Raw genomic sequence first — 56,483 nt, forward strand, 5'->3', positions numbered from 1 at the left:
GATTCCGATGTATTCCTCACCCGTCCGCCACTCGCCACCCAAGGAGCAAGCTCCTCTGTGCTGCCGTTCGACTTGCATGTGTTAGGCCTACCGCCAGCGTTCACTCTGAGCCAGGATCAAACTCTTCACTTAAAACGACATGATCCGAAGATCAAAATTTAAAGCTGCAGATGATTGATTCTGGCAACGTATCGCTTGCTTTAAAACAATTAATAGTTGCTTGATCAAACGTCTGCAAGATGGACAATCATCCTTCCTGCAGGCGCCTTCACAAGATACCTGCGCATACTTTCAAAGATCCGGGGAAGTGGCCTCAGCGCCGCTCCCGTGTGCTGCGAAGTTTCCTTCGTAGCGAGCCGCCCATTATGCCAGACTTTTTCAGTCCGTCAACACCTTCGTTCGATCATCTCGTTCGGCGGTGGTGGGCGCCCTGTTGTCGCTGAAGCCCCTTGGTGGCGACCCCTGCGACGGGGGAGGAGAAGTATGTCCCCATCTGGATCATTTGTGAAGGGGGTGTGGCGATTTTTTTCAACGGATGTTGCATCCGTTCATCCATCGCGGCCTTCTGGACGCGTCCGCGAAGAGCAGGAGCCGTCGAGCATCGCTCGACGCTACAAAGGAAGGGCCGGCTGACGCCGGCCCTTCCTTCATGTCAGGCAGCGACCAGGCGCACGCGGGCGAAGGTGCGCTTGCCGACCTGCAGCAGGCCTTCGAAGCCCGGCAGCAGCACCTGCTGGCCATCTTCCACCACGTCACCATCCACCTTGACCGCGCGCTCCTTGAGCTTGCGGTTGGCTTCGGAGTTGCTCGGGGTCAGGCCGGCCGCCGTCAGCAGCGCGGCGATACGCAGGCCCTCGGCCGGGATCGCCACGTCCTGCAGCGGCAGCTGGGTGATGTCGCCCTGCCCGGTCACCGCCGCTTCCCAGCCGGCAATGGCCTGCTCGGCGGCCGCAACGTCGTGGAAGCGGGTCGCCAGCTCGCGCGCCAGGCGCAGCTTGACCACGCGCGGGTTCAGGCCGCCCGTGGCCACCTGCTCACGCAGCTGCACGGCTTCGGCCTGGCTGATGTCGAAGGACAGCAGCTCGATCCAGCGCCACATCAGGGTGTCGTCCACCTTCATGGTCTTGGTGACGATGTCGATGGCCGGTTCGCTGATACCGATGTAGTTGCCCAGCGACTTGGACATCTTGTTGACGCCGTCCAGGCCTTCCAGCAGCGGCATGGTCAGCACCACCTGCGGCTTCTGGCCATGGTGCTCCTGCAGGCCGCGGCCCATCAGCAGGTTGAACTTCTGGTCGGTACCGCCCAGCTCGATGTCGGCTTCCAGGGCCACCGAGTCGTAGCCCTGCACCAGCGGGTACAGGAACTCGTGGATGGCGATGGACTGCTGGGCGGCGTAGCGCTTGGCGAAGTCGTCGCGCTCGAGCATGCGCGCCACGGTGTGCTGGCCGGCCAGGCGGATCATGTCGGCCGCGCCCATCTTGCCGAACCACTCCGAATTGAAGCGGACTTCGGTACGGCTGCGGTCGAGCACCTTGAACACCTGCTCCTCGTAGGTGCGGGCGTTGGCCAGCACGTCCTCGCGGCTGAGCGGCTTGCGGGTCAGGCTCTTGCCCGACGGGTCGCCGATCATGCCGGTGAAGTCGCCGATCAGGAAGATGACCTGGTGGCCAAGGTCCTGGAACTGGCGCATCTTGTTCAGCAGCACCGTATGGCCCAGGTGCAGGTCGGGCGCGGTGGGGTCGAAGCCAGCCTTGATCCGCAGCGGGCGGCCTTCCTGCAGGCGCGCACGCAGATCCTCGAGCTTGAGGATCTCGTCGGCACCACGGCCGATCAGGGCAAGGGCTTCTTCAATCGAGGACACGTGACTACTCCCGGCAACGCCGATTCTTGTGTGGGGTGTTAAAGCAAAGTTAACCCGATTGGCTTCACAAAAGCCAATGGGCACAAGGGTTTGACGCGGTTTTCTCAGGTGTCTATGGTAACCGGCGTTTAGGCCCGCGCTCCCGGGCCGTCAGGAAAAATCGCCGATGCACAATTCCGAACAAGGGCGCGCACGCAAGCAGCGCTTCCAGGAACGCCTTCACGTCCTGCACGACAACGCCCTGCATCGGAAGCTCAGGCAACACCTTCCCGCCGCATTCAATGAACGCTGGACCCGGCGCCATTGGATGCATGCCAGCCTGTTTGCGACCATCGGCGCCCTGGTGGCGACGATCGTCCCCGGCTTCTCGCACACCATCGACGCACCGTTCGCCGACAGCCACACCAGCCTGGCACTGCCGTTGCCGCCGTTGACCATGGCCCGCCAGCAGCAGGTGCCGGGCGACAGCTGGCAGGTGCTGCGGGTGCAGCGCGGCCAGACCCTGAGCGACCTGTTCGACCAGGCCGGCATTCCGGCCAGCACCCTGCACCGCGTGCTGGACCATCCCGGCGCCCGCGAATCGCTGACCAAGCTGCGCCCCGGTACCGAAATCGCCTTCGACATGCCGCTCTCGGGCGACCTGCGCAGCATCCGCTTCGACCGTGATGGCGACAACCGGGTCGAGTTGAGCCTGGTTGGCGATGACATCAAGGAGAAGGTGACCAAGCGCGAGACCTCCACGCGCACCGTGGTCACCAGCGGTGAGATCACCAGTTCGCTGTATGCCGCTGCCCGCCGCGCCGGGCTGTCGCCGTCGGCCATCGCGACGATGACCGACGACATCTTCAAGTACGACATCGACTTCTCGAAGGACCTGCAGCCGGGCGACCGCTTCAGCGTGGTGATGGATGAAACCTGGCGCGAAGGCGAGAAGGTGGACACCAGCAAGATCCTGGCGGCGACCTTCACCACCGGCGGCAAGACCTACTCCGGCTTCCGCTTCGACCGCAACGGCAAGTCCGAGTACTACGACATCAACGGGCGTTCGCTGAAGAAGAGCTTCATCCGCATGCCGATCCCGTTCGCGCGGCTGAGCTCGACCTTCGGCGCGCGCAAGCACCCGGTGCTGGGCAAGATGCGCATGCACAAGGGCGTGGACTACGCCGCGCGCACCGGCACCCCGATCATGGCCGCCGGCGATGCCCGCGTGCAGTTCGCCGGCGTGCAGCGCGGCTACGGCAACGTGGTGATCCTCGACCACGGCCGTGGCCACACCACCCTGTACGGGCACATGTCGCGCTTTGCGAACATCAAGACCGGCCAGCGCGTGGCCCAGGGCACGGTGATCGGCTATGTCGGCTCGACCGGCCTGGCCACCGGCCCGCACCTGCACTACGAATTCCGCGTCAACGGCGAGCACCGCAACCCGCTGACGGTGACCATGCCGCCGCCGGAACCGCTGAAGGGCGCCGAGCTGGTGGCCTTCCGCGCGCAGACCGCGCCGGCAATGGCGCGCATCCAGGGCATGGAGAAGCTGATCTACGCCGACGCCAGCCCGGCGCCGACCAGCCGCGATGAGGCCGCGCCCGAGGTGGCCAGCGCCAAGGACAAGCCAGGCAACGGCCGCAAGCGCGGCTGAGCCCCTGCGTTGACGAAGAAGGACGCGGCAGCCCAAGCTTGCCGCGTCCTTTTTTTATGCCCGCCATGAACACGACTACCGACGCCGATGCTCCCCTGTACCTGGGCCTGATGTCGGGCACCAGCGCCGACGGCATCGATGCCGCACTGGTGCAGTTCCCCAGCAGCGGTGGCTGCCACTTCGTGCATGGCCTGACCGCCCGCTGGGAACCGGTGCTGCGCGCGCGGCTGGTGGCGCTGGGCGAAGGGGGGCCACTGGACTCGCTGGAGGAACTGGGCGAGCTGGATGCGCGGATCGCGATCAGCTTCGCCGACGCCGCCAACCAGCTGCTGGCCGAGGCGGGCGTGGACCCGGCGCAGGTGCGGGCGATCGGCTCGCATGGGCAGACCGTGCGCCATCGGCCGCTGGCCGACCCTGCGTTCACCGTGCAGCTGGGCGACGGCAACCGCATCGCTGAACTGACCGGGATCACCACGGTGTCCGACTTCCGCCGCCGCGACGTAGCGGCCGGAGGCCATGGCGCACCGCTGATGCCGGCCTTCCACCTGGGCATGCTCGGCACCGCCGATGAAGACCGCGCGGTACTGAACCTGGGCGGCATCGCCAACCTGACCCTGATCCCGCGCGAAGGCGCGGTCCGTGGCTTCGATACCGGCCCGGCCAATGCGTTGATGGACGCCTGGTGCCAGCGCCACACCGGCCGCACCTTCGATGCCGACGGCGCGTATGCCGCCAGTGGCGCAGTGGACGACAGCCTGCTGGCCGGCTGGCGTTCGGAACCCTGGTTTGACCTGCCGCCACCGAAGAGTACCGGCCGCGAACAGTTCCACCTGGCCTGGGCCGAGGCGCACATGGGCGAAGGCGAATACGCCGCCGCCGACGTGCAGGCGACCTTGCTGGAGCTGACCGTGGCGACGGTAGCCGACGCACTGCTGGCGCAGCAGCCGCAGACCCGGCGCCTGCTGGTCTGTGGCGGCGGAGTACGCAACCGGCAGCTGATGAAGCGGCTGGCGGCGCGGCTACCGGAGGTGCTGGTGGAGTCCAGTGCGATGCACGGGCTGGACCCGGAGTACGTGGAGGCGATGGGGTTTGCGTGGCTGGCGCAGCGGACGATGGACGGGCTGGCCGGCAACCTGCCGAGCGTGACCGGGGCGCACGGGCCGCGGATTCTCGGGGCGATCCATCTGGCGTGAGGTGGTGCCATCCGCCGGGCGTGGCCCGGCGCTACCCCGTCGGCGCCATCCACGCATGGCGTGGATCTACCGGAAGCCCTGCCCTGCGGGCAGGGCCTGGAGGGCGGCGATGGCATCGGACAGGGCGTCCACTTCGGGGTCACCGAAGCCGGAACGGACCTCCAGTTCACTGCTGAACAGCCCCTGCTCCAGCAGGGCCGTGCAGGTCTGTTCGTGGGTCCAGCCGCGGGCAACCGCGACTCGACGGATACGGTCCAGCAGCAGCGGGTCCAGATCCCGCAGCACAACGTCGGCCATGCTCACTTCCCCGTTCGCAAGGCACCGCCCCCTCGGCGCGTCGGGGCGATGATCCCGCAGACCGGACGTACAGGCAATCAGGCGACCGGCGGCGGCCCGCGATCGACGATCCGCGGCCACAACCAGGCCAGCAGCAGCAGGGTCGGCACCACGGTGACCGAGCTGAGGATGAAGAACGTGCTGTAGGAGGTGGCTTCAACGATGTAGCCGGAGACGCCGCCGACGAACTTGCCGGGCAGGTTGGCCAGCGAGACCAGCAGCGCGTACTGGGTGGCGGTGAAGTTGCGGTCGGTCAGCGACGACATGAAGGCCACCAGCACGGTGCCGGCAAACCCCTGGAACAGGTTGTCGGCGCTGAGCGCGGCATAGAACGCCCACAACTTGCCCGGGTTGTGCGCCATCAGCAGGAACGCGAGGTTGGACAGCGCCACGCCCAGCGCGGCCACCAGCAGCATGCGGCGGAAACCGAACGCGGCCACCGCGATGCCGCCCAGGAAGGCGCCGCCGATGCCCATCCACACGCCGAACAGCTTGGAGACCGTGGCGATGTCGGCCTTGTCGAACCCGGAGTCGAGATAGAACGGTCCGGCCATCACGCCGATGACCTGGTCGGGGAACTTGAACAGCCCGACGAAGGCCAGCAGCACCAGCGCCAGCGCCACGCCGTTGCGGCTGAAGAAGCTGGTGATGGGTTGCACGAACGCCTCGGCGACATCGATGCGGCGCTGCACGGTCGTCGCCGGACGTTCCGGTTCGGCGCACAGCAGGGTGGTGACGATCGGCAGCAGCATCAGTGCCGCCATGGCCAGATAGGCGATGATCCAGCCTTCGAACTGGGCGAGGTACAACGCGCCGGCACCGGCCAGGATCAGGCCGATCCGGTAACCCAGCGTATAGGTCGCCGCCAGCGCGGCCTGCGCGGCCTGCGGTGCGATCTCGATGCGGTAGGCATCGACGGCCGAGTCCTGGGTGGCGCCGGCGAACGAGGCCACCAGCACCCAGGCCACCAGCGGCCAGACGCCCTGCTCGGGCCGCACGAAGGCCAGTGCAACCAGGCCGACCAGAACCAGCGCCTGCGACACCAGCAGCCACGAGCGACGGCGGCCGAGCCCACCGAGCAGCGGGAAGGCATAGCGATCCAGCAGTGGCGCCCACAGGAACTTGAGCAGGTAGAAGAAGCTGGCCAGGCTGATCAGGCCGATGCTGCCCAGGTCCAGGCCGACGTCGCGCAGGCGCGTGGACAGGGTCTGCGAGGCAATCAGCAGGAACGGCAGGCCGCTGCCGAAGCCGAGCATGGCCATGGTCAGCGCCGACGGGGTGCCGAAGGCGCGCTTGATGCCCGCCCAGCCCTTGTAGCTGACCGGCGTGGCGGCCTCGGTCACAGGTCGTAGTCCACGATGAACGGCGCGTGGTCGGAGAAGCGCTCGTCGCGATAGATCGAGCAGCTGCGCAGGCGGTCACGCAGGCCCGGGGTGATGAACTGGTAGTCGATGCGCCAACCGACATTGTTGGCGCGGGCGGCGCCGCGGTTGCTCCACCAGGTGTAGTCCTCGCCGGTAGGGTTGAGCAGGCGGTAGGCATCGGCCCAGCCGCGACCGGCGGCGACATCGGTGGCCTGGCCGTGGTCGGCGCACAGGGCGTTGAGCCAGTCGCGCTCTTCCGGCAGGCAGCCGGAGTTCTTCTGGTTGGACTTCCAGTTCTTGATGTCCAGCGCCGAACGGACGATGTTCCAGTCGCCGCACAGCACGTAGTCGCGGCCGCTACGCGCCCATTCCTCGAGGATCGGCCGCAGCCATTCCATCACTTCGAACTTGAAACCCTGGCGCAGGTCGCCCGAGCTGCCGGACGGGATATAGAAGGAGACCACGCTGAGGTTGCCGTAGCGCGCCTCGATGTAGCGGCCTTCGTCGTCGAACGGGGCCCAGCCCAGCGAGGTGATGACCTGGTCCGGCTCGCGCTTGCTGTAGATCGCCACGCCGCTGTAGCCCTTCTTGGTGATGGCGTCGCGGTAGAAGCAGTGGTGGCCGTCCGGGCGGAACATCGGGTCGGTCAGCTGGTCTTCCTGGGCCTTGGTCTCCTGGATGCACAGGACGTCGGCGTCCTGGGCGCGGAACCAATCGAGGAAGCCCTTGGTTGCGGCGGAACGGATGCCATTGGCGTTGAAACTGATGATGCGCATGCGGGGGACCTGCGGCGGGAAACCGGGCAAGCATACCGGTTGCCCGCAGGGCTGCGCAGTCCGCCAGAGGGGGCCGCAACGCCCCTCACACAGGGCCGGACGAGCGCGAAACGCCCAGCTGGATTAGGATTTGTGCTCCAAATGAAGATGAATCGAGTTTTGATGAGCGACCACCGCCACCGTTTTCTGCAGCTGGCCCTGACCGCCGACGCCCTGCGCTTCGGCCAGTTCACCCTCAAGTCCGGCCGGCTGAGCCCCTATTTCTTCAACGCCGGTCGTTTCGACTCCGGTTCGCTGCTGTCGCAGCTCGGCGCCTGCTACGCCGATGCCATCGACGCCACCGGGATCAAGTACGACGTGGTGTTCGGCCCGGCCTACAAGGGCATTCCGCTGGCCACCGCGATGGCCTGCGAGCTGGCCCAGCGCGGCCGCGACCTGCCGCTGTCGTTCAACCGCAAGGAAGCCAAGGACCACGGTGAAGGCGGCCAGCTGATCGGCGCCGACCTGAATGGCAAGCGCGTGCTGATCGTCGACGACGTGATCACCGCCGGTACCGCGATCCGCGAAGCGCTGGGCATCATCCGCGCCGCCGGTGGCACGCCGGCCGGCATCGTGGTGGCGCTGGACCGCCAGGAGATCGCCTCGGAATCCGACCGCCGCTCCGCCGCGCAGTCGGTGGCCGAAGAAGCCGGCATTCCGGTGATCGCCGTGGCGTCGCTGGCCGACCTGCTTGATTTCGCCTCCGGCAACCCGGAACTTGTGGGTTACCGGCAGCCGCTGGAAGCCTACCGGGCCCAGTACGGCGTCCGTTCGACCCGCTGACCGACCCAGGGGAAAGGTCATGTCCCGAGTTCCTGCTGTGCTCTTTGCCGGCCTGCTGCTGGCTGTGCCGTTCACCGTTCCGGCGCAGCCGCGGGGCGGTGGAAAGGTGGAGAAGAAGCTGTACTGCTGGAACGAGGGCAAGGAGCGGATCTGCAGCGATTCGCTGCCGGCCGACGCGGTCAACCATGCCCGCGACGAGTTCAACGCAAAAAGTGGCCTGCGCAATGCGCAGGTCCAGCGCGCGTTGACCGACGAGGAACGCGCCGCCGCCAGCACGGAAGCGGCGCAGCGGCAGCTGGACCTGATGGCCGCGCAGACCCGCCAGCGCACCGAGCAGGCGATGCTGACCACCTATGGCAGCGAGGACGACCTGCGCCGGGTGTTCGCCGAACGCCAGGAAGTGCTGGACAACAACCTCAAGACGGCCGAGTACAACGTCACCAGCCTGCGTGAATCGCTGGTGGCACTGCTGGCGGCTGCCGGCGATCGCGAACTGGCCGGTGGCAAGGTGGCCGGCAAGCAGGCCGAAGCGATCCGCCAGCGGCATGTGCAGCTGCAGGCGCAGCAGCGGCTGCAGGCCGGGTTCGTGCAACAGCAGCAGGCCCTGAAGGCCGAGATCGACAGCAGCCTGCAGCGCTATCGCGAACTGAAGGGGCTGGTGCCGGCGGCAGCACCGGCCGGCTGACGACGCTCGCACTGCCGGGCGTGGCCCGGCGCTACCCGGGGCCTGGTTACGGGTTGGCCCAGCGAATTTATGCACTCTTTACGCGTCGGCCCGGTCCGGCGCGTAGTGCGTTTATGGGGGGCAGGACGACGATGGCGGCCTGAGGTGGAGGGGTTCCACCAGGACGCTATTGCAATGTCCCCCTGGCTGTCGTTGTTGTGTGGCGTGCTGGTGCTGGTCGCCGCCGCCTATCTTCTCTATGTCGTGCTTCGGCCCGAGTCGTTCTGACGGAGCCGGCCATGACTGAGATGCTTGTCATTATTGCTGCCAGCCTGCTGCTGGCGTGGCCGCTGGGCCTGTACCTGGCGCGCGTGATGCGCGGTGCGCCGATGAAGGTCGACGTGCTGTTCCACTGGATCGAAAAGCCGCTGTACAAGGTGTTCGGCGTCGATCCATCGCGTTCGATGTCCTGGCGCGGCTATGCGCTGGCCTTCGTGCTGAGCAACGTGGTGGTCGCGGTGCTGACCCAGGCGGTGTTCATGACCCAGGCCTGGTTGCCGTTGAATCCGGACCAGATCCCGAACATGCGCTGGGACACCGCGCTGCACACGATGATCTCGTTCCTGACCAACACCAACCAGCAGCACTACTCGGGCCAGGCGCAGCTGTCCTATCTCTCGCAGATGACCGGCATCACCGGCCTGCAGGTGGTGACGCCGATGATGGGGCTGGCGTTGGCGGTGGCGACGCTGCGCGCGTTGTTCGCGCGTGCGCCGCAGGCTGCGGCGGCGACCGGTACCGGCGATGACCGCCAGGTGGCGGTGGGCAACTACTACGTGGACGTGGTGCGCCTGTGCGTGCGCTTCCTGCTGCCGCTGTGCCTGGTCTGGACCCTGCTGCTGACCAGCCAGGGCGTACCGTCGACGATGGCCGGCGGCCCGCAGGCCACGCCGATCGACGCCAGTGCCGGCATGGCCCAGCAAAAACTGCCGCTGGGCCCGGTCGCGGCGATGGTCGCGGCCAAGCAGCTGGGCGCCAACGGTGGCGGCTGGTATGGACCGAACAGCAGCTTCCCGCTGGAAAACCCGACCCCGCTGTCGAACGCGCTGGAGGTTGTCGGCATCCTGCTGATACCGATGGCGGTGATCTTCATGATCGGTGCCTTTACCGGCCGCCGCCGCTTCGGCGCCCTGGTGTTCAGCTGCATGCTGGGCATGTCGCTGCTGTCGACCGGCGCGATGATGTGGAGCGAAGGCCATAGCGCCAGCGCGGCCACCCCGCTGCTGATGGAAGGCAAGGAGGTGCGCTTCGGCGCCGATGGCACCGCGCTGTGGGCGGCGGTGACCACCCAGGTCTCCAACGGCTCGGTCAACGGCATGCACGACTCGCTGGCACCGCTGAGTGGCGGCATCGCGATGGTCAACATGCTGGTCAGTGCGATCTGGGGCGGTATCGGTTGCGGCCTGCAGCAGTTCATCGTCTACCTGCTGCTGGGCGTGTTCCTGGCCGGGTTGATGACCGGGCGTACGCCGGAACTGTTCGGCCGCAAGCTGGAGACGCCGCAGGTGCGCCTGCTGGCCCTGCTGGTGCTGCTGCAGCCGATCACCCTGCTGGTGTTCACTGCGATCACCCTGGCCGTGCCCGGCCTGGCCGGCACCTCCAACCCCGGCTTCCATGGCATCAGCCAGGTCTTCTACGAGTACGTGTCGGCCTATGCCAACAACGGTTCCGGCTTCGAAGGCCTGGGTGACGCCACGTTGTGGTGGAACCTGAGCTGCTCGCTGGTACTGCTGCTGGGCCGCTTCCCGCTGCTGATCATTCCGCTGGTGGTGGCCGCACAGCTGGCTGCCAAGCGCCAGGCGCCGGAATCTGCCGGCAGCCTGCAGATCGAAACCCCGACCTTCGCCCTGACCCTGGTCTCGGTGATCGTCATCCTGACCGTGCTGCAGTTCATGCCGGCGCTGGTACTCGGCCCGATCGCCGACCACCTGAGCCTGGGACTGCACTGAGGACACCCCCATGAGTAGTCATGCAAGTTCAACCCGTAGTACCCATGCGCCACGCCCTGCCCTGCTCGATGGCGCCGGCCTGCGCCGTGCGCTGGTGGAAGCGGTGCGCAAGCTGTCGCCGATGCATCTGGTGCGCAGCCCGGTGATGGCGGTGGTGATGGCCGGCACGATCGTCGCCGCCATCGTCACCCTGACCGGCAATGCGCCGCTGGGCTTCGGCCTGGCGGTGACCGCGATCCTGCTGGTGACCGTGCTGTTCGGCAATTTCGCCGAGGCCGTGGCCGAGGCACGTGGCCGCGGCCAGGCCGCCTCGCTGCGCCGGGCCCGCCAGGACCTGGTGGCGCGTCGGCTGGTGGCGCCGCAGCCCGGCGCCGCAGAAGCCCAGGTGCCGGCCGCCGAGCTGCGCCCGGGCGACCATGTGATCGTCAGTGCCGGTGAACTGGTGCCGGCCGATGGCGAGATCGTGCAGGGCCTGGCCACCATCAACGAAGCGGCGGTGACCGGCGAATCGGCACCGGTGCTGCGCGAGGCCGGCACCGACCGTTCCGGCGTGATCGGCGGCACCAAGGTGCTGTCCGACCAGATCATCGTGCGGGTGACCGCCGAGCCGGGCCACAGTTTCCTGGACCGGATGATCGCGCTGGTGGAAGGCGCCAACCGGCAGAAGACGCCGAACGAGGTCGCGCTGACCCTGCTGCTGGCGGCGATGACGCTGACCTTCCTGGTGGTGGTGGCGACGCTGCCGGCGATCGGTGCTGCAGTGGGCGTCAAGGTCGATCCGCTGTTGCTGATCGCGCTGCTGGTGTGCCTGATCCCGACCACCATCGGCGGCCTGCTGCCGGCGATTGGCATCGCCGGCATGAACCGTGCGCTGGCCGCCAACGTGCTGGCCAAGTCGGGCAAGGCGGTGGAAGTGGCCGGCGACGTCGACGTGCTGCTGCTGGACAAGACCGGCACCATCACCTATGGCGACCGCCAGGCCAGCCACTTCCATCCGTTGGCCGGCATCGACGCCAGCCAGCTGCGTGAAGCGGCACTGCTGTCCTCGCTGGCCGACCCGACACCGGAAGGCAAGTCGATCGTGCGCCTGGCCCGCGAGCAGGGTTGCGCCACCGCCGAGCCAGACCACGCCGACTACCTGGCCTTCAGTGCGCAGACCCGCATGTCCGGCGTGGATCTGGAACATGGCCGGCAGATCCGCAAGGGTGCACTGGATGCGATCCGCAACCACGTGCAGACGCTGGGCGGCACGGTGCCGGCCGAGCTGGCCGGTCGTGTCGAACAGGTGGCGCGCAATGGCGCCACCCCGCTGGTGGTGGCCGAGGGGCGCCACGTGCTGGGCGTGATCGAGCTGTCGGACGTGGTCAAGCACGGCATGCGCGAGAAGTTCGCGCAGCTGCGCGCGATGGGCATCCGCACGGTGATGATCACCGGCGACAACCCGCTGACCGCCGCCGCCATTGCTGCCGAGGCCGGCGTGGATGACTACATCGCCGAGGCACGCCCGGAAGACAAGCTGGCGCGCATCCGCCAGGAGCAGGCCGGCGGCCGCCTGGTGGCGATGGTGGGCGATGGCACCAATGACGCGCCCGCACTGGCGCAGGCCGACATCGGCCTGGCGATGAACTCCGGCACGCAGGCAGCGAAGGAGGCCGGCAACATGGTCGACCTCGATTCGGACCCGGCCAAGCTGCTGGCGGTGGTGGAAGTGGGCAAGCAGCAGCTGATCACCCGCGGCGCGCTGACCACCTTCTCGCTGGCCAACGACGTCTCCAAGTACTTCGCGATCCTGCCGGCGCTGTTTGCCGCTGCGGTGCCGACCATGGCCGCCTTGAACGTGATGCAGCTGTCGAGCCCGCGCAACGCGGTGCTGGCGGCGCTGATCTTCAACGCGCTGGTGATTCCTGCGCTGATCCCGCTCGCCCTGCGCGGCGTGCGCTTCCGCCCGGCCACGGCCACCGCGCTGCTGCGCCGGAACATGCTGGTGTACGGCCTCGGCGGCGTGCTGCTGCCGTTCGCGGCGATCAAGCTGATCGACCTCCTTCTTGTCCTGGTATTCGGCGCATGAACCGTTCTGCTTCCACTTCGTCTTCCCTGTCCCGCGAAGCCAAGGCCGAGGCCCGCGTGGCCGGCCTGCAGGATGGCGCCAGCTGGCGCCCGGCCATCGGCCTGGGCCTGGCCACGCTGTTGCTGGCCGGCGCGGTCTACGCCGGCATCGCCACCGGTTTCGCCGGCCTGGCCTACCCGACCCAGGCCGAAGGCAGCCTGCTGCGTGATGGCAACGGCCAGGTGCGCGGCTCGGCGTGGCTGTCGCAGCCGTTCACCGGTGACGGCTACTTCCAGGCACGCCCGTCGGCCGCCAACTACGATCCGATGGCCGCTGCGGGCTCCAACATGGCACGCAGCAACCCGGCGCTGGCCGAACGCGTAGCCGCCAGCACCGCGGCGGTGGCCGCACGCGAAGGCGTAGCGCCGGCACAGGTGCCTGCGGACCTGGTCACCCAGTCCGCAGGTGGCCTGGATCCGCAGCTGTCGCCAGAGTCGGCGCAACTGCAGGTGGCGCGCGTGGCACGTGCCCATGGCCTGCCGGTGGAACGCGTGCAGGCGCTGGTGCAGGCGCATACCGAAGGTCGCCAGTGGGGCCTGTTCGGCCAGCCGCGAGTGAACGTGGTGACGCTGAACTTCGCACTGGACCACGCTGCCAAGGCGCCGTGATGCCGGCCTGCACCCGCTGCGCGCACAATGGCGGCCATGACAGCGGCACCCATGACTGATGCACGTACCCGCCAGGCCGATGCCCTGGTCGAAGGCCTGCAACGCGAAGCCGGCGGCAAGCTGACGGTGTTCCTCGGCGCGGCGCCGGGCGTGGGCAAGACCTACACCATGCTGACCCGCGCGCAGGAACAGCTGCGCCGCGGCGTCGACCTGGTGGTGGGCCTGGCGGAAACCCACGGCCGCGCCGATACCCAGGCGTTGCTGGAAGGCCTGCCGCAGCTGCCGCTGAAGGAAGTGGCCTACCACGGCCACACCCTGCAGGAGATGGACCTGGATGCCGTGCTGGCCCGGCATCCCGCACTGGTGCTGGTGGACGAACTGGCCCATCGCAACGCGCCGGGCAGCCGCCATGAGCGGCGCTGGCAGGATGTGATGGAACTCCTGGATGCCGGCATCGACGTCTGGACCACGGTCAACATCCAGCACCTGGAAAGCCTCAACGACGTGGTGATGCGCATCACCGGCGTGCGTGTGAGCGAAACCGTGCCGGACGGCGTGCTCGACCGCCTGCATGACATCGTGCTGGTCGACCTGCCGCCGCGCGAACTGATCGCGCGCCTGCAGCAGGGCAAGGTCTATGTGCCCGAGCAGGCCACGCAGGCCCTGCAGGCGTTCTTCTCGCCGGCCAACCTGACCGCCCTGCGCGAACTGGCAATGCAGGAAGCCGCCGACCGCGTCGACAGCAGCCTGCGCGAAACCCGCGCCGCACGCGGTGAAGGCAACCTGCCACTGCGCCGCGGCGTGCTGGTGGCCATCGATGGCGGTGGCCAGAGCGAGTACCTGGTGCGGGTGGCACGGCGCATCGCCGAACGCCGCGATGCGCCATGGACGGTGGTGACCGTGCAGGGACGTCGCCAGGATGACGCGACCCGCCGCGAGATCGATGCGGCCTTCGCGCTGGCGCGGCGCCTGGGCGGCGATGCTGAACTGCTGCATGGATCAAGCATCGCCGATGCCCTGCTCGACCATGCCGCGCACAACGGCGTATCCACCCTGGTGCTGGGCCGCACCCGCGAGCGACCGCTGGCGCGGATGTTCAACCGCACCCTGACCCAGCAGCTGATACAGCGCGGCGCACATTACGAGATCACCATCATCAGCACGCCGCAGGCACGTGCACGTTCGCGCCGCGAAGGCCTGCTGCCCGCGGCGCGCGGAATCAGCTACGAACCGGTGCAGGCGCTGATCGCCACCGCGCTGGCCTGTGCGGTGGCCTGGCTGGCCGAACGCTGGGTGGGCATGGCCGACCTGTCGATGGTGTTCATCGTCGCGGTGGTGCTGGTGGCTGCACGCACGCGCGCCAGCGTGGCGGTGATGGCGGCGATCCTGTGCTTCCTCGCCTACAACTTCCTGTTCATCGCGCCGCGCTTCACCTTTGCCATCGGTGCGCGCCAGGGTGTGATCACCGTGTTCCTGTTCCTGGCCGCCGCCCTGGTGGCCGGGCGCCTGGCTTCACGACTGCGCATGCAGGTGATCGCGCTGCGCGCGGCCAACCGCCATGCGCGCGCGCGCCAGCAGCTGGGCCGGCAGCTGGCCAGCGCCGCCGGCAACGGCGAGGTGGCACAGGCCGGCCGGCATGCACTGGAACAGGCCATGGATGTGCCGGCGTGGCTGCGGATCGGCACGGATACCGCGGCCGGTGGTCGCAGCCAGCCCGGCGACACCGATCTGGCCGCCGCCGACTGGGCGCTGCGCCACGGCCAGCCCAGCGGACGCTTCACCGACACCCTCGCAGGGGCGCAATGGTGGTTCCTGCCGCTGCTGGATGGCGAAGACCATGCGATCGGCGTGGCCGGCCTGTACCTGCCCGGCGCGCAGGCACGCCTGCTGCCCGAGCAGCGGCAGCTGGCCGAAGCGATGGTCGACGACATCGCCCAGGCCGCGCTGCGCACGCGATTGGTGGCAGAGCTGGAGCAGGCCCATGTGAGCAACGAGACCGAGCGGCTGCGCTCGGCGCTGCTCTCTTCGGTATCGCATGACCTGCGTTCGCCGCTGGCGGCGATGATCGGTTCGGCCGACAGCCTGGCCAGCTACGGCGCGGCGATGGACACGACTGATCGCCGTGCCCTGCTCGATACCATCCTGGTCGAAGGCGAGCGCCTGGACCGCTACATCCAGAACCTGCTGGACATGACCCGGCTTGGCCACGAAGGGCTGAAGATCAACCGCGACTGGATCGGCGTGGACGAACTGATCGGCTCCGCCGCGCGGCGCCTGCAGCGTTACCAGCCCAAGGTGCGGCTGGAACTGGACATTCCGTCCACGCTGGCGCCGATCTGGGTGCACCCGGCGCTGGTGGAACAGGCCGTGTTCAACGTGATGGAGAACGCCGCCAAGTTCTCACCGCCGGATGCCGCCGTGCAGGTGCAGGCGCGCGAGCTGGATGGCCAGCTGCGCATCGACGTGATCGATGCCGGCCCCGGCATTCCCGATGACGAGCGCGCGCGCATCTTCGACATGTTCTACAGCGTCGAGCGCGGCGACCGTGGCCGCCACGGCACCGGCCTGGGCCTGACCATCTGCCAGGGCATGATCGGCGCGCATGGCGGCAGCGTGCAGGCGCTGCCCGGACGCGACGGTCGCGGTACCCTGATCCGCATCACCCTGCCCCTGCTCAAGCCAGCCTCCCACGATGAGCCCGACCCCGATTGATGCCAGCGTGCCGGCCGCGCGCGTGCTGGTGATCGACGATGAAACCCAGATCCGCCGGTTCCTGGACATCAGCCTGCGCGCGCAGGGCTACCAGGTGCGGCAGGCGGCCACCGGCCAGGAAGGCCTGCAGCTGGCCGCCAGCGAGGACATGGACCTGGTGATCCTGGATATCGGCCTGCCGGACATGGAAGGCCACGAGGTGCTTGAACAGCTGCGGCAGTGGAGCCAGGTGCCGGTGATCATGCTGACCGTGCGCGCCGGCGAGGCCGAGAAGGTGCGGGCGCTGGATACCGGCGCCAATGACTATGTCACCAAGCCGTTCGGCACGCAGGAACTGATGGCGCGGGTACGGGCGCTGCTGCGCACCCGCAGCGTACCCAGTGATGGCACGCCACCGGTGTTCGACGACGGCCACCTGCACGTGGACCTGGTGCGCCGCGAAGTGGCGCTGGATGGCGAGCCGGTGGCGCTGACCCGCAAGGAATATGCATTGCTCTCGCTGCTGCTGCGCAATGCCGGACGGGTGGTGACACAGCCGCAGATCCTGCAGGAGATCTGGGGCCCGACCCATCAGCACGACACCCATTACCTGCGCATCCTGGTCGGCAAGCTGCGGCACAAGCTGGGCGACTCGGCACTGGATTCGCGCTACCTGTTCACCGAACCGGGCGTGGGCTTGCGGTTCAAGGGGTAGTGCCGGCCGCTGGCCGGCAACCTCATGAACCCCTGATCCATCCTGTGGTTGCCGGCCAGCGGCCGGCACTACCCGATCGATCCAATCCCGATCAATCAGAACCCCAGCGGGGTGTCGCCCAGCACCGGTTGCAGCTGGCTGCGGAACAACGCCTGGATGCGTTCCAGTGCGGCCTCGTCGTTGCCCTCGAAACGCAGCACCAGCACCGGCGTGGTGTTGGAGGCACGCACCAGGCCCCAGCCATCGGGGAAGTCCACGCGCAGGCCATCGATGGTCGACAGTCGGCCGCCCACATAGGGGTTGTCCGGCGATTGCGCCGCTGCCACCAGCATCGCCACCAGCGCGTGCGGCGTGCCCTCGGCCACCGGCACCTTCAGTTCCGGCGTAGCCACCATCTCCGGCAGCTCGCCCAGTACCTCGTCCGGCGTTTCCTCGCGCTGCGCCAGGATTTCCAGCAGGCGCGCGGCGGCGTACAGACCATCGTCGAACCCGAACCAGCGCTCCTTGAAGAAGAAGTGGCCGCTCATCTCGCCGGCCAGTTCGGCATCGGTCTCGCGCATCTTCGCCTTCATCAGCGAATGACCGGTCTTCCACATCAGCGGGCTGCCGCCGTTGCGCAGCACATGATCGGACAGCTTGCCGGTGCACTTCACATCGTAGATCACCATCGCGCCCGGGTTGCGCATCAGCACATCGGCGGCGAACAGCATCAGCAGGCGATCGGCGTAGATGATCCTGCCTTCGCCGGTGACCACGCCCAGCCGGTCGCCATCGCCATCGAACGCCACGCCAAGATCGGCGCCGAAGCGCTTGACCGTCTGCACCAGGTCTTCCAGGTTGGCCGGTTCGCTGGGGTCGGGATGATGGTTGGGGAAGCTGCCATCGACATCGCAGTACAGCGGAATCACTTCGGCACCGATCGCTTCCAGCAGCTGCGGTGCGAGTGCGCCGGCGACGCCGTTGCCGGCGTCGGCCACCACCTTCAACGGGCGGTCCAGCTGCACGTCATCGGCGATGCGCTGGATGTAGTCGGCGCTGACATCGCGCTGCTGGTAATCGCCCGGTTCGGCGGCCTGCACCAGGCGGCCCTCGATGATGCGCTGGTAGAGATCGGTGATGGCATCACCGGACAGCGTCTCGCCGCCGATGACCACCTTGAACCCGTTGTACTCGGGCGGGTTGTGGCTGCCGGTGACCGCCACGCAGGTGCCGGTACGCAGATGGAACGCGGCGTAGTACACGAGCGGGGTCGGTGCCAGGCCGATGTCGATCACCGCGCAGCCGGCACGGCGCAGGCCTTCGGCCAGTCCCGCGGCCAGCTCCGGCCCGGACAGGCGGCCGTCGCGGCCGATCACCACCTCGCGCAGGCCCTGCTCCAGCGCCGCAGTGCCGATGGCCTGGCCGATCAGCGCTGCGGTCTTCGGCGTCAGTTCGCTGCCGACCACGCCACGGATGTCATAGGCACGGAAGATGCCGGCCGCCAGTTCCTCGGCCGGTACCGGAGGCGGCGGCGGCGGCGCGCCTTCCTCGCTGGCGGCGGCGGTGGCCGCCGGCGGCGGTGCCATCTGCAGGCTCTCGCTCAGCGTCGGACCCTGATCGGCGTCGGCCGCCACGGCGCGACGCGGCAGCGGCAGACTCTTCGGCAGGCGGCCACGACCGACCACCAGCAGCACCGCGATGAAGGCCAGCAGCAGCGCAACGATGGCACTGGCCAGCGCCCCCAGTCCCAGCGGGCCCGGTTCGACATTGGGCACCGCAGCCACCAGCCGCATCGGGGTGCCGGCCACCGGCCGCGCCAGCGCCTCGGCGCTCTCAGCCAGATGGGCATTGCCCTGGGTCACCAGATCGTGCGAGCCCTGGCGCAGGCCGAGGAAGCCGGTGGACGGCGCACTCACCTGGTCAAGCGGCGAGGTCAGGCGCAGCAACGGTTGGCGCACATAGATCACGGCCGGGCCCAGGTTGCCCAGCGCGACCGGTGCCGCCAGGCCAAGGCGGTTGCCACCGCCATCGCGGACCACGCGCAGGCGCGGCTTGCCGTCGGCCAGTGCGGATTCCAGCAGTGCCAACCGGGCATAGCCGAAGGTGGCGGGGTCGGCATAGGCGTTGGCCAGATCCGCAGCCAGCACGTCCACCTGCTCCACGCCGGTCCAGCTCTCGCGCACGGCCAGCGCTGCCGCGGCGGCATCGCCGGCCTGCAGGGCCTGCTGCACACGTTCATTCTTCAACTGCTGCTGCAGCTGCTTCAGCTGGCCAGCGGCGGCCTCCTGCAGCCCCTGCACGGCCTGGTCACGCGCGTGTTCCAGCGCCTGGCCGTTGGCCTCCTGCCGCCATTGCTGCACCGCGCTCCATCCGAACCAGCCGGCCAGCAGGACCAGCAGCACCCCCAGTAGTGGCGCGCTGCGTCCCAACGACCGTCCCCGCTGTCCTTCCCCGATGCCGCTCATCGATGTCCCCTGTCAACGCACCCCGGTATGGCCGAATCCACCCGTTCCCCGCACGCTGTCGGTGAAAGTATCCACCACCTGCAGGCTGACGCGGGCAATCGGCACCACCACCAGCTGAGCGATGCGATCGCCCGGCTCGATGGTGAAGGCCTCGCGGCCCCGGTTCCAGACACTGATCAGCAGCGGCCCCTGGTAGTCGGCGTCGATCAGGCCGGTACCGTTGCCGAGCACGATGCCGTGGCGGTGGCCCAGCCCCGAACGCGGCAGGATCACCGCGCACAGGTTCGGATCGGCGATGTGGATGGCCAGGCCGCTGGGGACCAGCGCGGTATCACCGGGCTGCAGGGTCAGCGCGGTATCCAGCGCCGCGCGCAGGTCCATGCCGGCGCTGGCTTCGGTGGCATAGGCCGGTAGCGGCCAGCTGTCGCCGAAGCGCGGATCGAGCAGCTTGACCTGCAGCGGTTGGGAAGTGAAAGCCTGGGTCATGCCTGGAGTCTCCGCGCGATCAGCGCCAGCAGTTGTTCGGCCAGCTCGCGCTTGGAGGTGGCCGGGAATACCTGTTCACCGTCCTGCCAGAAGGCAGTGGCGGCATTGTTGTCGCTCTCGAAGCCGCCGCCGCTGATGCCGACCTGGTTGGCGATCACCAGGTCCAGGCGCTTGTCGATCAGCTTGCCGCGCGCGTATTTCTCCACATCGTGGGTCTCGGCGGCAAAGCCGACCACCAGCTTCAGCGCCTGCGTCTGCGCGGCGACCTCGGCCAGGATGTCCGGCGTGCGCACCAGCTCGATCACCAGCGACTGGCTGTCGGCGGTCTTCTTCAGCTTCTGCGCGGCCACCTGGCGCGGCGTGTAATCGGACACCGCGGCGGCACCGATATAGATGTCGGCCGGCAGCGACTTCAGCACGGCATCGCGCATCTGCGCGGCCGAGCGCACATCGACACGCTGCACGCCGGGCGGCGTCGGCAGCTGCACCGGGCCGCTGACCAGCACCACCTGCGCCCCCATCGCCGCCGCTGCGGCGGCCAGGGCGAAGCCCATCTTGCCGCTGCTGCGGTTGCCCACGTAGCGCACCGGATCGATGTCCTCGTAGGTGGGGCCGGCACTGATCAGCAGGCGCAGGCCCTGCAGCGCGCGGGTTTCCGGCGGCGCCACGGGGGCCGCTGCGCCGCCGTTGGCGGCCAGCGCGGCGACGATGTCGCCCGGCTCGGCCAGCCGGCCGGGGCCGGATTCGCCTTCAGCCAGCGGACCATCGACCGGGCCGATCACCTGCGCGCCACGCTGGCGCAGCAGGGCGATGTTGGCCTGGGTCGCCGGGTGCAGCCACATGCGGTGGTTCATGGCCGGACAGATCGTCAGCGGCGCGGTGCTGGCCAGGCACAGGGTGCTGACCAGGTCATCGGCGTGGCCCTGGGCCAGCCGTGCCAGCAGATCGGCGGTACCCGGCGCGACCACGATGCGGTCGGCCCAGCGGGCCAGCTCGATGTGGCCCATGGCCTGTTCGGCGGCGCTGTCCCACAACGTGGTGCGGGTCGGCTGCCCGGACAGCGCCTGGAAGCTGAGCGGCGTGACGAACTGCTGGGCACCGGCGGTCATCGCCACCTGCACCTGGGCCCCCGCGTCGCGCAGGCGGCGCACCAGTTCCAGGGCCTTGTAGGCTGCGATCCCGCCTCCCACGCACAACAGCAGTTTCTGACCTTCCAGCGCGCGGGCCGGCGCGGAGGAAGCGTTGGGGGAGTCAGCCACCTGGAATTCCTGTGCAAACGAGGGCATTAGCTTACCCGATGGCCGGTAATGTCCCGATGCAGGGCGCACATAGCCGACAGCTATCAGCAGATGGAGTCCTCCTGCTTCGGCCCGGGATTTACCGGCAACGCTTTCGGACCTTTCCTATACCTCTGTGGCCCTGCCCTTTTGCAGAATCAGGCGTTGGCCGCTGCGTGCAGGGGTCTGTTCGATCTCCGAGGAGCCGCGTGCATCCGCGCATCATCATCGCCGACGATCATCCCGTGGTCCTGCACGGCATCCGCATCGTGCTGCAGGACCACCTGATGGAGATCGTCGGCAGCGCCTGCGACGGCGCCGGGCTGCTGCAGCTGCTGGCCCGCCACGACTGCGACGTGGTGCTGACCGACCTGTCGATGCCGGGGGCCGGCCCGGACGGCCCGGACCTGATCGATGCCCTGCGCGCACGCCACCCCGGCCTGCCGGTGGTGGTACTGACCGGCGTGCGCCACCCCGGGCTGCTCGATGGCCTGCTGCGTGAAGGCATCAGCGGCCTGGTGGACAAATGCGCCGATTTCGCCGAACTGCCGCAGGCGCTGAACGCGGCACTGGCCGGGCAGGTGTTCGTCTCCCAGCAGCTGCGCCACCACCTGCAGGCCCGCGACCTGCTGTTTCCACGCGAACCGGCCCCCCTCTCGGCACGCGAGCAGGAAGTGCTGGACCTCCTCGCGGCCGGGCTCAACGTGAATGCCGTCGCCGAGCGCTGCGGGCGCAGCCCGAAGACGATCAGCCGTCAGAAGGCCGAAGCCAAGCGCAAGCTGGGCCTGCAGAACAACCAGGAGCTGTTCGACTACCTGAAGACCCGGCGCGAGTGAGGCATGCGCCGACCCGGGGCCGCGGCGTGTCCTGATGGGAGCCGCCACCAGGGCCCGCGATGATGCGCGCATGCCCATCCACGACTGGCCCGAACAGGAACGTCCCCGCGAGAAGCTGATCGCCCGCGGGCCTGCGGCACTTTCCGACGCCGAACTGCTGGCGCTGTTCCTCGGCTCCGGATTCGGTGGCCGCGATGCCGTGCAGACCGCGCGCGACCTGCTGCAGGCGCATGGTCCATTGCGGACGCTGCTCGACCGCCCCGCCGGCGAGATGGCCCGCCTGCCCGGGCTCGGCCCGGCGCGCAGCTGTACGCTGGCGGCCGGGCTGGAACTGGCCCACCGCTACCTTGCCGCCGAGCTGGAGCACGGCGAGGCGGTCGGCAACAACCCCGCTGCGGTCGGCCGCTACCTGCAGCACCGCCTGCGCGGCCAGGCCCGTGAGATCTTCATGGCCCTGTTCCTGGACAACCGCCACCGGCTGATCGCCTGCGAGGAACTGTTCCACGGCACCATCAACGCCGCCCCGGTCTACCCGCGTGAAGTGGTGCGGCGCGCCCTGCTGCACAACGCGGCGGCGGTGATCCTGAGCCACAACCATCCCTCGGGCGATCCGGAACCCTCCGGGGCCGACACCCGCATCACCGATGAGCTGCAGCAGGCGCTGGCGCTGGTGGACGTACGCCTGCTGGACCACTTCGTGGTGGGCGAGGGCCGCCCCGTTTCGTTTGCTGAACGAGGCCTGCTGTCCCCGCCCCAGCCCCGCCTGTTCGGCTGAGCGCCCGCTCGCCCGGGGCCACCGGCCGTCCCCGCAGGCATGTCCTGGTCAGCGTGGTCACTGGTATCTGCGCTAAAATGGGCGATTCCGCCGCTCATTCTCACAGCAGGCCTCGTGAAAAATCTCCTCCGCGCCCTGATCAGCCAAGGCATCGAAGCCTTGCGCGCCAATGGCACCCTGCCCGCCGACTCCCTGCCGCCGGACTTCGTGGTCGAGCGCCCGAAGACCCGCGACCACGGCGACTTCGCCACCAACGCCGCCATGCTGCTGGCCAAGGCCGCGCGCAGCAATCCGCGCGCACTGGCGCAGGCGCTGGTCGAGGCGCTGCCGCGCAGCGAGGACGTGAGCAAGGTCGAGATCGCCGGGCCCGGCTTCATCAACTTCCACCTGGCCCCGGCCGCGTACCAGCGCGAAGCCGCGTCGGTGATCAAGGAAGGTCATGACTACGGCCGCAACCTGTCCGGCAATGGCCGCACGGTGGGCGTGGAGTACGTGTCGGCCAACCCGACCGGCCCGCTGCACGTCGGCCACGGCCGCGCCGCGGCGATCGGCGACTGCGTGGCGCGCGTGCTCGATGCCAATGGCTGGAACGCCAAGCGCGAGTTCTATTACAACGATGCCGGCGTGCAGATCGAGAACCTGGCGCTGTCCACCCAGGCCCGGATCAAGGGCATCGCGCCCGACCAGGACGGCTGGCCGGAAGGTGGCTATCGCGGTGAATACATCGCCGACGTGGCCCGCGCCTACATGGCCGGCGCCAGCGTCGATCTGGAAGGCAGCACCGTGGTCGGTGCCAAGGACCCGGATGACATGCAGGCGATCCGCCGCTTCGCCGTGGCCTACCTGCGCAACGAGCAGAACCTGGACCTGGCCGCGTTCGGCGTCGACTTCGACATCTACTTCCTGGAAAGCTCGCTGTATGCCGACGGCAAGGTAGCCGAAGCGGTGGCCAAGCTGCAGGCCTCCGGCCACACCTATGAGGAAGGCGGCGCGCTGTGGCTGCGCAGCACTGACTTCGGTGACGACAAGGACCGCGTGATGCGCAAGTCCGACGGCACCTTCACCTACTTCGTGCCGGACGTGGCCTACCACCTGTCCAAGTGGCAGCGCGGCTACGAGCGCGCGATCACCGAACTGGGCGCCGACCACCACGGCTCGCTGGCGCGCGTGCGCGCCGGCCTGCAGGCGATGGAAGTGGGCATCCCGCAGGGCTGGCCGGAATACGTGCTGCACCAGATGGTCACCGTGATGCGCGGCGGCGAGGAAGTGAAGCTGTCCAAGCGTGCCGGCAGCTACTTCACCCTGCGCGACCTGATCGAAGAAGCCGGCCGCGACGCGACCCGCTGGTTCCTGATCGCGCGCAAGCCCGATTCGCAGCTCACCTTCGACATCGACCTGGCCCGCCAGCAGAGCAACGACAACCCGGTGTTCTACGTCCAGTACGCGCATGCCCGCGTCTGCAGCCTGCTGCGCCAGGCGCAGGAAAAGGGCCTGGTGTACGAGCAGGGCAACGGCCTGGCCAATCTCGGCCGCCTGGCCGACGACGCCTCGCTGCTGCTGATGAACGAGATCTCGCGGTATCCGGAAGTGGTGGAAGCGGCCGGCGTGGCGCTGGAACCGCATCTGGTGGCGCAGTACCTGCGTGAATTGGCGCACGCGTTCCACACGTGGTATCACGGGACGCCGGTACTGGTGGATGACGCCGCTGATCGCAATGCCAAGCTGACCCTGGCCTGCGCGGCACGCCAGGTACTGGCCAACGGCCTCGACCTCCTGGGCGTCAGTGCCCCGGAAAAAATGTAAGCATCAGGAGACGCAGTACTCATGGCAGCACGACGCGGCAAAAGCCAGGCACGACGCAACAGCGGCAGCCAGGGCACACCCGGATGGGTGTGGCTGGTCGCCGGTGTGGCCATTGCTGCGGTGGTGTTCCTGGCGGCGCCGAACCTGTTCAAGGGCGAAGGCGATGGTTTCCTGCGCGCCGGCCCACAGCCGAACCCGAACGCGCAGCCGGCCCCGGTCGCCGATGCCGACAGCGATGTCGGTACCCAGCCGGCCGCGCAGCCGGCCACGCCGAAGCCGGCCGAAGCTGAAAAGCCGGCCGCCACCCAGTACGACTTCTACACCCTGCTGCCGGGCAAGGAAGTTGAAATGTCCGACGCCGAACTGGCCGCCAGCGCGCGCGCCGAGGACCAGCGCCGGGCCAAGGCCGAGGCGCAGCGCGCGCAGGCCGCACTGGAAGGCAAGCCGGTACCGCCGGCTGCGGCCACCGCACCTGCGCCGGCAGCGACCGCCAGCGTCGCCAGCACCGCGCAGGTGACAGCCACCAACCGTTCGCTGCCAGCTCCGCTGAGCGAGCGTCCGGCCGCGGCAACGCCGCCGGCCAGCACGCCGCCGGCATCGACCAGCACCGCCGCGGCCACGCCGGCCGCGCGTATGGAAACCGCACCGGCAGCAGCCAGCACCCCGGCCGCTGCCGCACCGGCCGCCGTGGACAACGCCCGCTACATCCTGCAGGCGGGCGCGTTCGGTGCTTCCGGCGATGCCGAAGCGACCAAGGCCAAGCTGGCGATGATGGGCTTGGCCGCACGCGTGGAGTCGGCGCAGATCAACGGCAAGACCGTGTACCGCGTGCGCATGGGGCCGTATGGCAGCGCCGGCGAACTGTCCGAGGCCAAGCAGAAGCTGGATGGCACCGGTCTGCAGGCGATGGCGATCAAGGCACAGTGACCCTTCGGGGCTGAACGGAAAAAGCCGGGCATTGCCCGGCTTTTTTTTGCTTGCGTAGCGTCGAGCCATGCTCGACGGCCGTTCAAAGCAGTCGAGCATGGCTCGACGCTACGAAGAGCGGTCAGCCTTCGCGGGCGACCTGGAAACCGGCGAACGACTGGCTGACCGGCATCAGTTCCAGGCGATTGATGTTCAGGTGCGGCGGCAGCGTGGCCACCCAGAAGATCTGTTCGGCGATGTCCTCGGCGGTCATCGGGTTGGCGCCGCTGTACAGCTTGTCCGACGCGTTCTGGTCGCCATGGGTACGCACCACGGTGAACTCGGTTTCGGCCATGCCCGGTTCGATCGTGGTCACCCGCACGCCGGTGCCGTGCAGGTCCGAACGCAGGCCCAGCGAGAACTGGCTGACGAAGGCCTTGGTACCGCCGTAGGCATTGCCACCGGGATACGGATAGACGCCGGCCACCGACGAGATGTTGATGATCGCGCCCTTGCGCTCCACCAGCTGCGGCAGCAGGCGATGGGTCAGGGTCACCAGCGCGGTGATGTTGGTGTCGATCATCGTGGTCCAGTCCGACAGCCTGGCGCCCTGCGCCGGCGCGGTACCCTGCGCCAGGCCGGCATTGTTGACCAGCAGATCGATCTCGCCGAACGCGGGCGGCAACGTCAGCAGGGCCGCTTCCATCGCCACCGGATCGCGGATGTCGAAGGCGGCGGCATGCACCACGTCCTTGCCATAGCGCTCGACCAGCGGCTGCAGGCGCTCGCTGCGACGGCCGGTGGCGATCACCTTCCAGCCAGCCTGGGCGAAGCGGTGGACGGCGGCGGCGCCGAAGCCGGAGGTGGCGCCGGTAATCAGGACGGTGCGGGTCATGCAGGCAACTCCGTGGGGAACCAGACCCCCATTCTGGCACCGTCAGCCGGGGCTTGCGTTGCCGGATCGGCCAGATCCGGCCCCACCTGTCGGGGTGACCGGTACAATTGCGCCATGATCAACAACGATGTCCTGCGCAGCGTGCGCTACTCCCTGGACCTGGGCGACCACCACGTGGTGACCCTGTGCCAGATGGCCGATCCGGCGTTCGCCGTGGATACCGAGCAGGTCAAGGCCTGGTTGCGCCGCGAGGACGAAGCCGGCTTCGAAGCAATGAGCGACAGCGCGCTGGCGCACTTCCTCGATGGCCTGATCGTGCACCTGCGCGGCCGCGACGAGAGCCAGCCGCAGCGTGCGGTGGAAACCCGCATCGACAACAACCTGGTGCTGAAGAAGCTGCGGGTGGCGTTCCAGCTGCGTGACGTGGACCTGATGGAGATCTTCGCCAGCGCCGGTTTCAAGGCATCCAAGTCGGAAGTCGGCGCGCTGTTCCGCCAACCCGGCCACGCCAACTACCGGCGCTGCCTGGACCAGATGCTGCGCAATTTCCTCAAGGGCCTGAGCCTGCGCCTGCGCGGCTGAGCACGGCTTCGACGAACGCGCGCGCCGCCGGCGTCGGCACCCGCTGCCAGACCAGGTGCACGCGGCGGGTCGGGGTGGGATGCAGCGGAATCTGCACCACGCCCTCGAAACCGTCGGCGATCAACGCCGGCACGATGCCGACCGCCAACCCGTGGCGGACGAAACGCTCGACCAGTTCCATCAGGTTGACCTCGAAGCGCACCGTGTGCGGCAGTCCCGCGGCAGCAAACGCATCATCGGTCTGCCGGCGCGCACCGGTACCGCGCGGGAAGTCGACCAGTGCCTCATCCTGCAGTTCGGCCAGGGGCAGCCGCTTGCGCCTGGCCAGCCGGTGCGACGGCGCCAGCACCGCCACCAGATCCTCCTCCTGCAGCATGCGGTGGCAGACGCCATCCAGCGCCGCCGACGGCGCCAGCCCGACCAGTGCCACATCCAGCGCGCGCGACTGCACCTGCGCGATCAGCACTTCACTCTTTTCCACCCGCAGCTGGAACTCCACCTGCGGGTGCGCCTGCTGGAAGGCGGCCAGCATCGCCACCACGTCGATGTCGGTGAGCGACGAAATCTGACCGATCGCCAGCAGCCCGCGTACTTCACCACTGACGGCGGCCACGTCGGCACGCAGGTGGCGCAGACTGGCCAGCACCTGGCGCGCGTGCACCAGCAGTGCCTCGCCTGCGGCGGTCGGGCGTACCTGGCGCGGCAGGCGCTCGAACAGCGGCGTGCCCAGTTCCTGCTCCAGGTAGGCAATCTGGTGGCTGAGCGCGGACTGCACCACGTGGCAGCGCTCGGCGGCACGGGTGAAGTTGCCCTCCTCGGCCAGGGCCACGGCGAATTCGAGCTGCTTGAGATTCACGTAACCATCTCATTTCCAGATGACAGGGATGATGATGATTCATTTCCATCATGACTGCAGCAGGCGGACACTGTGCACCCCGCTTTCTGGAACATCGTGTGAGCTCCACTCTCCCCCCACTGCATCGCTGGCAGGTGCTGCTGATGTCGGTCGCCACCGGTGTCGCGGTGGCCAGCAACTACTACGCGCAGCCACTGCTGCACACCATCGCCGATGCCTTCGGCGTGCCGTTCGGCCAGGTCGGCATGGTGGTCACCGCCGCGCAGCTGAGCTACGCGGCCGGACTGATCGTGCTGGTGCCGTTGGGAGACCTGTTCGAACGCCGCCGCCTGATCGTGGTGATGAGCCTGCTGTCGGCGGGCGGCCTGGTGATCAGCGCCTGCGCACCGTCGCTGACCTGGCTGCTGGTGGGTACCGCGATCACCGGTCTGTTCTCGGTAGTGGCGCAGGTGCTGGTGCCGTTCGCCGCCACGCTGGCGGCGCCGGAGCATCGGGGCAGAGTGGTCGGCACGCTGATGAGTGGCCTGCTGCTGGGCATCCTGCTGGCACGCACCGTGGCCGGCCTGCTTTCAAGCCTGGGTGACTGGCGCCTGGTGTATGCGATTGCCGCCGGCACGCTGGTGCTGACCGCGCTGGCGCTGCAGCGCGGGCTGCCGCGTTTCCATCACAGCGCCGGCCTGGGCTACTTCGCGCTGCTGCGCTCGATCGGCGTGCTGTTCGTGCAGGAGCCGGTGCTGCGCCAGCGCACCCTGCTCGGTGCCTGCAGCTTCGCCATGTTCGCGATCTTCTGGACCCCGCTCGCCTTCCTGCTGGCACAACCGCCGTATGAATACAGCGATGCCACCATCGGCCTGTTCGGACTGGTCGGCGCCGCCGGCACGCTGGCCGCGGGCCTGGCCGGGCGCATGTCCGACCGTGGGCAGACCGGCCGCGCCACCGCCATCGCACTGGTGCTGTTGCTGCTGTCGTGGCTGCCGCTGGGGCTGTCTGCACGTTCGCTGCTGGCGCTGCTGGTCGGAGTGGTGGTGCTGGACCTGGCTGCGCAGCTGCTGCACGTCAGCAACCAGAACCTGATCTATGCATTGCAGCCTGCCGCGCGCAACCGGCTCAATGCCGGCTACATGACCGGCTACTTCATCGGTGGCTCGCTGGGCTCGCTGCTGTCGGCGCAGGTCTACCAGCGCTTCGGCTGGACCGGCGTGTGCGTGGCCGGTGCCGCGGTGGCGGTGCTGGCCCTGCTGCTGTGGCTGCCCGGCGCGCTGCGCGCGCGCCAGGCTGCGGCGTCGAACTAGAAGCTGCCCTGCAGCGCCAGCTCCCAGCGTCCACCGGCATTGCCCGGGAACAGGCGCTTGGCCGCGCTGTCGGTGTCGTGCACGGTGGCGCGCAGCTCCCAGGCGGGCGCCAGCGTGGCAACCGCACTGAGCTGGCCATGCAGGTAGTCGGGCCCCTGCGCGGTGGCCAGCCAGTACTGGCCCACCGCCGCTTCCAGGCGGAACCGCTCGTGCAGCGGCACGCGCACGCCCAGCTGGGCGTAGGTGCCGCGATGACCACCGGCCAGGGCGTCGTTGGAATGCGCGACCTGCAGCCAGGCGCGCTGCTTCCAGGTCACGGTGGCATTGAGTTCGGTCCAGTCCAGCGCGCGACCGGTGCCCGGGTACACATAGCGGGTCAGGTTGGCATCCAGCGCCCAATCCGGCGCGAGCGTGCCGGACCAGCCCGCCACCAGGTCGAACTCGCTGCGCGCGCCATTGTCCGGCTTGAACGAAACGTTCGAGCCCCACACGCTGGCGTACCAGCCCGATGCGATGGCTGCTTTCGCACCGGCCTGCACCGCCGGGTCACCATCGCTCTGCGAGCTGCCACGCCACACGTAGTCGCTGGTCAACGCCGCGCTGCCACTGACCTGTACCTGGGCCTGCGCACTGCCCATTCCAAGCAGCCCTGCCAGGGCGGCCACCATGGCCGCCATCGTCCCCTTGCTGTTCACTGCACTGTTTTCCTCGTCGAAGGCGGTCCTGCCGCCGGGACGGCAGTGTCGAGGGCCGGGCCGTAACGGATCGAGGGCGTTGCCCGGCCCGCAGCGCAAATTCGGCGTAAATCCCGAGGATGGGCGGCGCTTCGATACGGGCGCGTTATCATGGCGGCCTGTTTCCAGGAACCAACCGCGTGGACGCCATCCTGACCCCGGTATCGATCGGCGAGCTGATCGACAAGATCACCATTCTCGAGATCAAGGCCGAGCGCATCGACGATGCCGCCAAGCTGGCCAATGTGCGCACCGAGCTGGACGGCCTTCTGCCGCTGCTGCAGCAGCAGCTGCAGGCACAGCCGGCGCTGGCCGCGCTGAAGCAGCAGCTGAAGGTGATCAACGAACGCATGTGGGATATCCAGGATCAGCTGCGCGACAAGGAAGCGGCCCAGGTGTTCGACGAGGCGTTCATCCAGCTGGCGCGCGGCGTCTATGGCACAAACGGCGAGCGCGTGCAGGTGAAGAACGAGATCAACCGCGTGGCCGGTTCGGCGCTGGTGGAAGAGAAGCAGTACCAGGGCGAATAAGCCCTCTCACCCGCAATCGAGCAGGTGGCGGAAGCGGAACAGGTCACCGTCGCCGCGGATGCCGAGCTTGCGGTAGGCCGAGGTTTTCTGCGAGCTGATCGTGCTGGCCGAACGTCCCGATCGCAGCGCCATCTCGCCGGTGCTGACCCCTTTCAGCACCAGGCCAAGCACTTCGCGCTCGCGTCGGCTCAACGGCGCCAGCACCGGCGCCGGCGTGCTGCGCGCCCGCGATGCGTTCAGTTCCGCGCGCAGCTCCGGTGGCACGAAGCATCCTCCGCGGGCCACCACGTCGATCGCATGCAGCAACACATCCGGCGCGGTCGACTTGGACAGGAAGCCACGCGCGCCGGCACGCATGCTGCTGGTCACCGTGCTGGCGTTGCAGTGTGCCGACAACACCAGCACCGGCAGCGCCGGCCAGCGTTGCGACAAGCGGCGCAGCAGGGCCAATCCATCGCCCAGATCTCCCATCGGCAGCGCGTCGATCAGCAGCAGGTCCACACAGGTCGGGCTGCGCTCCAGCAGCTGCAGCAGATGCGCCTCGCTGGACAGGCTCACCCGGACCTGCACGCCACTCTGCTGTCGCAACAGCACTTCCACGCCCAATCGCAGTACCGGATGCGGGTCCAGCAATGCCAGGCGTTGGGGCCGGTCGGGAAGCAGGGGTGGAAGTGCGGGCGGCATGGGGGGCATGTCCAGCAACATGGGACCGCCACGGTAGAACGGAGCCCGCAGCGGCGGAATCCAATTCCTTGCAATGCCAGGCCTGCGTGACCCAGCAGTCATATGGCATTCCGTTTTGCGCCATCGCAAACGCAACAGGCCCGGCAGAAGCCGGGCCTGTCGGAGCGTTTCCAGCGCGCGCTCGCGCCGGGGCAGCAATTACCAGCTGAAGCGCGGGCCGACGGTGTATTCCTTGTCGCCGTGACGGTTCATCTTCAGCTCGCCGTTCAGGCCCCAGTTCTGGTTCAGCTTGACCTGACCACCCAGGCGGCCGTACCACTGGCCATCCGGATTGACGCCGTGCTTCTTGGCGTAATCTTCGTAGCCGACCAGGCCGTAGACTTCGGCGTGGGCGCCGAAGGCAGTGCGGACACCGGCTTCAGCGCTGTAGCCGTTGAAGTCCACACCGTGCTTCTGGTCGAGCTTCTGGTAGGCAACGCGGGCAACGAAGTCGGTCGACGGAGCGATTTCAACGTTGTAGCCGGCACCGATCTTCCACTGGTCCAGCTTGACGTTGGTGTGGTCGAATTCCTGGCGGCTGTACTCACCGAAGGCGTGGAAGTTCGGCAGGAAGCCGTAGGAACCCTTCACGCCCCAACCGTCGGACTTGAACGCATCGTTGTCGGTCTTGGCGTAGTTGGCTTCGGCGTAGTTGTAGGACAGGTTCTCAGCGGCCGAAGCGGTGAACGGCAGGGCAGCGGCCAGGGCCAGAGCAATCAGCGAATTCTTCATGGGGGTACACCTTTACTTTCTTATGGTGTGCAGCAGCGCCAGGGCGCCATCGCATCGGGAATGTAAATTCTCCGTTATTCGCCACAACGCTCCCTGAAAACAGCGGTCTTCGCATTGCTGAATTTTTTGCCTTGATTCAGGCTCTCTCTGGCATACGCGCGCGGCGCGCGTGCATTACTCATGTTCCAGCTTTCTCCCACCTTTCCAGCGTTGTCGATCCACGGCCCCGTGGTTCGTCGGGTACTTGAAGGCCGTGCATGCGGCGCGGTCCATCCGGAGGCAGGCAATGAGCTACATCGATGGTTTCGTTCTGGCGGTGCCCACCGCCAACAAGGAGAAGTTCCTCGCCCATGCGCGCGCGGGTGATCCCGTTTTCATCGAATACGGCGCGCTGCGTGTGGTCGAGTGCTGGGGTGACGACGTACCGCACGGCAAGACCACCGACTTCTTCGGCGCAGTGAAAGCCACGCCGGATGAGACGGTGGTGTTTTCCTGGATCGAATGGCCGGACAAGGCGACCCGCGACGCCGGCATGCAGAAGATGATGGAAGATCCGCGGCTGGATCCGGCGAAGAATCCGATGCCGTTCGACGGCGCGCGGATGATCTACGGCGGCTTCGTGCCGATCTACGAACTGACGCCCTGAAGCGTGCGGGCGCGCTCAGCGCGCGTCCGTGTCATCGCTGGCAGCGGCATGGCCGGCGCCCAGTGCGGCGCCGGCACCCAGGCCCATGCCGGCCCCCATTCCGCCGCCGCCACCGCCGCCTCCACCACTACGGGCGCCCTTGGCATCGCCGTCATTGCGGCCCTTGCCGCCGCCGCTGGCGCCGGGCCGGGTCGGGCCCTGCGGTGGGATCTGCAGGTCGGCCGGGATCGGCGCCAGGTCCAGTGCTTCGCGCACGAAATCGCGCAGCGAGACCACCAGGTCGTGGGTGTGCACCGGTCGCCCCTGTGCCAGTTCGTTGGCCGCGCGCGCAGCCAGCCGCACCTGTTCGTCGGTGCCCAGCAGCAGGATGTCCGACAGTGCCGCCTCGACCGCATCGCGGATGCGGCGGGCGCGATCCGAACGCGGTTCGGCGATGCCTTCGGCGTCTTCGCGCTGGCGCAGGTCGCGGCGATGGCTGGGGTCCACCCCCAGTTCGCCGGTGAACGAACCGCCCAGGGTCTTGTAGGCGGCCATCAGCGTGCGCAGCCGCTCATTGATCTGCCGGTTCTCGCGCTCGCGACGCTGCTGCAGGGTCTGCATCATCAGCAGGCGGATACCCACGCCGAGCAGGGTGATCAGGACCAGGCCGGCCAACGTGGACAGCACGCCCTGCCAGGAACTGAAGTCGATACCGCGCATGCTCGGCACTCCGGCGGGAAGAGCCTGCATCTTGCCCCAGGCCATGTCCCAGAAACGCGAAAGGCCCCACCACCCGGAGGATGGCAGGGCCTTCGGTCACGGCGCGATTACTTGCGCTTGGCGACCTTGCGCACGGCCTTCTTGGCCGGAGCCTTCTTGGCGGCAACCTTCTTCAGCGGCGCAGCCTTCTTGGCGACCGTCTTGCGGGTGGCGGCAACCTTCTTGCCAACCGCCTTCTTGGCGACGGCGGTCTTCTTGCCAACCACCTTCTTGGCCGCAGCGGTCTTCTTGCCGACGGCCTTCTTGGCAACGGCCGACTTCTTGCCGACAACCTTCTTGGCCGCAGCGGTCTTCTTGGTAGCGACCTTCTTGGTGGCGGCAACCTTCTTGCCGACCACCTTCTTCGCAGCCACGGCCTTCTTGCCGGCGACCTTCTTGGCGGCGACGGTCTTCTCGGCCACAGCCTTCTTGGCGGTGGCGGCCTTCTTGCCGACCACCTTCTTGGCGGCCGCGGCCTTCTTGGCAACGGTCTTCTTGGCGACGGCAGCCTTCTTGGTGGCGGCCTTCTTCACGGTGGCGACCTTCTTGCCGGCAGCCTTGGTGGCGGCCTTGGTGGTCTTCTTGGCAGCGGCGGCCTTCTTGGTCACAGCCTTGCCCGCAGCCGCCTTCTTCTTGGCCACTTCCTTCTTCAGGGCAGCGGCTTCGGCCTTGGCGTTCTTCTTGGCGGCTTCCAGCTTCTGCTTGGCCTTGGCAACGGTCTTGCCGACCGACTTGGCAGCCTTCTCGGCCTTCTTGGCAACGGTCTTCTCGACCTTGGCCACGGCCTTCCTGGCCTTGGCAACGCGGGTACCGGCAGCCTTGGTGGCGCGCTTGACGGTCTTCTTGACCGACTTCACGGCGTCTTCGGCGGCGTGGGCGATGGTCTCGCCAACATTGGTGGCGGTTTCTTTGACGTTCTCGACGGCGTCGGTCACGACCGACACACCATTACCGTTGCTCATGTTGCCCTCCTGCGGGCCTTTAGTATCAAAACGGGGCGATGCTATACCGACATTGACGATCGTGGAACGGGGCATGCGCCACCAATCGCATCTGCTGCGACGGCAATGGTGTAGCCAGGCACGGTCGCCAGCACGACAGCTTTGCAGCAAACCCCTTTTTTTAAGGACTGCGCCACACACGCCACGCGCAGAACGGCGAGCACCGCAGCGGCCGGCACCGATGCGGTGATCCGCGCAGGTTGTGGCGCATTGCGGCACCCGGTTGCGCGGAACTGCGCAGGTATCCGTCTGTGTCCACATCGCCGTCGGCGACCTTCGGCAGTGCACGCATCGCTGCGATGACGGTCGCTTTGGCCTCGCCGCCGGCATTCGGATCCGCCTGCCGGGCACGCGGTTTTCATGGCGCATTTATCCAGATCGCGACACACTCATTCAGCTTGTTTTACCGTAGGGCCGAACCGCCCCCATCCACGCCTGCGAACCGACGCCCATGCGACCGCTCCCCACCCTGCTCACGCTCGCAATCGCCGCTGCCTTCGGTGGCTTCGTTGCCACCGGGCTCAATGCCCACCTGGACAACCGCGCCGATGCCGCACCGCTGCCGGCGGTGTTGCCGACCACCGCGGCATTGCCGGCCTCGGTGGCCGGACAGGCGGTGCCGTCGCTGGCGCCGATGCTGGAGAAGGCAATGCCGGCAGTGGTCAGCGTCAACACCAAGCAGGTGGTGCGCGTGCGCAACCCCTTCTTCAACGACCCGTTCTTCCGCCGCCTGTTCCCGGACATCCCGCAGGAACGCATCAATGAATCGCTGGGCTCGGGCGTGATCATCGACGCCAAGGAAGGGCTGGTGCTGACCAACCACCATGTCATCGACAACGCCGATGACGTGCAGGTGACGCTGGCCGACGGGCGCACGGTCAAGGCCGAATTCCTCGGTTCGGACCGCGATACCGACATCGCGCTGATCCGCATCCCGGCGCAGAACCTGACCGACATCAAACTGGGCAACAGCGACCAGCTGCGGGTGGGCGACTTCGTGGTGGCCATCGGCAATCCGTTCGGCTTCAGCCAGACGGTTACCTCCGGCATCGTCTCGGCTGTGGGCCGCAGCGGCATCCGCGGCCTGGGCTACCAGAACTTCATCCAGACCGATGCGTCGATCAATCCGGGCAACTCCGGCGGCGCGCTGGTCGATCTGCAGGGCCAGCTGGTCGGCATCAATACCGCCAGCTTCAATCCGCAGGGCAGCATGGCCGGCAACATCGGCCTGGGCCTGGCGATTCCCTCCAACCTGGCGCGCAGCGTGGTCGACCAGCTGGTCAAGCATGGCGTGGTGGTGCGCGGCACGCTGGGCGTGGAGAGCCAGAACCTGACCGCGCAGATCGCGCAGGGCCTGGGCCTGGGCGAAAGCCGCGGCGCGCTGATCACCCGCGTGCTGGCTGGTTCGGCCGCCGCGACCGCTGGCCTGAAGCCAGGCGACGTGGTGGTGTCGGCCAATGGGCAGCGCGTGGACAGCGCCGAGGCGCTGCACAACGTGGAAGGCCTGGCCGCGGTCGGCAGCCCGCTGACGCTGGACGTGCGCCGCGAAGGCAAGCCGTTGCAGATCAAGGCGACGCTGAAGGAGCAGGCACGTGCAGTGACCGGCGACAGCCTGGACCCGCGCCTGGGCGGCGCCACCTTCGTCGACCTGCCCGAATCGCTGCGCCAGTCGGGCGTTGGCGGCGTGCTGGTCAGCGAGGTCAAGCGCGGCAGTCGCGCGGCCAGCAACGGCCTGCAGCAGGGCGACATCATCACCGACGCCACGGTGGGTGAATTCGCCGACCTGGCCAGCTGGCGCGCCAACTTCCAGCAGCGCCCGCCGACCCTGGTGCTGCGCGTGCTGCGCAACAACGGCCAGCAGCAGGGCCAGCTCGTGATGCGCTGATCGCCCCGCCGTAACACCCCCTATACCCCGGCAATGCTATTGCTGTCAGTCCAGGTCGGCACCGCCGACACCCGTTCCCCCATCGCAACAGGAGTGATTCGATGAGCCCCACCAATACCGAGAACCTGAAGGAACACCTGGGTGAAGCCGGTTCCCACCTGAAGCAGGCCGCCACGGCCGCCGGCGGTGCGATCAAGGGCGCAACCGGTGCTGCGACCGATGAACTGCGCATCGGCAAGGCCAACGTCAAGGCCGAACTGTCCGACAGCGCGCTGTCCGGCCTGGCCGCCGCCGAGTTCGGTGGTGCCGCCGCCAAGGAACAGGTCGATGCACTGATGGACAAGGGCAAGGATCTTATCGACAGCGCCGCTGAACTGATCCGCGAACGTCCGCTGGCCTCGTTCGGCGTCGCCTTCGCCGCCGGCTGGATCATCGCCAAGCTGGCCCGCGGCAGCAGCGACAAGTAAGCCGCAGCGTGAGCGAAGACAACGCGCAAGCGCCTGATCCGGCGGCCACCCCGCCGCTGGATGAGAGCATCCGCCAGGTCGGTGCGGCCGGCCGTGCCGCCGCCGATTCGGCCAAGCATTCGCTGCGCTCGCTGCGCCGGTTGGCTTCGGCCGACTTCGCACTGGCGCGCAGTGCGTTCGGCCGTGCGCTGGCCTGGGCCGGCGTGGCGATCGTGTTCGGCGCGTCGGCCTGGCTGCTGATGGCGGCCACCCTCATCGCCCTGCTGCAGAGCTGGGGCCTGAGCTGGCTGCAGGCCCTGCTGATCACCTCGCTGCTGAGCCTGGCCGTGACCGGCTATGCGATCTGGCGGGTGTCCTACTTCTTCCACCACACCGGCATGCACGCCACCCGGCGCCAGCTGTCTCGCCTGGGCCTGTTCGACGAACCCAACGAAGATGACCCGGATGCCGATGTGCAGCTGCCGGAGGGCAAGCCATGAAGTTCGGTGCGCTGCAGCGGCGGGTGAAACGCTGCGAACAGGTGGTGACGGTGCGACTGGTCGAGACCCAGGACCATTGGTCCACGCTCAGCCAGGTCTGGCGCCAGGGCTGGTCGCCGCTGCGCATCGTGGTGGTCGGCCTGGCCGGCGGCTTCATTGCCGGCAAGCTAGAAGTGCCGGGCAAGGTCAACGGCGCCCGCTGGCTGCAGATGGTGGGTTCTGTCTCGAACCTGTTCGCCAGCGCGCAGGCCGCGTTCGCTACGGCCATGGCGGCGCAGGCCGCAGCCACCGCCGACGATGCAGCCGAAGAAGCCGACGATGCCAGCGAACAGGCACAGGCGGCCGCATCGGCATCCGCCGCTCGCCCGGCACCGGTAGCACAGCCGGCGGCGGAACCGGAACTGCGCGAGCCGCGTCCGGCCGAAGCGGCCACTGAGCTGTCCGAACGTTGATGGATGGAATCCGCCGCGCCGATCGCGGCCGGCGGATAATGCGCTTCCCTTCCCGGTTGATGCGTCGATGAGCGAGCCCCTCCTGTCCCCGTCAGCGGCCGGCCCCGAACTACCCGAGGCGCCGCTGCCGCCACCGTCGCGCCCGCGCGGGCCGATGTCGCTGGTGGTGCTGGCCACGCTGGCGGTGGGCTACACCCTGTGGGCCGCACAGGACATCATCCTGCCGGTGCTGCTGGCGATGTTCTTCGCGCTGGTCGGCAACCCGATCCTGCGCCTGCTGCAGAAGCTCTGGATCCCACGTGCGCTGGGCGCTCTGCTGGTGCTCGGCGCCGGTCTCGGCGTGACCGGTGCGCTGGCGGTGCAGCTGATCGGCCCGGCGATGGAGTGGGCACAGGAAGCCCCGCAGCAGCTGCGCAAGGTCGCGCGCCAGGTGCAGGACCTGACCAAGCCGGTGCAGCAGGCCAACCAGGCCGCGGAGAACTTCGCGCGCGTCGCCGGCGGTGACAGCAACCGCAAGGTGCAGGTGATCCGCACCCAGCTCGACGACCCGTACCGCATGCTGACCCGTGCACCACGGCTGGCCGCCTCGGTGCTGGCGGTGGTGCTGCTGACCCTGTTCTTCATGATCTACGGGCAGAACCTGCAGCGCGCGGCGATCGCGCTGTTCCCGAACCGCCAGCAACAGCGCTTCACCAGCGACATCCTGCGTTCGATCGAGCGCGAGGTCTCGCGCTACGTGCTGACCATCAGCGTGATCAATACCCTGGTCGGGCTGGTGTTTGCCGGCGTCCTGATGCTGTTCGGCATCAGCCTGCAGGACGCACTGCTGTGGGGCACGGTGGCGGCGCTGCTCAATTTCGCGCCGTATGTAGGCCCGCTGATCGGCGTGGCCCTGATGCTGCTGATGGGCTTCGTGGAATTCAGCGACCCGCTGCAGGCGCTGCTGCCGGCGGCGGCCTACCTGGCCCTGCATACCGTGGAGGGCCAGGTGGTGACCCCGATCGTGCTGGGGCGGCGCATGAAGCTGTCGCCGCTGGTGCTGATCCTGGCGCTGATGGTGTTCGGCTGGGCCTGGGGCATGATCGGGCTGCTGCTGGCAGTGCCGCTGCTGGTGTGCATCAAGCTGGTGCTGGCACGGCTGGACGGCATGCAGGGCTGGGCGCGCCTGCTGGAATGAAAGCCCGCGCGGGCAGGCGTAGAATGGCGGGGTGAATTTCCCCGTCCAAGCCATCACCCTCGACCTTGACGACACGCTGTGGCCGTTCGCTCCGATCGGCGCCCGCATCGACCTGGTCCTGCACGAGTGGATGCGTGAACACAGCCCCGCCACCGCCGCGATGTATCCGGTGGCAGCGATGCGCGAACTGCGCGAGCGCCTGTACCACGCCCATCCGCACCTCCATCACGACCTGAGCGCACTGCGCCGGCTGACCCTGCACGAAGCCCTGCACGGCAGCGGCGCCAGCCTCGACCTGCTGGAGCCGGCGTATGAAGTGTTCTACGCCGCGCGCAACCAGGTCGAGTGCTACCCCGATGCGATCGAGGCACTGGCGCGGATTGCCGCGCGGGTGCCGGTGGCGGCACTGAGCAATGGCAACGCCGATCTGGAACGGATCGGCTTGGCCCATCATTTCGCCTTCCAGCTGGGCGCGCGCGAACACGGCGCGGCCAAGCCCGAGGCCAGCATCTTCCACGCCGCCTGCACCCGCCTGGGTGTGGCGCCGGCACAGGTGCTGCATGTCGGCGACCATGCCGAGATGGACGTGGCCGGGGCGATCGCCGCAGGCCTGCGCGGATGCTGGATCAACCGTGAAGCCGCCACCTGGACCCATCCGCAGCTGCAGCCGGACCTGCAGTTCGACACCCTCACCGGCCTGGCCGATTGGTTGGATGCCAACCTCGACGCTGCCGCACCCCGGAGTATCTGACGCATGAGCGAGATCACTGGTTTCACCACCGACACCACCGCAGCGCTGCCGCTGTACGTGCTGGACCGCGAGCAGTTCGCAGCCTGGAAGGAGGGCCAGCCGGCCGCCACCCAGGCCTGGCTGGCATCGCAGGGGTTTACTGCCGGCGCCTTCAGCACCGCGCTGCTGCCGGGTGCCGACGGCCTGGCCGGTGCGGTGATCGGCGTCGGTGATCGCGCCGACGCCTACAGCTACTCGCACGCTCCGCACGCCCTGCCGGAAGGCAGCGTGTGGCAGCTGGCCAGCGAACTGCCGGCCGCCGAACAGGCGCTGATGCAGCTGGGCTGGGGCCTGGGCAGCTACCGCTTCGACCGCTACCGCAAGCGCCACCGTGCGCCGGCGCAGCTGGTGGCCGCCCCCACCGGCGAAGCGGCCGACCTGATCACCGCCAGCCTGCGCGTGCGTGACTGGGTCAACACCCCGACCGAGGACATGGGTCCGCAGCAGCTGGAAGACGCCGCACGTGCGCTGGCCGACGCGCATGGCGCCGAGGTCGAGGCGATCACCGGCGATGCGCTGCTGAAGCAGAACTTCCCGGCCATCCACGCCGTGGGCCGCGCCTCGCACCGCGCGCCGCGCCTGGTCGTGCTGCGCTGGGGCAAGGACACCGACCCGGCGCTGGTGCTGGTCGGCAAGGGCGTGTGCTTCGACACCGGCGGCCTGGACATCAAGCCGGCCGACGGCATGCGCAACATGAAGAAGGACATGGGCGGCGCCGCGCACGCGCTGGCCCTGGCCGGCCTGGTGATGGCGCGCGGGCTGCCGGTGCGGCTGACCCTGCTGGTGCCGGCGGTGGAAAACGCGATCGGCCCCGATGCCTTCCGCCCGGGCGAAGTCATCGCCACGCGCAAGGGCCTGAGCGTGGAGATCGACAATACCGACGCCGAAGGCCGCGTGATCCTGTGCGACGCGCTGACCTTCGCCAGCGAGCAGAAACCCGACCTGGTGCTGGACTTCGCCACCCTCACCGGTGCCGCACGCATCGCACTGGGCCCGGACTTGCCGGCGCTGTTCAGCAACGATGACGGTGTGGCCCAGCAGTGGCTGCAGGCCGGCGACGCGACCCGTGACCCGGTCTGGCGCATGCCGCTGTGGCGCCCCTACCTGCGCTACCTGACCAGTGGCATCGCCGACCTGGCCAATGCCGGTTCGCGCATGGCCGGCTCGGTCACCGCCGCGCTGTACCTGGAACGTTTCCTGGAAGACGGCCAGCGCTGGGCCCATCTGGACGTCTATGCCTGGAACGACGGCGAGCGACCGGGCCGTCCGGCCGGTGGCGAAGCGCTGGCGCTGCGCTCGGCATGGGCGATGCTGAAGGCGCGCTACAGCTGATCGGGTGGGTGCCGACCTTGGTCGGCACGCCGTCCCCGGCAAACTTGACGAAAATTTGAATACCGGGCCTGGAAGGGTTCTGCGAGGATGTGCGGGTCGACCACCCACACGCTCCGTGAAGGCAGGAACCCGACCATGTCGCTCTTCCGCTATACCCGCGCCGGCCAGGCGCCAGGCGCACCGCGCAGGCATTCGCCGCTGCTCTGGATCGCCCTGATCGCGCTCATCCTGGGTGCCGTCGCACTGACCTTCGCCTGGCTGGCCGGCTGGATCGGCAACCGCCTGACCGCGCAGCGCTTCACCGACACCATCGAAGCCACCGGCCCGGCGCATCCAGGCTTCCGCCGTGCGCACAGCAAGGGCATCTGCGTGAGCGGCTGGTTCGAACCGAGCGCGCAGGCGCCGACGCTGTCCAGCGCACGGGTGTTCTCGCAACCGCGCGTGCCGGTGATGGGGCGGCTGTCGATCGGTGGCGGCGATCCCTACGGTGCCGACAACACCGCGCGCGTGCGCAGCCTGGCGGTGCAGATGGTCAGCGATGACGGCCAGGAGTGGCGCATGGCGATGAACAGCTTCCCGTTCTTCGCCGTTCCCGATGCCGAGGCGTTCTTCGAGCAGACCCGCGCCTCCATTCCCGACCCGGCCACCGGCAAGCCCGACCCGCAGAAGATGGCGGCCGTGCTGGCGAAGTACCCCAGTGCACAGGCCTTCCAGCAATGGGCCAAGACCGCACCGTGGACCAGCAGCTGGGCCGACACCACCTTCAACAGCGTCAACAGCTTCTGGTTCACCAACGCGCAGGGCCAGAAGCGCGCGGTGCGCTGGCGCTGGCAGCCGCAGGCGCCGGTGGTGGAAATGGATGCCGAAACGCGCAAGCAGGCCAGCGTCGATTTCCTCAGCCAGGAACTGCAGCAGCGCCTGGCCAGCGGTCCGGTACGCTGGAACCTGGTTGTCAGCACCGCCGAGCCCGGCGATGCCATCGATGATCCGTCGGTCGCGTGGCCCGAGTCGCGTGAACAGGTGGTGGCCGGCGTGCTCAGCCTGGACCGCATGCAGTCGCAGGAAGAAGGCGCCTGCGGACAGATCAACTTCGATCCGCTGATCCTGCCCAGCGGCGTGCGCGGCAGCGACGATCCGATCCTGGCCGCACGCTCGGCGGTGTATTCGCAGTCGTTCAACCGCCGCGAACGCGAGCGCGCCAGCGGCCATGTGGAGCAACCGAAGGAGGCCGCACGATGAGCACCGGCAATGGCCACTTCAACCTGCTGGCGCGGGTGCTGCACTGGTCCATGGCGCTGATGATCATCGCCATGCTGTTCATCGGCGTGACCATGGTCGCCTCGCTGCATCTGCGTCCGGTGCTGATCGACCTGCACCGTCCACTGGGCATCGCGATCCTGCTGCTGGTGCTGCTGCGCCTGTACAACCGGCTGCGCCATCGCCCGCCGCCGCTGCCGGCCGATCTGCCGGTGTGGCAGGTGATGGCAGCCAAGGCGTCGCATTGGATGCTGTACGCGCTGATGCTGGCGATGCCGCTGATCGGCTGGGCGATGCTGTCGGCCGGGGGGTACCCGATCGTGCTGTGGGGCGGCCTGCACCTGCCGCCGATCGTGCCGCACACCCCGGCGCTGTATGCCGCGCTGCGCAACGCGCACAGCCTGCTGGCCTACGTGTTGTTCGCCACGGTGCTGATGCACGTGGGGGCGGCGCTGTTCCACCTGTGGGTGCGGCGTGATGGGGTGTTCCAGGCGATGGCGCGCGGGAAGGATTGATCGGGTTCGCCGGGAGTTCCCGGCTGGTCGTTCCCGCGACCGCGGTGGGGTGTTACTTTCTTTGCGCGCAAAGAAAGTAACCAAAGAAACGCTCCGCCGGCCGCGAGCCGGCGTGCTTCGCACGCCGGTGCCCTGCGCTCCTCGGTCCGTCGAGGGACGTCGCGGGAACTCGCTGCGCTCAGACACCCGCACCTCTTCGCCCTCGCCGGACCTGCGGTGCTCGGCTCGCTTGAAGGCGGACTGGAAGGTCAAGATCAACGGCAACGGCATCCACCATGACGTGGTTCCACTGGGCGCAGCTGTGGCATTTGACCTTGGGTCCGCCTTGAGCGAGCCGAGCATCGCAGGGGAATCAGGGGCGAAGAGGCGCCGGTGTCTGAGCGCAGCGAGTTCGGCGCCGTCCCCTGATTTCCCGAGAAGCGCAGGGCACCGGTGCGTAGCACCGGCTCGCGGCCCGGCGGCGTGTTTCTTTGGTTACTTTCTTTGCACGAGCAAAGAAAGTGACACCCCACCGCGGTCGCGGAAATGATCCCCTACAACCACCCCTTCTGCCGCGCCAGCCGATACGCCTCGATGCGATTGGCCACGCCCAGCTTGCCGATGCACTCGGACAGGTAATTGCGCACCGTGCCGTGCGACAACCCCAGCTGCTCGGCAATCTCGCTGGCCGTGCGGCCCTCGCCCGCCAGCCGCAGCACCCGGCGCTCGCGGTCGGTCAGCGGGTCGGCCTGCGACCATGCATCCAGCGCCAGCTGCGGGTCGATCGCGCGGATGCCCTGGTTCACCTTGCGCAGCGCGTCGGCCAGGTTCTCGGCCGGTGCGTCCTTCAACAGGTAGCCCAGCACGCCGGCTTCCAACGCGCGACGCAGGAAGCCGGCACGGGCGAAGGTGGTCACGATCACCACCTTGATCGGCAATTCATGGCGGGCGATGCGCTGCGCCAGTTCCAGCCCGGACAGGCCAGGCATCTCGATGTCGGTCACCAGGATGTCCGGCTTCAGCTGCTGCAGCATCCGCCATGCGGCTTCGCCGTCGGCGGCGCTGCCCAGTACCTCGATATCAGGCTCCAGCCCCAGCAGCGCCGACAACGCACCCCGTACCATCGCCTGGTCTTCGGCCAGCAGGATGCGGATCATGCCGCACCGCCCGGCGCCAATGACGCCGGCGGCAACGGCGTACTGGCGGCCACCAGCGGCACGCGCACGGTCAGCACCGTGCCTTCTCCGCGCGGAGACTGCAGCGTCAACTGGCCCCCCAGCGCCGCCGCCCGTTCGCGCATGCCACACAGTCCATTGCCCTCGGCCTGCACGCCACCGCGCCCGTCATCGCGTATCTGCATCGCCAACTGTCGTTCCTCAAGCATGAAATCCACCTGCACCCGGGTCGCCTGCGCATGGCGCACGATATTGGTTGCCGCTTCGCGCAGCACCAGCGCCAGTCCGCGTTCCACGTCCACCGGCATCGGTGGCGGCGTCGCGTACTGCAGGTGCACCTGCTGGCATTCCAGCAGCAGGCGCGCCGAAGCCAGCTCGCCGGCCAGGTCACTGGCGCGGATGCCGGTCACCGCACTACGGACCTGTGCCAGCGCCTCGCGGGCGATCGCCTCGGCCTCGCCGATCTCCTGCCGCGCGCGCGCATCGCCACGGTCGTGCAGCTTGCGCGCCAGCTCCAGCTTCAACGTGATCAGCGACAGGGTGTGGCCGAGCAGGTCATGCAGGTCGCGGCCGATGCGTTCGCGCTCGGCGGTGGTCGCCAGCCGCCGTACTTCGTCCTGCGACAGCTGCAGGGCAACGTCGCGCTGCTGGCTCAGGGCCTCCACGTTCACCACCAGCCCGACAATGAACGACACCGCCGGCATCCACACCATGGCCTGCCACGGATAGCCGAAGTACAGCGCGGTGCCGCAGAACAGCAGGTTCAGCCCGGTCAGCTGCAGCAGGTACGCCCACCAGCTGCTGCGCCCGCTCATGCGGATCATCACGCAGCCGAACACGAAGTAGCTCAGTCCCGAGGGGTACCAGGGCAGCAGTACCAGCGCCAGCACGATCATGCCCAGCGCATAGCGCCACCCATGGTGCCGTGGCGACAGCATCACCCTGGCGTAGAGCAGCAGGAACAGCGGATAGCTGACCAGGGTCAGCAGCAGCCAGCGCAGCGTGAAGCCATTGCCCAGCACCGGGGTGAGGAAGATCCATACCGACCACAGCAGGTGGATCGCTCCGCTCCAGGGCGACTTGCCACGTCGCAGCAGTTCGGCCACCGCCGAATCCGGCGCAGGGCGCAGCAGGGACGCAAGCCAGCTCGACGACACGGGAGGATCCAGGCGGGGACGAACGTTGCCGATCATGCCAGTTCAGCCGATCCGACGCAGGCGGCGGCGCGCCAGCAGCAACGCCACCACGGTCACCGCCAGCAGCACCAGCAGATGGCCGCCGATGCTGCCCGCCGACGGCAGCCCGACCACCGGCAGCGCCAGCTGCGCCAGATGCCAGGTCGGCCACAGCGGTGCCAGCGTCGAGAACAGCGCAGGCAGCGCCGACAGCGGCAGCCACAGCCCCGACAGCAGGGCCAGCGGCAGGTAGACCAGGTTGACCATCGCCGGCGCTGCACTGGCGCTGACATGGCTGCCGATCAGCAGGCCGATTGCCCCCAGCGGCAGCGCGGCCAGGCCGGCCACCGCCAGCAGCTGCAGCACCTGCGCGGGTTGCAGGTACACGCCGCCCAGCACGCGCGCCACGCCGATCAACAACGCGGCCACCAGCAGCGCGAACATCACAGCCATCGCCAGCCGTGCCAGCAGCGGTGCCGCCGCCGGCATCGGCAGCGCGCGCTTGAGGGTCAGCAGGCCGCCTTCGCGGTCCAGCGCGAGCTGCACACCGAAACCGAACAGGGCCGGCGCCATCGCGCCGAACACGCAGTAGGTGGCCAGCAGGTACAGCGGCGCATGACCCCGCCCCAGCAGCACGCCGAACAGCAGGTAGAACAGCACCGGGAACAGCAGCGACGGCACCGCGAACGCGGGCGTGCGCCAGGCGCGGCGCAGCTCGGCCTGCAGTTCAGCGGCGTAGGGCCGCAGGACGCGGCGCCATCCCGGGCGCGCGGCTGCAGGCGTACGGATCAGGGTGTTCATGCGGCCTCCCGGGTCATGTCGAGGAAAGCGTCGGCCAGCGCCGCGCCCTGTACTTCCAGCTCGCACAGCTGTGCGTCGGCGGCCAGCAGGCGCGCCACCACCGGCTCGGCCGGGCTGGCCAGCAGCTGCAGGCGCTCGCCCTCGCGCTGCACCTGCTGCACGCCGGGCCACTGCCGCACGTCGTCGGCAAGCAGCGTGCTGCGGCAGCGGATGCGGCGCGGCCGGTCGGCCAGGCGCAGTTCGGCCAGCGGCGCGTCGGCCAGTACCCGGCCCTGCTCCAGCACCACCACCTGCTGCGCCAGCGCTTCGGCCTCCTCCAGGTAATGGGTGGTCAGCAGCACGCCGCAGCCCTCGGCCACGTGCTGCCGGATCGCCTGCCACATGGTCTGCCGCGCCTGGATGTCCAGGCCGGTGGTCGGCTCGTCCAGGAACAGCACGCGCGGGCGGCCGCAGATCGCGATGGCGAACTGCACGGCACGCTGCTGGCCGCCGGACAGCTGGCCGTAACGGCGCCGCGCCAGCGCCTGCAGGCCGGCGCGCTGCAGCACCTCCGGCAAGGGCATGGGGTCGGGATAGCAGGCGCTGGCCTGCGCCACCAGCTCGTCCACCTGCAGCATCGGCGGCAGGCTGGTGCTCTGCAGCATCACGCCCAGGCCCAGTCGGCTGGTGCGCTGCTGCGGGTCGCCGCCGAGCAGCTCGACCTCGCCGGCATCGGCCCGGCGCAGGCCCAACAACACGCTGATCGCGGTACTCTTGCCAGCACCGTTGCGGCCCAGCAATGCCAGCACCTGGCCAGCGCGGACCTGCAGGTCGATGCCATGCAGGGCGGTATGGTCGCGATAGCGCACCTGCACCTGCTGCAGGCGGGCCAGCGACGGGGCGATCGGATCCATGGGCGGTACCGGTAGCGGGGACGTTGCCATCCTGTGCCGCCGTGGTCACGTTTCGCAGTTGCCGCCGTCAGTGTCATCGGATGACAGCTGTCACTGCCATCATCGCCGTACCTGCCTTCATGCTGTGCCGCACGCTCCCTCGCCGGAACCGCCGCCGTCCGCTCTTCCGGCCACACCCGCCCGAATGCCTGTGATGGAACGAATGAACGCTTCTGCCGAGCTGTTGAAGGAACTCCGTATCGACCGCAAATCGCCGCCGACTGCCTCCGGCGGCAATGGCGGTGGCCGCCGCTGGCTGTGGATCGCGATCATCGTGGTGGTGCTGCTGATTGCCGCTGCCGTCGCCTTCCTGTTCGGCCGCACGCCGGCCGTGGAAGTGGAAACCGCGCCTGCCGTGGCCATCCAGCAGGGCAGCGCCAGCAGTTCGGTGCTCGACGCCAGCGGCTACGTGGTTGCCCGGCGCATGGCCACGGTCTCGGCCAAGATCACCGGCAAGGTGCGCGAGGTAATGATCGAGGAAGGCATGCGCGTGGAGCAGGGCCAGATCATGGCCACGCTGGACCCGATCGATGCCGACGCGCAGCGCAGCCTGTATGCCTCGCAGCTGCAGGCCGCGCGCAGCCAGGTGGCCGGGCTGGAGGCGCAGCAGAAGCAGGCCGCGGCTGAAGCCAGCCGCCTGCAGGCGCTGGTCGGCCAGCAGCTGGTGTCGCGCTCGCAGTACGACCAGGCCGTGGCCCAGCGTGACAGCCTGCGCGCCCAGCTCGACACCGCGCAGCGCAACGTCAAGGTCGCCCATGACCAGTTGGCCATCGCCGACCTCGGCGTGGACAACAACGTGGTGCGCGCGCCGTTCTCCGGCGTGGTCACCGCCAAGGCGGCGCAACCGGGCGAAATCGTCTCGCCGCTGTCGGCCGGCGGCGGCTTCACCCGTACCGGCATCGGCACCATCGTCGACATGGATTCGCTGGAGATCGAGGTCGAGGTCGGCGAGGCCTTCATCGGCCGCGTGCAGCCGAAGATGCCGGTGGAAGCCACGCTCAACGCCTACCCGGAGTGGAAGATTCCGGGCGAGGTGATCGCCATCATTCCCACCGCCGACCGCGGCAAGGCCACGGTGAAGGTGCGCGTGGCGCTGAAGGTGAAGGACCCGCGCATCGTGCCGGAGATGGGCGTGCGGGTCAGCTTCCTGGAACAGGCACAGCCGCAGGCCGCCAGCACGCCGCAGGGTGTGCGCGTGCCGTCCGGTGCGGTGGTGCAGCGTGAAAGCAGCACGGTCGCCTTCGTGCTGGGCGATGACAGCCGCGTGCAGCAGCGCACGGTCGAGGCCGGCCAGGCGATGGGCAAGGACCGCCAGATCCTCAAGGGCGTCAGCGCGGGCGAGTCGGTGGTAGTCAATCCACCGGAGACCCTGCGCGATGGCGCCAAGGTGCAACAGAAACAAGCGCAGTAACGGCCTGGCGCCCCCGCGCGCCGCCGGCAGCACCGCTCGACGCACGCCCGCGGCCACCGCGGGCGCAGTGCCCCGTTTCCCGCCTTCCGTGGAGAACCACCCATGTCGACCCTGGTTTCACTGCGCAACATCACCAAGACCTACCAGCGTGGCCCCGAGAAAGTGCAGGTGCTGCACGGCATCGACCTGGACATCGCGCGCGGCGACTTCGTCGCGCTGATGGGCCCGTCCGGTTCGGGCAAGACCACCCTGCTCAACCTGATCGGCGGCCTGGACAACCCCAGCGGCGGCGAGATCAGCATCGAAGGCGAGCGCATCGACCAGATGAGCGGCGGCCAGCTGTCGACCTGGCGCAGCCACCACGTCGGCTTCGTGTTCCAGTTCTACAACTTGATGCCGATGCTGACCGCGCAGAAGAACGTCGAGCTGCCGCTGCTGCTGACCCACCTCAGCGCCGCGCAGCGCAAGCGCAATGCGGAGATCGCACTGACCCTGGTTGGCCTGGCCGACCGCCGCAGCCACCGCCCGAATGAACTGTCCGGCGGCCAGCAGCAGCGCGTGGCGATCGCCCGCGCGATCGTCTCCGACCCGACCTTCCTGATCTGCGACGAACCGACCGGCGATCTCGACCGCCAGTCCGCCGAAGAGATCCTGGGCCTGCTGCAGCAGCTCAACCGCGAGCACGGCAAGACCATCATCATGGTCACCCATGACCCGAAGGCGGCCGAGTACGCCACCCACACGGTGCACCTGGACAAGGGCGAGCTGGCCGACGCCCCGCTGGCCCACTGACGGAGGCCATCGCGATGAAGTACTTTTCATTGGTGTGGGCGCAGCTGTTCCGCAGCCGCACACGTACCTTGCTGACCCTGCTCTCGGTGGTGGCCGCGTTCCTGCTGTTCGGCATGCTCGACTCGGTGCGCGTGGCCTTCAATTCCGGCGGTAGCGTGGAAGGGGCCAACCGGCTGGTGGTGGCCTCGCGGCTGTCGATCACCCAGTCGCTGCCGATCCGCCTGGAGACCCAGATCCGCCAGGTCGCCGGCGTACGTGATGTGGCCTACGGCATGTGGTTCGGCGGCATCTACCAGGATCCGAAGAACTTCTTCCCGAACTTCTCGGTGTCGCCCAACTACTTCGACGTGTACCGCGAGCTGCAGATCGACCCGGCGCAGCTGGAAGACTGGAAGCAGACCCGCACCGGCGCCATCGTCGGCGAAACCCTGGCCAAGCAGTTCGGCTGGAAGATCGGTGACACCATCCCGCTGCAGGCCACGATCTTCCCGCGCGGCGGCAGCAATGACTGGCCCCTGGAACTGAAGGGCATCTACCGCTCCAAGGATCGTGCGCTGGCCGCCAACGAAGAACGCCAGTTGATGATGAACTGGAAGTACTTCGATGAATCCAACGACTACATCAAGAACCAGGTGAGCTGGTATACGGTGACGCTGGACAATCCCGACCACTCCTCGCGGGTGGCGCAGGCCATCGATGCGATCTCGGCCAACTCCGACCACGAGACCAAGACCCAGACCGAGTCGGCGTTCCAGCAGGCCTTCGTCAAGCAGTTCGCCGACATCGGCATGATCGTCACCTCGATCATGGGTGCGGTGTTCTTCACCCTGCTGCTGCTGACCGGCAACACCATGGCGCAGGCGGTGCGCGAGCGTGTGCCGGAACTGGCCACGCTGAAGACGCTGGGCTTCAGGGACAGCACCGTGCTGACCCTGGTGATGGTGGAGTCGGTGCTGCTGATCGGCCTCGGCGGCCTGATCGGCATGGGCCTGGCCGCACTGGTGCTGCCCGCGATCAGCCCGAAGAGCATGGGCATGCTGCCACCGCACGTGCCGACGCCGACCTGGCTGATGGGGCTGGGCCTGATCGTGGTGATCGGCATCATCGTCGGGCTGTTGCCGGCGCTGCGTGCCAAGCGCCTGAAGATCGTCGACGCACTGGCCGGCCGCTGAGGAGGACACCGACATGTTCAAGAGCAAACTCAAGAAGTGGCTGGGCAACGCGCTGACCGTGCTGCTGCTGGTGATCGGCCTGGTGCTGTGGATCAGCCTGCCGTGGATCGGCGTACTGGCCGTGGCGATACTGGTGGCGCTGTGGCTGCTGTTGACCCGCGGCGGACGGCTGGCGCTGGCCGCCACCCGCATCGGTGTGGCCAGCCTGCCGCAGCGCTGGGGCGCCTCCTCGGTGATCGTGGTCGGCATCGCCGGCGTGGTCGGCGTGCTGGTGGCGATGCTGGCGATGGGCGAAGGCTTCCAGGCCACGCTCAACAACACCGGCGACGACACCACCGCCATCGTGCTGCGCGGCGGTTCGCAGGCCGAGACCAACTCGGTGATCACCCGCGAGCAGGTACCCACGCTGTCCACGCTGCCCGGCATCAGCCGTGATGCACAGGGCCGGCCACTGCTGTCGCCGGAGCTGTCGCAGGTGGTCAACCTGGTGTCGAAGGCCGATGGCACCGACGTCAACGCGCAGTTCCGTGGTGTCGGCCCGCAGGCGTGGGCCGTGCATGACAAGGTCAAGATCATCGAAGGGCGCCGGTTCGCCGCTGGCCTGCGCGAGATCGTGGTCGGCCAGGGCGCGCGCGGCCAGTTCCGCGATATGGATGTCGGCAGGACGCTGACGCTGGGCAACCAGACCTGGACCGTGGTCGGCGTGTTCGCCACCGGCGATGCGCATGATTCGGAACTGTGGACCGATGCCGATACGCTGGCCACCACCTACCAGCGCAGTGCGTGGCAGTCGATCAGCGTGCGTACCGATGGCAAGGCCGGCTTCGAGCAGTTCAAGGCCGCCGTTGCCGCCGACCCGCGGCTGAAGCTGGACGTGGAAACCACCCGCGTCTACTACAGCAAGCAGGGCGGCGGGCTGACCAAGCTGATCGACATCCTCGGCAAGGTGATCGGCACGATCATGGCGGTGGGTGCGGTGTTCGGTGCACTCAACACCATGTATGCCGCCGTGGCCACGCGTGCGCGCGAGATCGCCACCATGCGTGCGATCGGTTTCCGTGGCCTGCCGGTGGTGACCGCGGTGATGTTGGAGACGATGCTGCTGGCCCTGCTCGGCGGCCTGCTCGGTTGCGCGGTGGCGTGGCTGCTGTTCAACGGCTACAGCGTGTCCACCATCGGCAGCAATTTCAGCGCGGTGGTGTTCAAGTTCCATGTGTCGCCGGAACTGCTGTGGACGGGCCTGAAATGGGCATTGGGCATCGGCCTGGTCGGCGGCCTGTTCCCGGCGCTGCGCGCGGCGCGATTGCCGATCACCACGGCACTGCGCGAAACCTGAGCATCACGCAGCGATGGAATGCGCATCGCGCAGAGGGACGGAGCGGAGGCTCCGTCCCTTTTTCGTTGCCGAACTCAGCAATCCAACACCGCGGCATCAGACGGCGGGGCGTGCGAGGCCAGGTGCTGGCGAAGGGCGTCCTCCGGCGGATACGCCGTGCCCAGCGCGTGCTGCTCGCCCGTATGCCGGTCGACGAAGATCGGGCCATTGCCGGCCAACGCATCCGGGATTTCGCCGGATTGCAGGTAGCGCAGCGACTGGAAGCAGAACAGCCAGCCTTCGACCACTTCCTGCTCATGCGTGATGGCAACCGGCTCTTCGTCGCTGGCAAGTACAGCCTCGACGCGACGGCGAGCTTCTTCGAGCTGGATCATTCCTTCATCTCCCACTTTCGACGTCAACGCGAAGAGCATTTCATGCAGGCAGATGCATCGCAACGGATGCGCGCCTGCATGCAAGCGCGCACTGCGGCGTGTTGTCGCAACCCCTCAAGCGTGCCGGCTTCGTGCCGCTATCGATGCCTCTGCCCATCGCAAACGCAGCACGCGTGACGTTGCGCACAGTGCATCTGTGGATTGTTGGTTGCGATTCATTTTCGCACGCATGTAGCAGCACGGAGGCAAACAGTTACCGATGGAAACACTCTAGAATCCGGCCCCCCACGTTGGTTTGCAGCACCCCACGCGCCCACAGAACGGGCGCTTGTTTTTCCTGAAACACGAGATGTCACGGATGTCCCTGAAAACCACTCCGCCGCGCAACGCGATCGTGATCGCGCTGGCCGCCAGCTGCACCACCCCCGCCTTTGCGCAGAGCGCCGGCGATACCACCACCAACCTCGATCGCATCGAAATCACCGGCTCGCGCATCCGCCAGGCCAGTGTCGAAACTGCACAGCCGGTGATCGCGCTCAGCCGCGCCGAGATCGACAAGAAGGGCTACGTCAACGTCGCCGACATCCTGCAGGACATTCCTGCAGCAGGCGCGCCCAGCATGAGCCGCGCCTCGTCGCTGACCTCCTCGCGCGACTTCGGCGGCATGTACGTCAGCCTGCGCAACCTGGGCCCGGAACGCAGCCTGGTGCTGATCGACGGCCGCCGCATGGGCGTCAGTGCCGGCGGTTATTCCGACCTGGCCTCGATCCCGTCGGCGATTGTCGAGCGCGTTGAAGTGCTGACCGACGGTGCCTCCGCGCTGTACGGCTCCGATGCCATTGCCGGCGTGGTCAACATCATCACCCGCAGGAACTTCGATGGCGGCCAGGCCAGTGCCTACGTCGGCCAGTACGGCGAAGGCGACGGCCAGAAGCGCTCCTACAGCGCCACCTTCGGCAAGACCTTCGACCGCGGCTGGTTCAGCGTCGGCGCCGAGCGCACCAAGGAAGACGAGGTGCTGGGCAAGGATCGCGAGTTCAGCCGTTACCCGAACGGCCCGCGCCACCCCAATGATGGCCTGAACGGCAACACCCCGTGGGGCTACGTCACCGTGGGTGGCAAGAACCTGACCGTGGGCCCGGGCGGCGACCCCAGCAAGGCGGGCAACTTCCACGCGCCAGACCCGGCCGACGGTGCCAACACCAAGTCGAACATGAGCCTGCAGACCGGCCTTGAGCGCACCTCGGTGTTCGCCAACGGTGGCTTCTCGATCACCGACGACCTGCGCATCGTCGCCGACGCGCTGTACAGCAAGCGCGAGTCGATCAAGCACCTGGCCGGTTACCCGTACTCGGTGAGCGCCGCGCAGGCACGCAGCGGCAGCCGCGCCGCGCTGTCCAAGGACAGCGCATTCAACCTGTGGGGCCAGGATGTGCTGTTCGCACACCGCACCGAGGAACTGCCGCGCGGCACCGAGAACAACCTGGAAACCAAGCGCGCCAGCATCGGCCTGGAAGGCAGCTTCGAAACCGGTTCGCGGTACTGGGACTGGAACGTCAGCTACATGTACAACCGCAATGAAGGCGAGCGCATCGGTACCGGCAGCATGTACCAGCCGCACGTCAACCTGGCCGTCGGCCCGTCCTTCATGGATGGCGACGTGGCCCGTTGCGGTACGCCGGGCGCGGTGATCGCCGGCTGCGTGCCGTGGAACCCGGCAGCGCCGATGGGCTACACCGGCCCGGGCTCGCTGAGCAACCAGGACGTGCAGGACTACCTGTTCACCCGCTTCGTCGACAAGATGCAGAGCACCACCAAGGTCGCCAGCGGCAACATCTCCGGCTCGCTGTTCACCCTGCCCGCCGGCGACATCCTGGCCGCGCTGGGCGTCGAACACCGCAGCGAAGAAGCCAGCTACACCCCGGATGCGAAGGTGCAGAAGGGCGAGATCGCCGGCACCAGTGGCCAGCCGACCCGTGGCAGCTACTCGCTCAACGAGGTCTACCTGGAGCTGCAGGTGCCGCTGCTGGCCGACCTGCCGTTCGCGCGTGAACTGTCGCTGGACGTGGCTGGTCGCTACTCGGATTACAACAACTTCGGTTCGACCACCAACAGCAAGTTCGGGCTGAAGTGGAAGCCGATCGACAGCCTGCTGGTGCGCGCCACCTACGGCACCGGCTTCCGTGCGCCCACCGTGGAAGATCTGTACGGCGGCACCGTCAGCAGCCGCGACGCGTTCACTGATCCGTGCGATACCTCCTTCGGTACCGCCGCCACCAGCGCCGCCGTCGCCGCCCGTTGCCAGGCGCTGAAGGTGCCGGCCAACTTCCGCCAGCTCAACAGCGATGGCAGCGTGGCCACCAAGCCCGGCCAGCAGGCCACCACCGATTTCAGCTCCGGTTCCAACCCGGAACTGAAGCCTGAAACCGCCAAGACCTGGACCGTCGGCCTGGTGTACAGCCCGGACTTCGTGCCAGGCCTGGACGTCAGCCTGGACTGGTGGAAGATCCGTATCAACAACGCCATCGTCGGCGAGTCGGCCACCAACCTGCTGGAGCAGTGCTACGTGCAGGGTTCGGACGCCGCCTGCGGCCGCTTCACCCGCGGCAGCAACGGCCAGGTCAACAGCCTGGACCGCTCGCTGGTCAACGCCGGTTTCCGCGAGACCGCCGGCTATGACATCAACCTGCGCTACCGCCTGCCGGACACCACGTTCGGCAAGTTCGCCGTCAACTGGAACACCACTTACACCGACTACCTGGAGCAGCGCAACGACAACGCCGTCACCACTCCGGTGGAACAGCGTACGGGTTGGGGCGGCGACTTCCGCGTGCGCTCCACCTTCAACCTGGATTGGCAGTACGGCGACTTCGGCATCGGCTGGACCGCGCGCTACTACTCCAGCATGAAGGAGAAGTGCTCGTACATGGACGAGTGCAACCTGCCGGACTTCAACTCGCCGTACACCAGCACCTCGCCGACCAACAAGGTGGGCTCCAACACCTTCCACGACCTGCAGGTGCGTTACAGCCTGCCGTGGGATGGCACCGTGTCGCTGGGCGTGAACAACGTGTTCAACCACCAGGGTCCGACCATGTACAGCCAGCCGAACAGCAGCTTCACCTACTACGGTGGCTTCGACATCGGCCGCTTCATGTACATGAAGTACCAGCAGCGCTTCTAAGCCTGCACCCGCGTTCCCGCCACCGCCATCTCTCTCTCCTGGCGGTGGATGGAAGCAGAACGGCGCCCTTCGGGGCGCCGTTCTTTTTTGCTGCATCGTGTTCGCCGGGCCTGGCCCGGCGTTATCGTTTCGCAGCACGCATCGTGCGGATGTTGTCACCGACAAACAGCACCAGGCCGGCCCAGATCGCCGCAAAGCCGATCGCCTTGCCGGTATCGAATCCTTCGTGGAAGAAGAACACGCCCAGCAGCAGCTGCAGGCTCGGCGCGATGTACTGCAGGATGCCGACCAGCGACAGCGGGATGCGCTTCACGCCGTAGGCAAAGCCGATCAGCGGTACCGCCGTGACCGCGCCGCCGAAGATCAGCAGCAGGTCGTTGCGCCAGCCCCAGCCATGGAAGAAGGCACCGCCATGACCGTTCTCGGCCCAGATCGCGAACGCCAGTGCTGGCAGGAACAGGTACAGGCTCTCCACGCCCAGGCCAGCCACCGGATCGACCGAGACCAGCTTGCGCAGCAGCCCGTACAGGCCGAACGAACAGGCCAGGCCCAGCGCGATCCACGGCGGCGTGCCGGCATCGATGGTCAGCCAGGCCACGCCCACCGCCGCCATCGCCACCGCCACCCACTGCAGGCGGCGCAGGCGTTCCTTCAGCACCAGCACGCCCAGCAGCACGTTCACCAGCGGATTGATGAAGTAGCCCAGGCTGGTCTCGATCACATGCCCGGCATTGACCGCCCAGATGTACAGGCCCCAGTTGAAGGCAATGGTCAGGCTCGATACCAGCAGGATCGGCAGCGCGCGTGGCTGCGCCGCAATCTTCTTCCACCACCCCAGGCGCGAGCTGATCAGCAGCCAGCCAAGCACCATCACCGTGCTCCAGATGATGCGGTGGGCAATGATCTGGAACGAAGGCACTTCGTTGAGCAGGTGCCAGTACACCGGCACCAGGCCCCAGATCACGAAGGTGGACGCGGTGACCAGCAGGCCCCGGCGTTGTTCTTTCTCGTCCATTCTCATTGCTTTCGCGTCCTTGCCATCGTCAACACCACCACGCCCAGAAGAATCACCGCCATGGCCAGCAGGTCACGCCAGCCGAACCGTTCACCGTTGAGCAGCGCGCCCAGCAGCACCGCGATCACCGGATTGACGTACGCGTAGCTGCCCGCGAGCGCCGGGCGCACGTTCTGCAGCAGCCATACGTAGGCGGTGAACGCGACGATGGAACCGAACACGCACAGGTAGGCCATCGCCAGCAGGCCGCTGGTGTCGGGCAAGGTGGTCGGGCGCTCGCCCACTGCCAGTCCGATCAGCACCAGCAGCACGCCGCCGCAGATCATCTGCCCGGCCGCGGTCATGAACGGGCCCGGCAGGTCCAGGCCGCGCGCCCATACCGAACCGAACGCCCAGCCGACCGGTGCGATCAGCAGCAGCACCAGCCCGGTCGGCGATGCGGTCAGGCTGCTGCCGGCATTGAGCCAGACCACGCCCAGGAAGCCGATGGCGATACCCAGCCACTCGCCGCGGCTGGCATGCTGGCCGCGCAGCGCCGAGAACAGCGCCATCCACAGCGGCACCGAGGCCACCGCCGTGGCCGCCAGGCCCGAGGACACCTCGCGCTCGGCCAGCACCACCATGCCGTTGCCCAGCACCAGCATGGTCACCCCCATGATGACCAGGTTGCGCCACTGCCGCAGGGTCGGCCTGGGCAGCTTCCAGAACAGGCGCAGCGCCAGGTACATCACCCCGCCGG

53 protein-coding genes and 1 rRNA gene (1 of these 54 running past the window's edge) are annotated in these 56,483 nt (G+C 68.0%); 32 read left to right on the forward strand and 22 right to left on the reverse strand.

The window, feature by feature from the left end:
• Positions 1-132, reverse strand: a 16S ribosomal RNA gene (locus N440_RS17890); the annotation flags it as partial.
• A gap of 520 nt (positions 133-652) precedes the next feature.
• Positions 653-1,864, reverse strand: a complete 1,212-nt coding sequence (gene tyrS, locus N440_RS17895) for a tyrosine--tRNA ligase (RefSeq protein WP_133936058.1) — start codon at positions 1,862-1,864, stop codon at positions 653-655.
• A gap of 166 nt (positions 1,865-2,030) precedes the next feature.
• Here tyrS and N440_RS17900 point away from each other — a divergent pair, with 166 nt between their 5' ends.
• Both N440_RS17900 and N440_RS17905 read left to right on the forward strand, forming a co-directional pair.
• The gene (locus N440_RS17900) at positions 2,031-3,503 is read left to right on the forward strand and encodes a peptidoglycan DD-metalloendopeptidase family protein (protein ID WP_133936059.1); all 1,473 of its coding nucleotides are present in this window, start codon (positions 2,031-2,033) and stop codon (positions 3,501-3,503) included.
• Between the two features lie 65 nt (positions 3,504-3,568).
• Positions 3,569-4,696 (forward strand): anhydro-N-acetylmuramic acid kinase, encoded by a 1,128-nt coding sequence (locus N440_RS17905; RefSeq protein ID WP_133936060.1) that lies wholly within the window; start codon positions 3,569-3,571, stop codon positions 4,694-4,696.
• A gap of 66 nt (positions 4,697-4,762) precedes the next feature.
• On the opposite strand, the gene N440_RS17910 is transcribed toward N440_RS17905, so the two are convergent.
• The 3 genes from N440_RS17910 to N440_RS17920 form a co-directional block, all read right to left on the reverse strand.
• Entirely contained in the window at positions 4,763-4,993 is a 231-nt protein-coding gene (locus N440_RS17910) for a hypothetical protein (RefSeq protein WP_133936061.1), read from the reverse strand.
• 77 nt (positions 4,994-5,070) lie between these two features.
• Positions 5,071-6,375, reverse strand: coding sequence for an MFS transporter (locus N440_RS17915; protein ID WP_133936062.1), 1,305 nt, complete (start codon positions 6,373-6,375; stop codon positions 5,071-5,073).
• Positions 6,372-7,172, reverse strand: a complete 801-nt coding sequence (locus tag N440_RS17920) for an exodeoxyribonuclease III (protein ID WP_014035707.1) — start codon at positions 7,170-7,172, stop codon at positions 6,372-6,374. The genes N440_RS17915 and N440_RS17920 overlap by 4 nt, the downstream gene beginning before the upstream one ends.
• Positions 7,173-7,334: 162 nt before the next feature.
• Here N440_RS17920 and pyrE point away from each other — a divergent pair, with 162 nt between their 5' ends.
• From pyrE to N440_RS17960, 8 genes are all read left to right on the forward strand, one after another.
• Positions 7,335-7,994, forward strand: a complete 660-nt coding sequence (pyrE, locus tag N440_RS17925) for an orotate phosphoribosyltransferase (protein ID WP_133936063.1) — start codon at positions 7,335-7,337, stop codon at positions 7,992-7,994.
• 19 nt (positions 7,995-8,013) lie between these two features.
• Complete coding sequence (locus N440_RS17930; protein ID WP_133936064.1) at positions 8,014-8,679, forward strand: hypothetical protein; 666 nt, start codon at positions 8,014-8,016, stop codon at positions 8,677-8,679.
• A gap of 174 nt (positions 8,680-8,853) precedes the next feature.
• Positions 8,854-8,946, forward strand: a complete 93-nt coding sequence (locus N440_RS17935) for a potassium-transporting ATPase subunit F (RefSeq protein ID WP_005407770.1) — start codon at positions 8,854-8,856, stop codon at positions 8,944-8,946.
• A gap of 11 nt (positions 8,947-8,957) precedes the next feature.
• Positions 8,958-10,667, forward strand: coding sequence for a potassium-transporting ATPase subunit KdpA (kdpA, locus tag N440_RS17940; protein WP_133936065.1), 1,710 nt, complete (start codon positions 8,958-8,960; stop codon positions 10,665-10,667).
• A gap of 10 nt (positions 10,668-10,677) precedes the next feature.
• Complete coding sequence (kdpB, locus tag N440_RS17945; protein ID WP_133936066.1) at positions 10,678-12,735, forward strand: potassium-transporting ATPase subunit KdpB; 2,058 nt, start codon at positions 10,678-10,680, stop codon at positions 12,733-12,735.
• Entirely contained in the window at positions 12,732-13,382 is a 651-nt protein-coding gene (kdpC, locus tag N440_RS17950; RefSeq protein ID WP_133936067.1) for a potassium-transporting ATPase subunit KdpC, read from the forward strand. Before kdpB ends, kdpC begins: the two co-directional genes overlap by 4 nt.
• Positions 13,383-13,433: 51 nt before the next feature.
• Positions 13,434-16,094, forward strand: coding sequence for a sensor histidine kinase KdpD (locus N440_RS17955; RefSeq protein WP_133936068.1), 2,661 nt, complete (start codon positions 13,434-13,436; stop codon positions 16,092-16,094).
• Positions 16,075-16,788, forward strand: coding sequence for a response regulator transcription factor (locus N440_RS17960; protein ID WP_004153862.1), 714 nt, complete (start codon positions 16,075-16,077; stop codon positions 16,786-16,788). The genes N440_RS17955 and N440_RS17960 overlap by 20 nt, the downstream gene beginning before the upstream one ends.
• A gap of 95 nt (positions 16,789-16,883) precedes the next feature.
• On the opposite strand, the gene N440_RS17965 is transcribed toward N440_RS17960, so the two are convergent.
• Genes N440_RS17965 through coaBC form a run of 3 tightly spaced genes read right to left on the reverse strand, consistent with a single transcriptional unit; the run spans position 16,884 to position 21,004 of the window.
• The gene (locus N440_RS17965) at positions 16,884-19,232 is read right to left on the reverse strand and encodes a phosphomannomutase/phosphoglucomutase (protein ID WP_133936069.1); all 2,349 of its coding nucleotides are present in this window, start codon (positions 19,230-19,232) and stop codon (positions 16,884-16,886) included.
• A 12-nt stretch (positions 19,233-19,244) separates the two neighbouring features.
• Positions 19,245-19,718, reverse strand: a complete 474-nt coding sequence (gene dut, locus N440_RS17970; protein WP_021204751.1) for a dUTP diphosphatase — start codon at positions 19,716-19,718, stop codon at positions 19,245-19,247.
• Positions 19,715-21,004, reverse strand: coding sequence for a bifunctional phosphopantothenoylcysteine decarboxylase/phosphopantothenate--cysteine ligase CoaBC (gene coaBC, locus N440_RS17975; RefSeq protein ID WP_133936070.1), 1,290 nt, complete (start codon positions 21,002-21,004; stop codon positions 19,715-19,717). Before coaBC ends, dut begins: the two co-directional genes overlap by 4 nt.
• A gap of 200 nt (positions 21,005-21,204) precedes the next feature.
• Here coaBC and N440_RS17980 point away from each other — a divergent pair, with 200 nt between their 5' ends.
• From N440_RS17980 to N440_RS17995, 4 genes are all read left to right on the forward strand, one after another.
• Positions 21,205-21,831, forward strand: coding sequence for a response regulator transcription factor (locus N440_RS17980; protein ID WP_133936071.1), 627 nt, complete (start codon positions 21,205-21,207; stop codon positions 21,829-21,831).
• 70 nt (positions 21,832-21,901) lie between these two features.
• Complete coding sequence (gene radC / locus N440_RS17985; RefSeq protein ID WP_049457357.1) at positions 21,902-22,606, forward strand: DNA repair protein RadC; 705 nt, start codon at positions 21,902-21,904, stop codon at positions 22,604-22,606.
• Positions 22,607-22,720: 114 nt separating this feature from the next.
• Complete coding sequence (gene argS, locus N440_RS17990) at positions 22,721-24,409, forward strand: arginine--tRNA ligase (protein WP_053509554.1); 1,689 nt, start codon at positions 22,721-22,723, stop codon at positions 24,407-24,409.
• 21 nt (positions 24,410-24,430) lie between these two features.
• A complete protein-coding gene (locus N440_RS17995) occupies positions 24,431-25,336 on the forward strand; it encodes an SPOR domain-containing protein (RefSeq protein ID WP_133936072.1) in 906 nt (301 codons plus the stop codon).
• 121 nt (positions 25,337-25,457) lie between these two features.
• Here N440_RS17995 and N440_RS18000 read toward each other — a convergent pair whose 3' ends face one another.
• A complete protein-coding gene (locus N440_RS18000; RefSeq protein ID WP_133936073.1) occupies positions 25,458-26,210 on the reverse strand; it encodes an SDR family NAD(P)-dependent oxidoreductase in 753 nt (250 codons plus the stop codon).
• 114 nt (positions 26,211-26,324) lie between these two features.
• Here N440_RS18000 and N440_RS18005 point away from each other — a divergent pair, with 114 nt between their 5' ends.
• Complete coding sequence (locus tag N440_RS18005; protein ID WP_008265228.1) at positions 26,325-26,792, forward strand: DUF1456 family protein; 468 nt, start codon at positions 26,325-26,327, stop codon at positions 26,790-26,792.
• On the opposite strand, the gene N440_RS18010 is transcribed toward N440_RS18005, so the two are convergent.
• A complete protein-coding gene (locus N440_RS18010) occupies positions 26,761-27,648 on the reverse strand; it encodes a LysR family transcriptional regulator (protein WP_133936074.1) in 888 nt (295 codons plus the stop codon). The genes N440_RS18005 and N440_RS18010 overlap by 32 nt on opposite strands.
• 50 nt (positions 27,649-27,698) lie before the next feature.
• Between N440_RS18010 and N440_RS18015 the strand changes: the two genes are divergently transcribed.
• Entirely contained in the window at positions 27,699-28,940 is a 1,242-nt protein-coding gene (locus tag N440_RS18015) for an MFS transporter (RefSeq protein WP_133936075.1), read from the forward strand.
• Here N440_RS18015 and N440_RS18020 read toward each other — a convergent pair.
• Positions 28,937-29,635 carry a TorF family putative porin gene (locus tag N440_RS18020; protein WP_133936076.1) on the reverse strand — a complete coding sequence of 233 codons (699 nt, stop codon included), beginning with the start codon at positions 29,633-29,635 and terminating at the stop codon, positions 28,937-28,939. The two genes, N440_RS18015 and N440_RS18020, sit on opposite strands and share 4 nt — an antisense overlap.
• A 179-nt stretch (positions 29,636-29,814) precedes the next feature.
• Between N440_RS18020 and N440_RS18025 the strand changes: the two genes are divergently transcribed.
• Complete coding sequence (locus N440_RS18025) at positions 29,815-30,204, forward strand: DUF6165 family protein (protein WP_133936077.1); 390 nt, start codon at positions 29,815-29,817, stop codon at positions 30,202-30,204.
• Positions 30,205-30,210: 6 nt separating this feature from the next.
• Here N440_RS18025 and N440_RS18030 read toward each other — a convergent pair whose 3' ends face one another.
• The gene (locus tag N440_RS18030; RefSeq protein WP_166671581.1) at positions 30,211-30,888 is read right to left on the reverse strand and encodes a response regulator transcription factor; all 678 of its coding nucleotides are present in this window, start codon (positions 30,886-30,888) and stop codon (positions 30,211-30,213) included.
• Positions 30,889-31,086: 198 nt separating this feature from the next.
• Positions 31,087-31,659 (reverse strand): Ax21 family protein, encoded by a 573-nt coding sequence (locus N440_RS18035; RefSeq protein ID WP_133936079.1) that lies wholly within the window; start codon positions 31,657-31,659, stop codon positions 31,087-31,089.
• 286 nt (positions 31,660-31,945) lie between these two features.
• Here N440_RS18035 and N440_RS18040 point away from each other — a divergent pair, with 286 nt between their 5' ends.
• Complete coding sequence (locus N440_RS18040; protein WP_004153839.1) at positions 31,946-32,305, forward strand: DUF1428 domain-containing protein; 360 nt, start codon at positions 31,946-31,948, stop codon at positions 32,303-32,305.
• Positions 32,306-32,320: 15 nt separating this feature from the next.
• Here N440_RS18040 and N440_RS18045 read toward each other — a convergent pair whose 3' ends face one another.
• Together N440_RS18045 and N440_RS18050 are read right to left on the reverse strand one after the other, a co-directional pair.
• Positions 32,321-33,004, reverse strand: a complete 684-nt coding sequence (locus N440_RS18045) for a hypothetical protein (protein WP_133936080.1) — start codon at positions 33,002-33,004, stop codon at positions 32,321-32,323.
• Between the two features lie 107 nt (positions 33,005-33,111).
• Positions 33,112-34,005 (reverse strand): histone, encoded by an 894-nt coding sequence (locus N440_RS18050; protein ID WP_133936081.1) that lies wholly within the window; start codon positions 34,003-34,005, stop codon positions 33,112-33,114.
• A gap of 490 nt (positions 34,006-34,495) precedes the next feature.
• Between N440_RS18050 and N440_RS18055 the strand changes: the two genes are divergently transcribed.
• The 9 genes from N440_RS18055 to N440_RS18095 all read left to right on the forward strand — a co-directional run bounded on the left by N440_RS18055 (position 34,496) and on the right by N440_RS18095 (position 42,398).
• Positions 34,496-35,929: a Do family serine endopeptidase gene (locus N440_RS18055; RefSeq protein WP_053448547.1), complete on the forward strand. Its 1,434-nt coding sequence runs from the start codon at positions 34,496-34,498 to the stop codon at positions 35,927-35,929.
• Between the two features lie 101 nt (positions 35,930-36,030).
• Entirely contained in the window at positions 36,031-36,396 is a 366-nt protein-coding gene (locus N440_RS18060; RefSeq protein WP_004153835.1) for a hypothetical protein, read from the forward strand.
• 8 nt (positions 36,397-36,404) lie between these two features.
• On the forward strand, positions 36,405-36,875 hold the full coding sequence (locus tag N440_RS18065; protein WP_133936082.1) for a phage holin family protein: 471 nt from the start codon (positions 36,405-36,407) through the stop codon (positions 36,873-36,875).
• Complete coding sequence (locus tag N440_RS18070; protein WP_053509538.1) at positions 36,872-37,327, forward strand: hypothetical protein; 456 nt, start codon at positions 36,872-36,874, stop codon at positions 37,325-37,327. The genes N440_RS18065 and N440_RS18070 overlap by 4 nt, the downstream gene beginning before the upstream one ends.
• 67 nt (positions 37,328-37,394) lie before the next feature.
• Entirely contained in the window at positions 37,395-38,504 is a 1,110-nt protein-coding gene (locus N440_RS18075; protein WP_040006610.1) for an AI-2E family transporter, read from the forward strand.
• Positions 38,505-38,535: 31 nt separating this feature from the next.
• Positions 38,536-39,255 (forward strand): HAD-IA family hydrolase, encoded by a 720-nt coding sequence (locus tag N440_RS18080; RefSeq protein ID WP_004153832.1) that lies wholly within the window; start codon positions 38,536-38,538, stop codon positions 39,253-39,255.
• Between the two features lie 3 nt (positions 39,256-39,258).
• On the forward strand, positions 39,259-40,626 hold the full coding sequence (locus N440_RS18085) for a M17 family metallopeptidase (protein WP_133936083.1): 1,368 nt from the start codon (positions 39,259-39,261) through the stop codon (positions 40,624-40,626).
• 135 nt (positions 40,627-40,761) lie between these two features.
• Positions 40,762-41,865 carry a catalase family peroxidase gene (locus N440_RS18090; RefSeq protein ID WP_133936084.1) on the forward strand — a complete coding sequence of 368 codons (1,104 nt, stop codon included), beginning with the start codon at positions 40,762-40,764 and terminating at the stop codon, positions 41,863-41,865.
• The gene (locus N440_RS18095) at positions 41,862-42,398 is read left to right on the forward strand and encodes a cytochrome b (RefSeq protein WP_004153827.1); all 537 of its coding nucleotides are present in this window, start codon (positions 41,862-41,864) and stop codon (positions 42,396-42,398) included. Before N440_RS18090 ends, N440_RS18095 begins: the two co-directional genes overlap by 4 nt.
• 533 nt (positions 42,399-42,931) lie before the next feature.
• Here N440_RS18095 and N440_RS18100 read toward each other — a convergent pair.
• The 4 genes from N440_RS18100 to N440_RS18115 are packed head-to-tail and all read right to left on the reverse strand — an operon-like array spanning position 42,932 to position 46,421.
• Positions 42,932-43,534 (reverse strand): response regulator, encoded by a 603-nt coding sequence (locus N440_RS18100; protein ID WP_008268231.1) that lies wholly within the window; start codon positions 43,532-43,534, stop codon positions 42,932-42,934.
• Positions 43,531-44,745, reverse strand: a complete 1,215-nt coding sequence (locus N440_RS18105) for a sensor histidine kinase (RefSeq protein ID WP_133936085.1) — start codon at positions 44,743-44,745, stop codon at positions 43,531-43,533. Before N440_RS18105 ends, N440_RS18100 begins: the two co-directional genes overlap by 4 nt.
• A 6-nt stretch (positions 44,746-44,751) precedes the next feature.
• Complete coding sequence (locus tag N440_RS18110) at positions 44,752-45,528, reverse strand: ABC transporter permease (protein ID WP_133936086.1); 777 nt, start codon at positions 45,526-45,528, stop codon at positions 44,752-44,754.
• Positions 45,525-46,421 (reverse strand): ABC transporter ATP-binding protein, encoded by an 897-nt coding sequence (locus N440_RS18115; RefSeq protein WP_133936087.1) that lies wholly within the window; start codon positions 46,419-46,421, stop codon positions 45,525-45,527. The genes N440_RS18110 and N440_RS18115 overlap by 4 nt, the downstream gene beginning before the upstream one ends.
• 202 nt (positions 46,422-46,623) lie before the next feature.
• Here N440_RS18115 and N440_RS18120 point away from each other — a divergent pair, with 202 nt between their 5' ends.
• From N440_RS18120 to N440_RS18135, 4 genes are all read left to right on the forward strand, one after another.
• On the forward strand, positions 46,624-47,871 hold the full coding sequence (locus tag N440_RS18120) for an efflux RND transporter periplasmic adaptor subunit (protein ID WP_133936088.1): 1,248 nt from the start codon (positions 46,624-46,626) through the stop codon (positions 47,869-47,871).
• 102 nt (positions 47,872-47,973) lie between these two features.
• A complete protein-coding gene (locus N440_RS18125; protein ID WP_004153799.1) occupies positions 47,974-48,663 on the forward strand; it encodes an ABC transporter ATP-binding protein in 690 nt (229 codons plus the stop codon).
• Positions 48,664-48,677: 14 nt separating this feature from the next.
• A complete protein-coding gene (locus tag N440_RS18130; RefSeq protein WP_004153798.1) occupies positions 48,678-49,835 on the forward strand; it encodes an ABC transporter permease in 1,158 nt (385 codons plus the stop codon).
• Positions 49,836-49,848: 13 nt separating this feature from the next.
• Positions 49,849-51,171 carry an ABC transporter permease gene (locus N440_RS18135; protein WP_133936089.1) on the forward strand — a complete coding sequence of 441 codons (1,323 nt, stop codon included), beginning with the start codon at positions 49,849-49,851 and terminating at the stop codon, positions 51,169-51,171.
• A 74-nt stretch (positions 51,172-51,245) separates the two neighbouring features.
• On the opposite strand, the gene N440_RS18140 is transcribed toward N440_RS18135, so the two are convergent.
• A complete protein-coding gene (locus tag N440_RS18140) occupies positions 51,246-51,545 on the reverse strand; it encodes a YrhB domain-containing protein (RefSeq protein WP_133936090.1) in 300 nt (99 codons plus the stop codon).
• A gap of 358 nt (positions 51,546-51,903) precedes the next feature.
• On the opposite strand from N440_RS18140, the gene N440_RS18145 reads away from it, so the two are divergent.
• Complete coding sequence (locus N440_RS18145) at positions 51,904-54,729, forward strand: TonB-dependent receptor (protein ID WP_133936091.1); 2,826 nt, start codon at positions 51,904-51,906, stop codon at positions 54,727-54,729.
• A 121-nt stretch (positions 54,730-54,850) separates the two neighbouring features.
• On the opposite strand, the gene rarD is transcribed toward N440_RS18145, so the two are convergent.
• Both rarD and yedA read right to left on the reverse strand, forming a co-directional pair.
• A complete protein-coding gene (gene rarD / locus N440_RS18150) occupies positions 54,851-55,750 on the reverse strand; it encodes an EamA family transporter RarD (protein WP_133936092.1) in 900 nt (299 codons plus the stop codon).
• Positions 55,747-56,483, reverse strand: the 3' portion of a protein-coding gene (yedA, locus tag N440_RS18155) for a drug/metabolite exporter YedA (protein WP_133936093.1). Its footprint extends 169 nt past the window's final position; only the last 737 of its 906 coding nucleotides appear in the window; its start codon lies beyond the right edge, outside the window — the gene reads right to left on this strand; it ends in the stop codon at positions 55,747-55,749. The genes rarD and yedA overlap by 4 nt, the downstream gene beginning before the upstream one ends.

Origin of the sequence: Stenotrophomonas sp. CC22-02, assembly GCF_004365115.1 — a bacterium.
In the GTDB taxonomy this organism is placed as follows: domain Bacteria; phylum Pseudomonadota; class Gammaproteobacteria; order Xanthomonadales; family Xanthomonadaceae; genus Stenotrophomonas; species Stenotrophomonas forensis.

Coding starts and splice junctions, on each gene's coding strand:
- N440_RS17920 (WP_014035707.1), bottom strand. CDS start 7,172: ATGCGCATCATCAGTTTCAACGCCAATGGCATCCGTTCCGCCGCAACC.
- N440_RS18090 (WP_133936084.1), top strand. CDS start 40,762: ATGTCGCTCTTCCGCTATACCCGCGCCGGCCAGGCGCCAGGCGCACCG.
- rarD (WP_133936092.1), bottom strand. CDS start 55,750: ATGAGAATGGACGAGAAAGAACAACGCCGGGGCCTGCTGGTCACCGCG.
- N440_RS18100 (WP_008268231.1), bottom strand. CDS start 43,534: ATGATCCGCATCCTGCTGGCCGAAGACCAGGCGATGGTACGGGGTGCG.
- N440_RS17965 (WP_133936069.1), bottom strand. CDS start 19,232: ATGAGCGGCATCGGGGAAGGACAGCGGGGACGGTCGTTGGGACGCAGC.
- N440_RS17900 (WP_133936059.1), top strand. CDS start 2,031: ATGCACAATTCCGAACAAGGGCGCGCACGCAAGCAGCGCTTCCAGGAA.
- N440_RS18030 (WP_166671581.1), bottom strand. CDS start 30,888: ATGCCGCCCGCACTTCCACCCCTGCTTCCCGACCGGCCCCAACGCCTG.
- N440_RS18130 (WP_004153798.1), top strand. CDS start 48,678: ATGAAGTACTTTTCATTGGTGTGGGCGCAGCTGTTCCGCAGCCGCACA.
- N440_RS18035 (WP_133936079.1), bottom strand. CDS start 31,659: ATGAAGAATTCGCTGATTGCTCTGGCCCTGGCCGCTGCCCTGCCGTTC.
- N440_RS17910 (WP_133936061.1), bottom strand. CDS start 4,993: ATGGCCGACGTTGTGCTGCGGGATCTGGACCCGCTGCTGCTGGACCGT.
- N440_RS18075 (WP_040006610.1), top strand. CDS start 37,395: ATGAGCGAGCCCCTCCTGTCCCCGTCAGCGGCCGGCCCCGAACTACCC.
- N440_RS18005 (WP_008265228.1), top strand. CDS start 26,325: ATGATCAACAACGATGTCCTGCGCAGCGTGCGCTACTCCCTGGACCTG.
- N440_RS18050 (WP_133936081.1), bottom strand. CDS start 34,005: ATGAGCAACGGTAATGGTGTGTCGGTCGTGACCGACGCCGTCGAGAAC.
- N440_RS18055 (WP_053448547.1), top strand. CDS start 34,496: ATGCGACCGCTCCCCACCCTGCTCACGCTCGCAATCGCCGCTGCCTTC.
- kdpA (WP_133936065.1), top strand. CDS start 8,958: ATGACTGAGATGCTTGTCATTATTGCTGCCAGCCTGCTGCTGGCGTGG.
- kdpC (WP_133936067.1), top strand. CDS start 12,732: ATGAACCGTTCTGCTTCCACTTCGTCTTCCCTGTCCCGCGAAGCCAAG.
- N440_RS18120 (WP_133936088.1), top strand. CDS start 46,624: ATGAACGCTTCTGCCGAGCTGTTGAAGGAACTCCGTATCGACCGCAAA.
- N440_RS18105 (WP_133936085.1), bottom strand. CDS start 44,745: ATGATCGGCAACGTTCGTCCCCGCCTGGATCCTCCCGTGTCGTCGAGC.
- N440_RS18140 (WP_133936090.1), bottom strand. CDS start 51,545: ATGATCCAGCTCGAAGAAGCTCGCCGTCGCGTCGAGGCTGTACTTGCC.
- N440_RS18095 (WP_004153827.1), top strand. CDS start 41,862: ATGAGCACCGGCAATGGCCACTTCAACCTGCTGGCGCGGGTGCTGCAC.
- N440_RS17960 (WP_004153862.1), top strand. CDS start 16,075: ATGAGCCCGACCCCGATTGATGCCAGCGTGCCGGCCGCGCGCGTGCTG.
- pyrE (WP_133936063.1), top strand. CDS start 7,335: ATGAGCGACCACCGCCACCGTTTTCTGCAGCTGGCCCTGACCGCCGAC.
- N440_RS18085 (WP_133936083.1), top strand. CDS start 39,259: ATGAGCGAGATCACTGGTTTCACCACCGACACCACCGCAGCGCTGCCG.
- N440_RS17930 (WP_133936064.1), top strand. CDS start 8,014: ATGTCCCGAGTTCCTGCTGTGCTCTTTGCCGGCCTGCTGCTGGCTGTG.
- N440_RS17955 (WP_133936068.1), top strand. CDS start 13,434: ATGACTGATGCACGTACCCGCCAGGCCGATGCCCTGGTCGAAGGCCTG.
- N440_RS18045 (WP_133936080.1), bottom strand. CDS start 33,004: ATGCGCGGTATCGACTTCAGTTCCTGGCAGGGCGTGCTGTCCACGTTG.
- N440_RS18040 (WP_004153839.1), top strand. CDS start 31,946: ATGAGCTACATCGATGGTTTCGTTCTGGCGGTGCCCACCGCCAACAAG.
- radC (WP_049457357.1), top strand. CDS start 21,902: ATGCCCATCCACGACTGGCCCGAACAGGAACGTCCCCGCGAGAAGCTG.
- N440_RS17935 (WP_005407770.1), top strand. CDS start 8,854: ATGTCCCCCTGGCTGTCGTTGTTGTGTGGCGTGCTGGTGCTGGTCGCC.
- N440_RS17995 (WP_133936072.1), top strand. CDS start 24,431: ATGGCAGCACGACGCGGCAAAAGCCAGGCACGACGCAACAGCGGCAGC.
- N440_RS18000 (WP_133936073.1), bottom strand. CDS start 26,210: ATGACCCGCACCGTCCTGATTACCGGCGCCACCTCCGGCTTCGGCGCC.
- coaBC (WP_133936070.1), bottom strand. CDS start 21,004: ATGCCCTCGTTTGCACAGGAATTCCAGGTGGCTGACTCCCCCAACGCT.
- N440_RS18060 (WP_004153835.1), top strand. CDS start 36,031: ATGAGCCCCACCAATACCGAGAACCTGAAGGAACACCTGGGTGAAGCC.
- N440_RS17905 (WP_133936060.1), top strand. CDS start 3,569: ATGAACACGACTACCGACGCCGATGCTCCCCTGTACCTGGGCCTGATG.
- N440_RS18115 (WP_133936087.1), bottom strand. CDS start 46,421: ATGGATCCGATCGCCCCGTCGCTGGCCCGCCTGCAGCAGGTGCAGGTG.
- N440_RS18070 (WP_053509538.1), top strand. CDS start 36,872: ATGAAGTTCGGTGCGCTGCAGCGGCGGGTGAAACGCTGCGAACAGGTG.
- N440_RS18135 (WP_133936089.1), top strand. CDS start 49,849: ATGTTCAAGAGCAAACTCAAGAAGTGGCTGGGCAACGCGCTGACCGTG.
- N440_RS18145 (WP_133936091.1), top strand. CDS start 51,904: ATGTCCCTGAAAACCACTCCGCCGCGCAACGCGATCGTGATCGCGCTG.
- dut (WP_021204751.1), bottom strand. CDS start 19,718: ATGACCCAGGCTTTCACTTCCCAACCGCTGCAGGTCAAGCTGCTCGAT.
- N440_RS18110 (WP_133936086.1), bottom strand. CDS start 45,528: ATGAACACCCTGATCCGTACGCCTGCAGCCGCGCGCCCGGGATGGCGC.
- N440_RS18015 (WP_133936075.1), top strand. CDS start 27,699: ATGACTGCAGCAGGCGGACACTGTGCACCCCGCTTTCTGGAACATCGT.
- N440_RS18125 (WP_004153799.1), top strand. CDS start 47,974: ATGTCGACCCTGGTTTCACTGCGCAACATCACCAAGACCTACCAGCGT.
- kdpB (WP_133936066.1), top strand. CDS start 10,678: ATGAGTAGTCATGCAAGTTCAACCCGTAGTACCCATGCGCCACGCCCT.